Below are 57671 nucleotides of genomic sequence, written 5' to 3' on the forward strand. Positions count from 1 at the left end.
AATGCCTGTTGGCTAATGGCTCTTGCCTTGAAAAACTTAAGGTGATTATTGCGGCGGGGCTCACCTCTTCCCATCCCGAACAGAGAAGTTAAGCCCGCCTGCGCAGATGGTACTGCATCTTGTGGGAGAGTATGTCATCGCCTTTCTTTTGAAACCCTATCCAAAACGGATAGGGTTTTTTGTTTTTATACTGCTCGTATAGTTCACAATGTTGGGATCATCATACTCTTTTAAGTTATCCTTTTATTGTAGCTTTTATTCAATTTACATTATATCCTTTATTATTCTTCAGTAGTACAGATTGATTCTATTGCTTTAGTCGGTACTTACCTATCAATACTATTTTAAACATTTTCTTAACTCTTATTAACAAGATGTTTCCTAAGTTATGAACATTTTCAAGTTTTATATGTTTACAACATTATTATTATAGAGTGTTTTTTATTGATTTATATTTAAAAATTTTATTAAATTTAATAAAAAAGTTATTGATATCATAATTTTTATTACATATTATTAAATAAATATTTTTTGTAGTGATTTCTATAAAGCATTGATATTCAGCAATTTTTATTTTTTAGTCTTAGTTAAAAATTAAATTTTGCTATAATAATCGTTGAAATGCACTAGTTAAATAATTGTAAATCAATACTTTAACTTTGTTTTAACTTATATTTGTACTGTAAAAATTGAAAGTTTTATTAGTACAAAACAAAATAAAACGAATGTAAAAACCGGATGTATGAAATTAATTAGACTTTTACTTGGTTTATTATTGTGCAGCAGCATTGCAAATGCCCAGCTTGCCGATTTTAATCTGACTTTATCTAAGACAGATGAAATTTGTTTAAACAATGGTTCAATTACTTTTAATGTGAGTGGAACTACTCAAGGATCTACAATATTATATAAGGTATTTAAACTGCCAAACACAAGTTCTCCAGTTTCTATATTATCAGATAATTATCTGGGTGGTTTGTCGGCAGGAACTTACAAAGTGCTGGCACTTCAGGTGCTTGGTGACGACTCCAATAGTAAAGAGGCCCAAATTTCTATACAAAATCTTATACAGCCTTTTGCTATTTCGGTTTCTTCCAATAATTTAAACTGTGCAACAGGAGGTAATATTGTGGTAAATACCACGCAGGGCACAGCTGCTCAATATGAAATTATATCAGGCCCTGAAACAAGGCCGTTGCAGGCATCTAATGTTTTTACCGGGCTTCCTTCGGGCACCTATAATATCAGGGCTTTTAATAATTGTGGTGTAGGCAAGGTTAAAACGCATACTCTTACGGTTGTAAGCTCTCAACTTAGTATATCTGATCCTGTTTATACAGAAAGCGCTGCTGTATTTTGCGATTCTATTACTGTTACAAATGTTATAGCAGCAACATCAGGCTCTATAGCTTATCCGCTTACTGTGCAGCATAGGTTAAATGCTATGGAGATAGGTGGTGATGAAATCGTTATTGACCAGACTTTTACTAATGGTCCTGCTGACGCTTTAGAGGTATCTGCTGTACTGCCCAGATATAATGTTTCCTATTCCTATGATTTATCTGTTACGGATAACTGTAATACATTATATGAGAAAAGTGATAATATTGTTAGCCATGAGTTAGCATTATCTTTTCTTACAGCGAATGCCCCATGTGGTGAAGAATATCTTTTAGTAAATGTGGGAGGTTTTGTAAATTCATATACGGTTGAATTTTTAACAGCGCCTGACGGTTTTAATGCTTTGGATTATAACGATGCTGCTAATGGCAGTTTTATACAACCATCTATAGAGTTTGGAAATGCAGAAAACCCTGTACTTTTTGGTTATTATGTTCTGCAAGTTACAGATGAATGTGGAAGATCAGCTATTAAAACGCTTAATGTTGAAGTAAATATACCAACCCCTGTTGTAAATGGCCGCAACAACGGCTGCTTTTCAGAATTTGGCAGGATTAGGATAAGTGTTCCTAATTCAAATCTTGTATCGGCTACAATTGTTGCAACAGATTCGCCATATACAGGTTCGCTGCCGCAGAACGTAACTTCTAATATTAATAATGCGGGTACACTTGCATTAAATAATATGCCTGTAGGTTTCTATACCATAGCTTTCACTGACGATTGCGGTTTCAGTTATGAAGAAATTGTGGAAGTACCTCCTTTTGTAGAAAAACCTTTTACAGACGCAACGCTTGTTGCCTGCGAAGCAGGTTATGGCTCTGTGATGCTTAGAAGCGGTAACGGAGACCTGACAGAGGTTTTGGTTACTCTTGCTCCATCGGCATACGGCCAGATGTACCAGGCTAACGTTTCTTCAAACATTTTTAACGGAAGGTTCTACATGAGTAATCTTCCGGAAGGGAATTATGTATTTAACGCTACTGACGAATGCGGTATTGTTCATGATATGCAGGTTTATATAGAAGGCTATAACCCTCCTGCACAAGGCAGCTTTATCTTTACACCCAACTGCGGTTCATTCTCGGTTAAGGTAACAGACTCCAGCAACGGGCTTGAAGGCGCCACTTTTTGGCTGCAAAAGCTTAATACATCTACAGGCCAGTGGATGCACCCGCAAACCGGTGTGGTATATACAGAGGGTTCTTTGCCTGATTCTGATACCGGAATAAGGCTTAATAATAATACTGTGCGTAACAATCTAAATTACAGCGGAAAATTCAGGATACTGAAAAGGTTTGAAACCTATACAACTGCAAGTAATGAAAATACTATATGCATAAGCGAGTTAGGGCAGTTTGAATATTATGACGTGTTAACTATTAATAGCGCTTATACTATGGCTTGTGTTGGGGAGCCAAACGATGTTTATGTAGAAGTTACCGGATATCCTGTGTCTTATAAAATTACACAAAAAAATGGCGAGCCTATTATGATTGATAATGGTGCAGACAATATTTTTAGAGACCTTGAGCCGGCAGAATATGTTATTAGTGTAGAAGATGCCTGCGGTAATGTAGTAACACAATGGATAAATTTCCAGGAACTGCCATCTATAGCCGCAGCTAACCAGCCGGATGATATGGTAATATGTGCGGAAGCAGGCTCGGATGACACCGCTACATTTCATCTTACTGAACAGAATGCTGCAATTTTAGGTCCTCTGTTTGGTGCAATGTACACTATTACCTATCATGCTACACAGGCTGATGCTGATAACGGTATCAACCCGTTACCGGAGTACTACACGAGCACAGCAAACGGGCAGGTTATATATGTCAGGCTTAAGCATAACGAAATAGATATTTGCCACAGTACAACTTCTTTCAGGCTGTATGTGGGAGAGTATCAGGAACCGCATATAACCAGTAAAGGCACAGTTTGTGACGGTATTGCGCTTGAACTTACTGCCGAAGGCGGATATAGCAGCTACTTATGGAGTACCGGTGAAACTACACAAACAATTTATGTTACAGAACCGGGACTTTATACAGTAATTGTTGAAAAGAATTATGGTAACGGAAAATGTGACGGGTTTGCAGAAATGGAAATATTTGCTTCTGAACAGCCTGAAATCGTTGCCATAGATACAAGGGACTGGACAAGGGATGAAAACTCAATAACAGTTCATATTAAAGGAGAAGGGCGTTATGAGTATTCTTTAGATGGTTTTAACTATCAGGAAAGCAATGTGTTTGAAAACCTTGAAACAGGGGTTTATCAGGTTTATGTGAGAGACCTTAACGGATGTGGTATGGATATAGAAGAAGTGGTGTTGCTGCATTACCCTAATTACTTTACCCCTAACGGAGATGGAGTGCATGACAAATGGTATATTGAGTATGCTATAAAAGAACCAAACCTTAAGGTGCAGATTTATGACAGGTATGGTAAAATGATTACCGCTTTTGGCTCTACAAGCGATGGATGGGACGGAACCTTTAACGGGGCCAGCCTTCCATCAACAGATTACTGGTTTGTAGTTACACGCCAGGACGGCAGGGAGTATCGCGGACACTTTGCAATGGTTAGATAAATAAAATAAGCTCCCTGAAAGGGAGCTTATTGTTTATAAAAGGTATCACAGATTAAAACTTGTAACCAATACCTATCTGGAATACTGAGTTTTTAGCGTCAACATCCTCTATAATATCTGTTAAGCCCATATTGTACCTGCCTGTAGCAAAAAGCCCCATGCTTGTTTCAAATGTAAGGCCGGCAGCTACACCAAATTCAAAGGTTTCAGCTTCAGCGGGAGTACCCTCAAGGTCAATATCTCCGTCGTTAGAGTTAGGGTTAAAGTCAAACTCTTCATTAACAACAAAGCTGAATTGTGGTCCTACTTCAAGGCTTAGTCCGTCAAGTACATACACTTTTGCAAGTATCGGCACGTTGATGTAGTCAAGTTGGTATTCTGCTTTGTCACCGTCAGAACCTTCAAAGTCAGCATCAAATCCCTGGCCTGAGTATAAAACTTCTGCCTGGATAGAGAACATCTCGGTTAACGGCATTTCGCCAAGTACACCTACGTGAAAGCTTGTCCTTGAGTCGGGGCTGTCAAAGTCATCACCTGTAACAGTGGCAAAGTTAACACCACCCTTAACACCAAATCTTGGTGATAATGAGTTCATGTTGCTGGTTTGTGCATTTACTGCTGCAATACCTCCAAACATTACAGCACTTAGAAATAACATTTTAATTCGTTTCATCTTGATAAAGTTTTAGTTTTGTTGATTCAAAAGTATTGCAATAAAATTCCTGCTTTTGTCAAATAATTCTTAATTCACATAATTTTAACCGCTTGAAAAACTGGGATAAATACATAAACGACTATAAATCATACCTCAGGATAGAGCGTGGGCTCTCGGCAAATTCTGTAGCGAATTATCTTTTCGACATAAAAAGGCTGGTTCAGTATTTAACAGAATTTAATATAGAGGTTTCACCTTTACAGGTGTCGGAAGATGTTATACAGCAGTTTGTTTATCATATTGCCGCCGAACTTAATCCGCGCTCACGTGCACGTGTTATTTCAGGGTTAAAAAGTTTCTTTAATTACTTAGTTTTTGAAGACTACCGTAAAACATCACCAATGGAACTTATTGAAGTACCAAAAATTGGAAGGAAGTTACCCGATACTCTATCAACACAGGAAATAGATAATCTTATTGCTGCAATAGACCTTAGTACAAACGAAGGTGAACGCAACCGTGCCATGCTGGAACTTTTGTACAGTTGCGGCCTCAGGGTGTCTGAACTGGTTACGCTTAAACTATCTGACTTGTTTTTTGAAGAAGGTTTTATAAAAGTTACAGGCAAAGGCAGCAAGCAGCGCTTTGTGCCAATAGGTGCTTTTACACAGAAATATATAAACATTTACAAAGATGAAGTAAGGGTTTTTCAGCCGGTGCAAAAAGGCAGCGAAGATACTTTGTTCCTTAACAGGCGGGGCAGGGGGTTAACAAGAGCAATGGTATTCACTATTATTAAAGACCTGGCAAAAAAAATTAACCTTTCTAAAAATATAAGCCCGCACACTTTCAGGCATTCGTTTGCAACGCACCTGTTGGAGAACGGCGCAGATTTAAGATCCATCCAAATGATGCTCGGGCATGAATCTATAACCACGACCGAAATTTATATGCATCTGGACCGCAAGTTTTTAGATAATGTGCTTAACACCTACCACCCAAGGCGATAGTTTATTAATTATTTATAATATCATTATAAAATCTTAATTATATTTATATAGTTTTTTGCTCTAATTTCGTAACATGAAGTTTTTCGATTTACCGGATATCCATGATGGGGAAAGCCTTAATGCTTTTTATAAAAAGCTGCTGGACCAGGTGCCTGACCTTATTTTTAAAATGGTTTGGAAGGCAGATAACCTTTATTCGGTTGTATTTGCAAGCGAAAGCGTTAATGATATTTATGAGCTGAGTGTCGAAACATTTCTTTCAGATACGGATATTTTTTTCAGGGAGCGTATATATCCCGAAGATGCTGAAGGGTTTATAGCCGCTATGGAATATGCTAAAGATACCCTTTCACGCTGGAATCACGAATACCGTGTTCAGCTGCCTGTTAAAGGTTTACGCTGGATGCGTATTACAGCTAAACCGGAGCAGCAACGCGATGGTACTATATGCTTTTATGGCCGGGTAAGCGATGTTACCGAACAAAAAGACAGGGAGCGTGAGATAAAAATATCTGAAGAGCGTTACAAGTATGCATTACAGGCAGCCTCTGAAGGTATTTGGGACTGGGATATGAAATCCAATACGGTATATTTTTCTGCACAGTCTATGAAGATTATCGGTAAAGAAGAAAAAGAGGCTGTAGTGCCTTTATCTTTTTGGAGGGCACGCATGCACCCTGACGATATTAAAGGGCATGAGCAGGCCCGTAAAACCTATTTTAAGGGCGAAATACCTTCGTTTGAAAATATATACAGGGTTTTGAACGACAGCGGAAAATACCGTTGGGTATTAAGCCGGGGCAAGGCTGTAGGTTATGACGACACGGGGAATCCGGTAAGGGCCATTGGTACCCATAAGGATATAACTGATATGAAGGAGAAAGAGCTCCAGCTTGCCAACACTATAAATATTATTGGCAGCCAGAATAACAGGCTAAGCAACTTTGCGCACATAGTTTCGCATAACTTACGCTCGCATGCGGGTAATCTTAAAATGCTTATAGATATTTTTAAGGGTGCAAAAGAGGAGGAAAAGCAGGAAATGCTTAACCAGCTTGAGGCAATATCAGATGGGCTTTATGTTACCATAATACACCTTAAAGAGCTTGTTGATATACAGTTTGAGGTAAAGATCATGAAAGAAAAGCTCAACCTGAGGCATTATCTCAAAAATATTTTAAATATCTTGCATAATGAAATAACCAAGCATGGCGTTAATGTAGAGATTAACATACCTCTTGATGTAACCGTAAACTACAATCCGGCTTATCTTGAGAGTGTTTTGCTTAATTTTACAACAAATGCCATAAAATACTCAAGCCCCGAGAGAAAGCCAATGCTTTCTTTTGATTTTGAAGTAATAAAAGGGGTAAAGGTACTTTCGGTATCAGATAACGGGCTTGGGCTCGATTTAAAGAAACATAAAAACTCCCTGTTCGGGATGTATAAAACCTTTCATAAGAACCAAAACTCAAGGGGTATAGGTTTGTTCATCACCAAAAACCAGGTAGAGGCAATGGGAGGGAAGATAGAAGTTTACAGCGAAGTTAATAAAGGGACTACTTTTAAAATATTTTTTAATGAAGACGATTAAGAGCCTTTATATAGTAGATGACGATAAAATATATCACTTTCTGTTCAAAAACCTTTTAAAGCAGAATGATATTAATGTTGAAACGACATTTTTTTGTAACGGATATGATGCCATAGAGTTTATACGTAAAAACAAAGATGATGTTGAAATGCCCGACCTGATATTGCTCGACGTGAATATGCCAATAATGAACGGATGGCAGTTTTTAGAGGAATATGAGAAAATGGTAAAAGATTTTGATAAAAAGCCCATAATCTATATGATCAGTTCTTCTAACAGCGAAGTGGATATAAGTAAATCTAAAGATTTTGACGGGCTCGTAAAAGATTATTACCTGAAACCGATATGCAGGGAAGACCTTGAAAAGATGTTTGTTCTTGAAGAAGTTTAAAACATAAAAAAAGCTGACTTAATCAAGTCAGCTTTTTTTGTTTAGAATGTACTGTATTGCCGTTATTTAGCAATATTTACAGCTCTTGTTTCGCGGATAACAGTTATTTTAACCTGTCCCGGATAAGTCATTTCAGTCTGTATCTTGTGCGATATCTCAAATGAAAGGTTTGCAGCCATTTCGTCACTCACTTTTTCACTTTCCACAATCACACGAAGCTCACGGCCAGCCTGTATGGCATAAGCGCTCTTAACGCCTCCAAAGCCATAGGCAATGTCTTCAAGGTCTTTAAGCCTTTGTATATACGAATCCAGTACCTGCCTCCTTGCGCCCGGCCTTGCGCCCGATATGGCGTCGCAAACCTGTACAACAGGGGCAAGCATGGTTTTCATTTCAATTTCGTCGTGGTGGGCACCAATGGCGTTACAAACTTCTTCTTTTTCACCATATTTCTCTGCCCACTGCATACCCAGTAATGCGTGCGGAAGGTCGCTTTCTGTATCAGGCACTTTACCTATATCGTGCAGTAATCCGGCTCTTTTGGCAAGTTTTACGTTTAGTCCTAACTCGGCAGCCATTATACCGCAAAGTTTGGCAACTTCCCTTGAGTGCTGTAGCAGGTTCTGCCCGTAAGAAGAACGGTATTTCATCCTTCCCACTACTTTTATAAGTTCAGGGTGAAGTCCGTGTATGCCCAGGTCTATTACTGTACGCTTACCAACTTCTATAATTTCGTCTTCTATCTGCTTGGCTGTTTTGGCTACAACCTCTTCAATACGCGCCGGGTGAATCCTTCCGTCTGTAACAAGTTTGTGCAGGGCAAGGCGCGCTACTTCCCTCCTTACCGGGTCAAAGCACGAAAGTATAATAGCTTCCGGTGTATCATCTACAATTATCTCTACACCTGTAGCAGCTTCCAGCGCACGGATATTACGCCCTTCACGCCCGATGATACGGCCCTTCACGTCATCAGATTCGATGTTGAATACCGAAACGCAGTTTTCTACAGCCTCTTCGGTACCTACACGTTGTATCGTGTTTAATATAATTTTCTTAGCTTCCTGCTGTGCAGTTAGTTTAGCCTCTTCTATAGTGTCCTGAATATGTGCCATTGCACTGCTCTTGGCATCGGCTTTCAGGCTTTCTACAAGCTGGTTTTTGGCTTCTTCGGCGCTTAAGCCTGATATCACTTCAAGCTGCTCAACCTGGCTCTTATGCAGCCTGTCTATTTCCTGCTGTTTTTTGTCAAGATAGTCTATGCGGTTGTTATAGTCGGTAATTTTAGCCTCAACTTCTTCGTTCAGCTTCTTGCTCTTTGCAAGTTCGCTGGATACCTGAGATTCCTTATCACGAGTTCTTTTTTCCGCCTCGGCAATCTTTTTGTCTTTGCCCAGTATAACCTGCTCATGCTCTGCCTTAAGCTCAAGGAATTTTTCTTTTGCCTGCAGCAGTTTATCTTTTTTAATGGCCTCAGCCTCGTTAGTTGCGTCCTTAATTATAGAGGCAGCCTCTTTACGGGCGTTGCCCAAAATGCCTGTAGCGCTTTTCTTCTCCAGGAATTTTGCTATGCCAAAGCCTGCAGCAAGCCCTATAACGGCACCGATAATTAACATTAATGTTGCGTCCATAATTTGTTTTAGTGTTGATGTATGTGTATAAAAAAAGCCTACATTAGAAGATTGTATAAACTCGTAAAGACAAGTTTTGAGCTAACCCGCTGATCAAGGATCTGCTCTGTGGCAGCTTGCTTTAACAGCGATGATTCACCCATTTTAATGTATTGGTGTTGAGTTTATCAAATATGTACTAATGTAGGCAGTATCTTGACGTATGTAAAGAACGTATATTTATTATTCAGAGAGCATTTGTCCCAGTCTTTCATCCATTTCCTTCAGCTTATCGAAAGCCGTTTCCAGTTCTGCAGATGTGTTTATCTGCTTTTGTTCTGCCTGTGCGGCAAACTGTAGCGCACACATGGCTAAAACATCCTGCTTATCCCTTACTGCATAATTCTCTTCAAACTGCTTTATCATGCTGTCGATTTTTTTAGAAGCGCTTCTAAGCCCTTCTTCCTGTGCCGGATCTACCGTTAGCGGGTAAACCCTGTCGGCAATAGATATTTTAATCTTCAGCTTCTCATCCATCTCTTCCTTAATCAGAAAGTTGTGCTATGCAATAATCAATTTCGCGGATCAATGAATTTATCTTGAGTTTTGTCTCTCTCTTATTGTCGTCACTGCCCAGTAATGAATTAGCCATTTTAAGTGTTTCATTCTGCTTTTTCAGCATCATGATCTCTTCAAGCTGGCTGCCGTTAACCATAGCTGACTCAGAAAGTTTATTTTCCAGTTCCCTGTTCCTCTTTTCCAGCATCTCCATTTTACGGAGTAGCTGCTTAAGTTTATATTCCAGAGAATCAACTATTTCGGGTAATCCGTTCATGGCAACCGATATTCATTACAATATTTTACAAAGTTAATATTACTTTGTTTACAAACAACAATAATGTAAAATTTATTGTAAATTTTTGTAATATATCTGTAATAAATTGCTTTGTAATCAGTTATAAGTTTAAGTTTTTGCAGCCTTTTAATTATAAGGTTTTTCATATTTTAGCCGTATGAGTTTACGCTATATTTTATTACTGATTGCATCCGCTTCTTTTGCGCAGGATCCTTATCCGCAGGATTATTTCCGTTCACCTATGGATTTGCCCGTGCACCCCAGCGGCACCTTTGGCGAAATACGAACGAACCACTTTCATGCAGGTTTAGATTATCGCACTAAGCAAAGCATTGGCCACCCTGTTTATGCGGCTGCCGAAGGCTATGTTTCGCGTATAAAAGTTTCCCCTTATGGTTATGGCACAGCTTTATACATAGACCACCCTAATGGTTACACAACCGTTTACGGACACCTTTCGGCCTATGCTCCTAAAATAGATTCTGTAGTGCGTGCAAAGCAGTATGAAAAGCAGACATTTGATATAGAGTTGTTCTTTAAGCCGGGCGAAATTAAGGTTGCCCATGGCGAGCTTGTGGCACTTTCCGGTAACACGGGTGGCTCCGGGGGGCCGCACCTGCACTTCGAATATCGCGATACCAAAACAGAAGAAATAATAAACCCCCTGCACTTCGGGCTCAAAAAGCTTATGAAGGACACAAAGACTCCCTCTGTACATGGGCTTATGGTGTACCCGCTTAGCGAGGATGCGGTGGTTGATGGTGCCCGCAGGCCGTTTTTGATAAACCTCAAGCTGCAGAAAGACGGGACTTATATTGCCGATAAAATAATGGCTAAGGGCAATGTAGGTTTTGCCATAAGCACATCCGATAAATCTACAGGCAGTTATGGGCACAACGGTGTTTATAAAGTGGAAACCTTTTATAACGGCAGCCCCGGCTTTAGTTATACTTTCGACAGTTTTGCCTTTAATGAGTCGCGCTACGTGAATAATTTAATTGATTACGGACATTATTATAATACGGGCGAGAAGTACCAGAAACTATTTATAAAGACACCATACCCGTTGTCGTTAATAAAAAAGAACACTACAAATGGGCATCTTGCAATTGAGCCTGATAAGGTACAGAACTATCGCATTGAGGTTTCCGATTTTCACGGAAACAAAGCCGTTATAAATGGCAGCATTGCCTATTCGCCCGAACCTGCACGTGTAATGGAGCCAAAGCACATCACTCCATACTTTGTAAAGGCGGCAAATGATAACATTTATACCAAAAACGGCGTTTCGGTATTTATACCTGCCCATGCTTTTTATGAAGATTTTTATATGGATTTTGATGTAAGGGATACTGTTTTGTACCTGCACGACCCAAAAGTGCCGGTGCATGATTACCTTACGGTTTCGTTTGATGTGAGCCATATACCGGTTGAAGAACTGCAAAAAACGTTTATATCAGGCACAACCGGAAAAAGGCGTAATTATCATTCCAGCTATATGGAAGAAGGCAGGCTTACAGCAAAAGTGCGTGCCCTTGGTACCTTTGAGCTTGATAAAGACATAACCCCGCCAAAAATATACAGCCCAAGCTTTACCGAAGGCAAGTGGCTGAGTAAAGAAAACAGCTTCAGCTTAAAAATAAGCGATGACCTTTCGGGCATTGCAACCTATGATGCCTGGATTAACGGGAAGTGGATATTGATGCACTATGATTACAAAACCCGTATGATAGTACATAATTTTAGTGATGGCCTTGCAGATGAAGGCCGCAACGATTTAAAAGTTGTTGTTACAGATAATGTTGCGAATTCTACTACCTTTGAAACGCATTTTTTCAGAACACAAAATACAGCCTCTGTTGAAAACAATTAAAAAGTTCCTTTCGCTGGCCCTGTTCCTGGTCAGCAGTGTGGTTTTAGCTCAGAATGCCCCTTTTATGCATGGTGTAATGCTCGATGAGCATAACCTGCCTATAGAAGGCGTAAATATATATTATGACGGGCCTGACGGTCGCGTTTCTGTTAATACTGACCAAAGCGGTTATTACAAAATAGTCCTCCCTGCAAATGTTCCTGTAGATGTGCATTTCGCCCATGTCAGTTTTGCCAATTCAGTTTATGAGGGTGTAGAGTTGCCTCCGGGTAGCATTTATGAATTTAACTCAATACTTTTAACAGGACTCACCACACTTAAAACAGTTGAGATAGATTCGCCGACAGGGCGTAAAAAGCTTCAGGGTGCTATTGATATACCGCCTGCATTATTGCGAAAAATACCAAGTGCAAACGGCGGGGTAGAGGCTATAGTAAAACTTTTGGGAGGTAATAGTAATAATGAGCTTAGTACGCAATATTCCGTACGTGGTGGTAACTATGATGAGAACCTTGTGTATGTAGAAGATATAGAAATATACAGGCCGTTGCTTATACGATCCGGGCAGCAGGAAGGGTTGAGCTTTACCAACTCTGCTATGGCAGAAGATGTTCAGTTTTACTCAGGTGGTTTTCAGTCGCGCTATGGCGATAAGCTTTCTTCTGTATTGGATATTACCTACCGAAGGCCGGTTGATTACGGAGCTGAACTAGAAGCAAGCTTCCTCGGCGGGAGCCTGACGCTTGAAGGTATTTCTAAGGATAAAAAGTGGAGTGCTATTACCGGCGCACGTTACCGCAACAACAGCCTTTTGGTAAACAGCCAGCAAACCGAAACCAATTTTAACCCTGTTTTCGCCGATGTGCAGACAATGGTAAACTTCATGCCTTCGGATAAATGGGAGATTAACTTTTTGGGCAACATATCGCAGAATAAGTATAATTATGAACCGCTGACACGCCAAACCAATTTTGGTACTATAGATGAGCCTATAGCATTGCAGATATTTTATGAAGGGCAGGAACAGGATGAATACCTTACTTATTTTGGTGCATTAAAATCTACATATAAAGTTTCCGACTATTTTACCTTAAAGGTTATCGGCTCTGTTTACCACACGCAGGAACAGGAGCATTTTGATATACTGGCGCAGTATGTACTGGGCGATGTAGATACCTCTATAGGAAGTGAAAATTTCGGGCAGATACAAAACCCAAGGGGAGTAGGCTCTCAGCTTAACCACGGCCGTAACGACCTTGATGCCCTTATTGCCAATGCAGAGGTTAAGGGTGTACATGATTTTAAAACGAGCCTTGTAGAGTGGGGCGTAAAATATACCCGCGAAGATTTTCGAGACAGGCTGGTAGAGTGGGAGGTAATAGACTCTGCAGGGTTTTCTTTGCCCTCACCTGTAATAGACAGGCAGGTAAACGACCAGCCTTATAACCCTTACTATGGCCCGCTGACGCCTTACCAAAATGTAAGGGCTACTAATTTTGTAGTTATAAACCGCATGCAGGGCTATGCACAATGGAGCCGCAGGGCAAAGCTTGGCAATAGCGAAGCCTATATGAACCTGGGGGTAAGGGCGCACCAATGGCAGGTTGACAGCGACATAAGCGGTAAAGGCAAAAGCCAGGTAGTGGTTAGCCCGCGTGCGCAGTTTAGCCTGAAGCCAAACTGGGAAAAAGATATGCTTTTCCGACTGGCGGGAGGTTTGTATTACCAGCCGCCTTTTTACAGGGAGCTGCGCGATTCTTTAGGTGTTGTTAATCCTGATGTAAAGGCACAGCGTTCTATACATGTGGTGCTTGGTAACGACTATAGTTTTAAAATGTGGGGTGGCAGGCCATTTAAGCTGGTTACTGAGGCTTATTATAAAGATATGGATGATGTAAACACTTACACGCTGGAAAACGTACGTATCCGTTACCGTGCCAATAATGATGCGGTTGCCTATGCCTATGGTTTGGATATGCGCCTTAACGGAGAGTTTGTTCCCGGCACGCAGTCATGGTTTACTTTCGGCTATATGAAGACTGAGGAGAACTACAGGGACAGGGGCTATATTGCCCGCCCAACCGACCAGAGGCTTAAATTCGGTTTGCTTTTCCAGGATTATGTGCCCAATATACCAAGCCTGAGAATGTATCTTAACCTGGTTTATAATACCGGACTTCCGGGTGGTTCGCCATCGTATGCCGACCCTTATGTGTACCAGTCGAGGTTAAGAGATTACCGCCGTGCCGATGCCGGCTTTGCCTATGTGTTTACCGATGACAGCAAAAAGCCTGATGCTGACAGCTGGCTTGCTGCTTTTGATGAGCTTTCGCTGGGGCTTGAGATATTTAACCTGTTTGATAACCAGAATGCCATAACCAATACCTGGGTGCGCGATGTTTATACCAAAACCCAGTATGGCATACCTAATTATTTAACCAGCCGTGTTTTCAGCCTTAAGCTTACGGCACGTATCTGATTATTGAAACATTTTCCTTATTTTTGGGTTATATCCTTATCAAAAATGAAAAAGAGCACACTACTGGTTTTATGTTTTGCAGCACTTGCAGCAATCAGCTGCCGTAAAGAGGAAAAGCCAAAGCCAAAGGTTATATATGAGAACAAAGCAGATGAACAAAAGGATGTTAAGCCTGATTCTGCGCAAATAAAGGTAGCCGACCTTCCGGTGCACATGGAAGGCACAAAGTACCTGATACATCCCATTGGCGATATACGTGTGTATGATGACAAAGCCAGGAGTTATGGCAGCAGCCGAACCAATAACGTAAGCTATGCTATATCTAACTATAACCGTTATGAGCTTACGGGTTATTTTGAAAACCTTAAATTTCAGCATATAGACAGTACCGCGCTATATCCGCTTACAGATAAGCATGTACAGATACAAACAGTAACCTACCTTAATACTATCAGCAAAAGGCAGGTGCTTGTATATTCTATGGTGGATTCTGATACCAATAAAGACAAGAAGATAGACCTGAACGATATAAAATCGTTATATATTAGTGATGTAAGTGGCAGGAACTTCCATAAGCTTTCGCTTGATATGCAGGAACTTTTAGACTGGAATATTGTTGAGGCACAAAACAGGCTTTACTTCCGTACAATTGAGGATATAAACCAAAACGGTGCGTTTGATGAAAAAGACAAAGTACACTACCACTTTGTCGATTTGCTTTCTGCCGATTGGGCTACTACTGATTATGAGCCGGTACAGTAAGTATTAAATCAATATTTCACTTTCAAGGTCAGATTTTTCTATTGTAAAATTAAAGCCTAACTGCTCCATTAGCTGTATTACCAGGTTTTTATACCAGTTCTCCGACTTTGGGTGGATGTATATCTTTTCAATCAGTTTATTAATATCGACATCTATCTTTAAACCATCATTAATGTTTTGATTGTACTTGGTAATATCCGATATTATTCGCACTTCTCCTTCATACTGAAAGCTCTTACGTTTAAACAGAAACGGAAAGAAGGTATCATCAAACGGGATAAACTCCTTCTTATAGTCGATGTAATTAACAGCGCCAATATGCTGCTCATATCTTCTTTCAGGTTCAAGCGCCTGTTGCAGCCTGCCTATGGTGCTTTGTATGGCAAGTCCTTCGTTGTTTTGCGTAAAAATCTGCCACATGGCATACGATTCATATTCGTTAATGTGCCAGCTACTGATAACTACCTTTTCCCTGTGGGTTTTGTAATGGTCTAAAAACCGTGGATTGTTTTCGGCGATTTTTTTTATTTCACCAAAGGTAGGCTCGCTGAAAGTTCCCTCATACTGGTCTTCAAACTTATCCGAACGTGCCATAAAGAGCTTTCTGCACAGCAGCAAGTCCAGGAACTTAGATAAGTCCAGATACTTCCAAACCACTGTTTCGGGTTCGGGAACGGTTATGTTAGTGTGGGGTACATACATATACCAGTTTTTTTAATCTGTAAATTTAGCAATGTTATCTTCACGCAGCGGTTAAAATACTGTTATCTGTTACCGGCTTTTTGCCATATTGCTTTAAGGTCTTTAAAATGGTCAATCCGGTAATCGGCTTCTTCAGCCTGATGTATCCCACTCTTATCATAAAGCACCGTAGCTATACCTAAAGCTTTTGCCGCCGCAATTTCCGATTCAGGATCATCGCCTACTACCAACACTTCTTCAGGAGAATAGTTGTACCTTTTAAGTATATCAGCAAACACTTCTTTCTTGCTTGTTTTGGTAGGGTCAACCACATGCAGTTCCTTAAAGTCAGACTCAATGCCCATTTGCTTTATCTTGCTCATCTGCATTTTACGGAAGCCGGTTGTAACTAAAAAGCGTTCTGCGGGGATATTTTTTATTTCGGGATAATCTTCAAAAGTCTCTATTGCATCTTCATATTCCAGTTCTGCCTGTAGCGCAATTCCTTTTTGGGTAAGTTCAGGGCTAAATTTATGCCTTTGTGCCACAATCCTGAACGGTGTCCGCATAATGGCAAATTTTATGGCATCAAAATCTTTGGTGTGCTGCCCGCTCTCCTGTATCAGTTCAAACAGCGGCCCGAACAGCTTTTCTCCAATGGCGCTAACAGGGTAAACAGTATTGTCGAGATCGTAGATGATGGCTTTTATCGGCATATATAATTTAGTGTTTAAACGTAAAAATACATCTAAAATGAAACAGCCGCAAAGACTGCGGCTGTTTTAAAATTTATTTAGCTATTCAAAGCTTTGCATGGTAACGAGTTTTTTATAAGTCCCGTCGAGTGCTATCAGTTCATCGTGCGTGCCCTGTTCAACAATGCGGCCTTTTTGCATTACCACAATTTTATCCGCTTTTTGGATGGTGCTCAGCCTGTGTGCAATTACTACTGATGTGCGGTTTTGCATCATGTTTTCCAGCGCTTCCTGTACCAGCCTTTCACTTTCGGTATCCAGTGCAGAGGTAGCTTCATCCAGTATCATTATCGGCGGGTTTTTAAGTACTGCCCTTGCAATACTAAGTCGTTGCTTTTGGCCCCCGCTCAATTTATTACCGCTGTCCCCAATATTGGTATGTATGCCTTCCGGAAGGGCTTCAACAAATTCGTGGGCATTGGCTACTTTAAGCGCAGCAATTATCTCTTCATCGGTTGCGTTTTCCTTGCCCAGTGCCACATTATTACGAACAGTATCATTAAACAATATGCTATCCTGCGTTACAAGCCCCATCATGCCGCGAAGCGTTTTTAGCTTATAATCCCTTATATCGGTACCGCTTACTTTTATACTGCCTTGCTGCACATCATAAAAACGGGTAAGCAGGTTTGCAATGGTACTCTTGCCACTGCCTGACTGCCCCACCAAAGCAACAGTTTGGCCTTTTGGCACGGTAAGCGAAAAATTTGTGAGTACATTTTCTTCACCATAGCGGAAGGTAATATTTTCTATACTGATACCACTTTCGTATGCGGTTGTTTCTATAGCATCAGGCTTATCCGCAATATTAATATCTGTTTCCAGTAATTCCGTTATCCTCTCCGCAGAAGCATTACCGCGCTTAAGGCTGTAGCTTGCTTTAGATATATCTTTTGCAGGAGTTAAAATATTATAGGCAAGTGTTATATAACCAAGAAAGAATCCGGCCTCCATTGTTTCATCTTCAAAAACAAGATATCCACCATAGCAAAGCAGTACGCCTATTACCACAATACCAAGCAGTTCACTTAAAGGCGAAGCAAGGTTTTGCCTGTTGGCTACCGAGTTTGAAGAACGAAAAAGCGCCTGGTTTATATTGGTAAATTTAGTGCTGAATATACCTTCGGCAGTAAATGATTTTATGACCTTTAGCCCGCCAACGGTTTCTTCGAGGATAGAGAGTACCCTGCCCTGCTGCTGCTGCACACGCATAGAACGCTTTTTAAGCGACTTACCTACTTTTGATATGATAAAGCCTGCTATGGGTATAAACACCAGTACAAAAATGGTAAGCTTGGTGCTTAGGATAAACATAGATACCAGTGTAAACAAAATTGTAAGCGGTTGCTTTACTATCATTTCAAGATAGTTCATGAAAGAGTTACTTATCTCGTTTACATCTGTAGTAAGGCGCGCTATAACATCGCCCTTTGTTGTACCTGAATAGTATGAAAAAGGCAGCTTTACTACCTTTTTATACAAATCTGTGCGCAGGTCTTTTATAACGCCATTCCTCAGGTGGGTTACAAAGTACATAGCCAGGTAGTTGGTGAAGTTTTTAAGCAGGAAAATAAATATAATGATACCGATGATAAACATCAGGACATTAAACACTCCATGTTCTCCAATTTCTTTTGTTAGTATGTAGTTGAGGTAATTTTCTATGAAAGGTTTAAGTTCGCTGAGCCCCTGATAAACAGGCTTTACAAATATTGGCTCTGTGTCGTTAAAAATTACTTTTAGAACAGGTATTAACGCAACCAGTGAAAGCGTACTGAACAACGCATACAGCACATTAAAGAAAATGTTGAGGTACATTTCCTTTCGGTAAGGTTTTGCGAACCTGAAGAATTTTTTATAGCTACTCATTAAATTAGTTTAAGTTCATACCTTTTATAATGTTTTCAATCCTGTCAGCCAGCATGGCGTCAACTTTCTTGAAATCATTTATATCGTCAAGCGTATCATTTACGCTGAAATAAAATTTTATTTTAGGTTCAGTACCGCTTGGGCGGGCGCATATCTTGCTGCCGTCTTCCAGATAGTAAATGAGTACGTCTGATTTTGGAAGCAGTAACTCTTCCTCTTCATTGGTTAGCAGGTTGCGGGCTACAGATGTTTTATAGTCTTCAACCATAACCACGCGCTGCCCGTTAATTTCTTCTACAGGATTATTACGCAGGTTGTTCATCATCTGCTTTATTTCTTCCGCACCTTCTATACCTTTTTTGGTAAGCGATATAAGCGATTCCTTATAATACCCGAATTCGGCATAAAGCTTGAGCAGTTCCATATAAAGCGAGCTTGCCTTTGCTTTTGCCTGTGCTGCCATTTCGCATATCAGCAGGGTAGAAGTTACCGCATCTTTATCGCGAACGGCATCGCCAACCATGTAACCAAAACTTTCTTCACCACCGCCTATAAATTCCTGCTCAGGGAAATCCTTAATCATTTTGGCAATCCACTTAAAGCCTGTAAGCCCTACTTTGCAGTCTATATTATAAGCTGTGGCCAGTTCCATCATCATTGGGGTAGAAACTATGGTAGAACCTATAAACTGGTTGCCGTTAATCCTGCCCTGCTTTTTCCACTGCTCCAGTAAAAAGTGTGTCATCAGCACCATTGTCTGGTTACCGTTAAGTAACGTCATAATGCCGTTGCCGTTGCGTACAGCTACACCAAGCCTGTCACTGTCAGGGTCGGTGCCTATAACAATATCAGCATCCATCTGGTCGGCAAGGTCAATTGCCATTTGCAGTGCTTCCGGCTCTTCCGGGTTTGGCGATTTTACCGTTGGGAAATTTCCGTTAGGGACTGATTGTTCCGCTACCAGAAACACATTGTTGTAACCCGCATCTTCAAGTAAATCGGGCACCAGTTTTACTGATGTACCGTGAAGTGGTGTAAATACTATTTTAAGCTGGTCTTTGGCTTCCTGGCTGGTATTAAAAGTGGCATTTTGTATAGAGGTCTGTATAAAAGCCCTGTCAAGGTCATTACCGATATATTCTATCAGGTTGTCATTAGCTTGAAAGTTAATCTGGCTATATTCAAGTGAATCAATAACATCTATAATTTCTTTATCCTGAGGCGGTACAAGCTGGCCGCCATCCTGCCAGTACACTTTATATCCGTTATATTCGGGTGGGTTGTGAGATGCAGTTAGTACTACGCCTGCATGGCATTTTAAATGCTTAACCGCAAAAGAAAGTTCAGGTGTGGGGCGAAGTTCCTCAAACAGGTACACTTTTATGCCGTTAGCCGAAAATACATTGGCAACTGTTTTGGCAAGCGTGTCGCTATTGTTACGGCAATCATAGGCAATGGCTACTTTTACCTGCTCGCCGGGAAAAGATTTTTTAAGGTATTCTGATAGTCCCTGAGTTGCTTTACCCAGTGTATATTTATTGATGCGGTTGGTACCGGGGCCCATAATGCCACGCATACCGCCGGTGCCAAACTCAAGGTTTTTGTAAAAGCTTTCCTCCAGTTCTTTAGGAGATGAGGTCATCATCTCTTTTATGGCGTTTTGGGTATCCGCATCAAAATCCGGGGTTAGCCATATATTTACTTTATCTAATATTGATTGTGAAATTTCCATGAGGATTGGTTTAATTATAGTTTTGTAAGTAGGTTTTTTACCGGATGAAGTTACAAATATTTTATTATAAGGTTTCGCTAATCTTGTAGCGCTCTTCGTTATTTTTTGTACGCAGTATTATCTCTCCTAAAAAGCCTGCAAGAAACAATTGTGTACCAATAATCATAGTTGTAAGGGCAATATAAAACCACGGATTATCTGTTACCAGTATGGCAGGCTCGTGGTTGTACAATTTAATAAGCTTAGTAAAACCTATATAAATTGCCGAAAGTAAGCCTATGATAAACATAAGAACACCAAGCGCCCCGAAAAGGTGCATGGGTCTTTTGCCGAATTTACTGATGAACCATATTGTGATAAGGTCTAAAAAGCCGTTTATAAAACGCTCCATGCCAAATTTGGTGTTGCCATACTTACGTGCCTGGTGCTTAACCACCTTTTCTCCAATTTTTGGAAAGCCTGCATTTTTTGCAAGCACAGGTATATAACGGTGCATTTCGCCCGAAACCTCTATGTTTTTTACTACATCAAGCCTGTAGGCCTTAAGCCCGCAGTTAAAGTCGTTAAGTTTTACCCCGGATGTTTTTCTTGCAGCCCAGTTAAATAGCTTGGAAGGCATATTTTTAGACAGTACTGAATCATACCTTTTTTTCTTCCAGCCGGAAACAAGGTCATACCCCTGTTGGGTAATCATTTCAAACAGCCCAGGTATTTCTTCGGGATTGTCCTGCAGGTCGGCATCCATGGTTATCACCACATCGCCCTGCGCACGTGCAAAGCCTGCATGCAGCGCCTGCGATTTACCATAGTTACGCAAAAAGCGGATACCTTTTACATTAGGATCCGCTGCTGAGAGAGATTGTATTTTTTTCCACGAGCCGTCGGTACTGCCATCATCAATAAATAGTATTTCGTAGCTGTAATTGTTGGCTGCCATAACGCCCGCTATCCAGCGGTGCAGTTCGGCAAGAGATTCCTCTTCGTTTAAAAGGGGTATTACTATAGATAGGTTCATGTATGGTATTAAAATGCGCCCGGGTTGTCTTTTTTAACTACAGCACCTACTATCAGAGATACTACAAGTCCGTCAAGAGCATATACAATTATAATGAAAGGTGCAGATACAAAGGGGTTCATGAACATTTTCGTCCATTCAAGAGCCATCTTTAACTGCTCCGATGTCATTTGAGGGTTTTGCTTCGCTGTTATCTCTGCCATCTGTGCATACATCTCGTCTGCAAACTCAGGCACTATATAATTAAATATGATGTTAAACACGGCGAATAAAAAAGCTGCAAACACGTTTACTGTAACACCTGCCTTAAGGCATTGCCCAAAAGTGGCATAACCACCGTTTATGTTTTTAAAGCTTTTGCAGGCAAGGGTAATGAATATAGCAGGTAAAACAATATAATTCAGTAAGTTAATTACTATTCCTACCGTTGGGTCTGTCTGAGCATTTAATTTTAATGTATAACCTAAAACAAGTTCTACAATCATTATTATGCCAAACACAGTTCCGTAAGGTAAGGCTGCTTTTGCTGGTGAGGTAGTTTTGCTCATAATTGTTGGTTTTTTAAGTTTACAAATATACTAATTACTGTACAATCAGTCGCCATAAAACATGCTATGTTACAGCGAAAAAAATATTTACAGCTATTTGATATTAAAAAAATAATTGTACTTTTGCACTCTGAAATTAAAATGTTTAAAAACAAAAAGTTGTAAAAACGTTTATACCTTTCTGTAAACAGGAAGCCGCAAAACGGGGTTGCAGCCATAACAAAATAACAATTTACAAAAATGAAAAAAGGTATTCACCCGGAAAATTACAGATTAGTAGCATTCAAAGACATGTCTAACGATGATGTGTTCCTTACTAAATCTACAGCAGATACAAAAGAAACAATTGAAGTGGACGGAGTTGAGTATCCGGTGGTAAAAATGGAAATTTCCAGGACATCACACCCTTTCTATACAGGTAAATCTAAACTTATCGATACCGCTGGACGTATCGACAAGTTCAAAAATAAATATGCAAAATTCAAAAAGTAATTTTTGCTTTTGCAACAATACTAAGCCTTCCGGTACCGGAAGGCTTTTTTTATGCCCTATTGCAAAGCATAACAAATAAACAATATACCGGCTATTGCCGTGTTACAACATATTTAACTATTTTTGGGGCTAAAACTAAGCAACACCATGAACTACATACTTTTTGACGGCCCCGTGCGCAACGCCCTGCTGCCGTTTACTTTTACAAGGCCCGTAGCCGATATTCGCATAGGCATACTTACCATACGCGAAAAATGGGAAAAGCATCTGGGTTATACCACAACAACCCTTACCGAAGAGTACCTGATGGAAAAATATCCGATGGTAGAAATGGAAGAGAACATTATGATAAATGCCTCTTTCCTGCCAACGGAAGATATGGCCGAAATGGTGCAGTCTTTAGAAGAAAACCAGGCTTTGTTTTATGGTGAAGATGTTATTGCTTTTTTTACTAAAGACACGCAGGAAGAAGTTGATTTTGACACTTATGATATTATAGAGTACAGTGGCGATTGCCTAAGGGTAGAAAACCCGTGGGATATTTTTGCAAAGAATGATGCCGCCATACGTGAAGATTTTGAACTGCTTACCGAAGGCCGTGTATCGCAGCCTATACCTGCCAGCGTAAACACAATAGCACCACATAACATTTTTATAGAAGAAGGCGCAAAGCTTGAGTTTGTTACCCTTAATGCCTCCACTGGGCCAATATATATTGGCAGGGATACCGAAATTATGGAAAACTCTGTAATACGCGGGCCGTTTGCACTTTGCGAAGGTGCCCAGGTAAAACTGGCAACAAAAGTATATGGCGCTACCACCGTAGGGCCGCACTCGCGCATTGGCGGAGAGGTAAGTAACTCGGTGCTGTTTGGCTATTCCAATAAAGGGCACGACGGATTTTTAGGGAACTCGGTGTTAGGCGAATGGTGTAACCTTGGTGCGGATACGAACAACAGTAACCTTAAAAACAACTATGAAGAGGTAAAACTGTGGAGCTATGAAAAAGGCATTTTCGCCAAAACAGGGCTTCAGTTTTGCGGGCTTATGATGGGCGACCACAGCAAATGCGGTATCAACACCATGTTTAATACCGGTACAGTTGTAGGCGTTAGTGCCAATATTTTCGGGGCAGGCTTTCCGCGCAATTTTGTACCGAGCTTTTCATGGGGAGGGGCTTCCGGCTTTACAACCTACATCACCAAAAAAGCATTCGAAACCGCTAAAATTGTAATGTCGCGCCGTAATGTAGATTTTACAGAGCAGGATGCAGCCATACTGGAACACGTTTTTGAAGAAACCAAACAATGGCGTAAAGACGGTTAGTTGCTATGGCAAGACGAAAAACAAAAAAGAAATACAGTATAGGAAGCCTGCTCATTGTGCTGGCTTTCGCTGTTTTAGCACTATACCGTAATTACCAGAAACAGGAACCATCGCACGATGGCTTTCAGCCTGAAAAGCGTACTGAGCGTCCACAGCCACGTGATAAGAAAGAGGTGCGAGCCCTTAAAACCTTTACAGGTAAAGTAGTGGGTATTAAAGACGGCGATACTTTTGAAGTGTTATACGATGGGCAAACAGAGCGCGTTCGGCTGGCAGAAATTGACTGCCCCGAAAGTGCACAGCCGTTTGGCAAGGCAGCTAAGAAGTTTGCATCTGACCTTTGCTTTGGCAAAACGGTTACTGTTGAGGCAGGCGGCAAACGCGACCGATACGGCAGGGTAGTAGGCACTGTTTTTACAGATGATGGCATAAATGTTAACCAGGAACTTGTAAAGGCCGGACTTGCATGGCATTACAAAGATTATTCTGATAGTGATGAACTGGCAGCTATTGAAGAACAGGCACGTGCGGAGAATGTTGGCCTTTGGGCAGATAATAACCCTGTAGCGCCGTGGGACTGGCGCAAAAACAAACGCAAACGCCGCTAACCGTTTTTCTTTTTAACCTGTTTAAGCACCAAAAGGTTAAGCGGGTTTATACCCAAACCTGAAACATTTTTTCGGGTAAAGCGTGCTGCCTTGTCATAAAACAGGGGTACAACAGGTGCTTCTTCCATTACAATACTATCCATTTTTCGGTATAATGCAAATCGTTCTTTATCATTTATAACAGTAAAGGCTTTTTCGTACAACCTGTCGAATTCGGCGTTTTTAAAGTGAGTATAATTAGGCCCGCCAGGCGAAAAGTTCTTACTGTAAAATAGAGACAGGTAGTTTTCGGCATCAGGGTAATCGGCTATCCAGCTTGCCTTAAAGAATGATACCTTACCATTGCTTATAGCCTGTGTAAGCGTAGAAGGCGGGTTAACATCTACCTCAACTTTAAGCCCCAGCTTTTGCCATTCGCGTTGCAGGTACTCGGCAATATCAAGATAGGATGCACTGGTACTCATCCTTACCACAGGTTGTTTGTTGCCGTTATCCTTCTTATAATCAGCTATAAGCTCTCTTGCCTTTGCAGGGTTGTAATTATAGCCTTTAGTGCCATATCCACCAAGTCCTGTCGGTATCATGCCATGAGTGGCAGGTGTACCCATACCGTTCCGCAGGTACATTATCATTTTAGCACGGTCAAATCCGTAATTCATAGCCTGGCGAATACGTTTGTCCTTAACTGCTTCGTCTGCGCCATCCAGCCTGAAGCCCATATATTCGGTGTTGAGGTAAGGGCCTGTTATCATATCTACCGTTGTAGTATATTCGGGCTGTAGACCACCCTTTGGGGTCAGTATTTCGTCTTTGTAAGACGGGTCCAGCCCCGACACGAAATCCTGCCTGCCCTGAACAAATTGCAAAAAGCCGCTTTGCTTGTCAGGTAAAAAGGTTATGGCTACGGCCTCAAGATAAGGCAGGCGGTTGCCTGCTTTGTCTTTTTCGTAGTAAAGATGGTTTTTCCGTAATACCAGCTTTATGTTCTCTTCCCATATTTTGAAACGGAAAGGCCCTGTGCCCACCGGGTTAGAACGGAAATCATATCCGGATTTTTCAAAAGCCTCATGCGGCACCACCGATGCATATTTCATGGTAAGCAATCCTAAAAACGCAGGGAATGTTTTGTTCAGTTTTATCTCAAAAATACTGTCATTAACTGCCTTAAAAGTTTCCACATTCTGTAATATCCACCTGCCCGGGGCAGCAACGTTTTCATCCAGCAGGCGGCTAAAGCTGTACTCAAAATCGGCGGCAGTAACGGCTCGGGTACTGTCGGCGCCAAACACCCCGCTTTTATGGAAGTAAACATCATTACGCAGTACAAATGTATAGGTTTTGCCATCTTCGGCTATCTGCCATCTTTTTGCAATATCGGGCTGCACATTAAGGCTGTCATCAAGCTGTACCAGCCCGTTAAACAACTGGTTGCAGACCCATATAGATGGCCTTGTTCTCGAAAAAGCAGGGTCAAGCGAGTTAACGGCGGCATTTTCGTTATAGCGGAAAACAAGATGATCGCGGTTTAGTTTTTGTGAATCAGAGCAGGATGCAAATAAAAGCGTTAAGCAACAAATTGATATATAGTATCTTAATGATTTCATCAAATAGAATTTTGTGTGTAAATTTGCAACCTCTTTTTATAAAGGGTAAATATAAATAAAACTTACTGCTTTGCAGCAGGCGGAGAGAATGGAAAACAGGAAGAAAGTCGCTTTTTATACACTCGGATGCAAACTGAATTTTTCAGAGACATCTACCATTGCGCGCAGTTTTCAGGATGAAGGTTTTGACCGTGTTGATTTTGAAGATGCAGCTGATATATATGTTATAAACACGTGTTCGGTTACCGAAAATGCCGATAAACAGTTTAAGCAGATAGTAAAAAAAGCACTTAAAAAGAATGATAAAGCCTTTGTTGCCGCAGTAGGCTGCTATGCACAGCTAAAGCCTGAGGAACTTGCCGCAGTAGATGGGGTTGACCTTGTTTTGGGGGCTACCGAAAAGTTTAAGATTACCGATTATATAAACGACCTTTCTAAAAACGATATGGGAGAGGTGCACAGTTGCGAAATAGCCGAAGCCGATTTTTATGTGGGCAGCTATTCTATCGGCGACCGCACGCGCGCTTTCCTTAAAGTGCAGGATGGCTGCGATTATAAATGTACCTATTGTACCATACCATTGGCAAGGGGTATTTCGCGTAGCGACACGTTAGAGAATGTACTTAAAAATGCTGCGGAGATTTCTGCGCAGAATATTAAGGAAATTGTACTTACAGGTGTAAATATTGGCGATTACGGTAAAGGGGAGTTCGGCAATAAAAAGCATGAGCATACTTTTTATGAGCTGGTGCAGGAACTTGACAGGGTAGAAGGGATAGAGCGCCTGCGTATTTCTTCTATTGAGCCTAACCTGCTTAAAAATGAAACAATAGATTTTGTAGCACAAAGCCGGACATTTGTACCGCATTTCCATATACCGCTGCAATCCGGCAGTAATGACATACTAAAGCTGATGCGCCGCCGCTACATGCGCGAGGTATATACCGAACGTGTGGAGCGCATCCGCAAGGTGATGCCGCACGCCTGTATTGGTGTAGATGTTATTGTAGGTTTTCCGGGTGAAACTGATGAACATTTCCTTGAAACCTATAACTACCTTAACAGCCTTAATATATCCTATCTGCACGTGTTTACCTATAGTGAGCGTGACAACACCCCAGCCGCCGGAATGGATGGCGTAGTGCCTTTAAATGTGCGCAGCAAGCGCAGTAAAATGCTAAGGGGCTTATCAGTAAAAAAGCGCAGGGCTTTTTATGAAAGCCAGTTGGGCAATACCCTTACCGTGCTTTTTGAGGGAGAAAACAAAGAAGGCTATATACACGGATTTACTGAAAATTATGTAAAGGTAAAAGCACCGTGGAACCCGGAGCTGGTAAACACATTGCACGAAGTTACACTTACCAAGATTGATGATGACGGGCTGGTAAGGTTCAGTTTTGTGGAAGAGCCTGTATTTGCAGGCTAACTATAAACTCAGTACTACAAGCCGCTTTTCAATATATAAATCTTTATAGTCAAAGGTATCTTTTATCCATTCGAATGCATTTTTGTGATAAAAGAAAACGTGTGTAGGGTCGTTTTTATAATACCATGAGCCAAAGTCTTTTTCGGCATCAAAAAACTCGGTCATTATATATAGTTTTCCTTCCGGGCGGAGTAGTTTGCGCAGTAATTCAAATTCCTTGTAAGGATTTTTAAAATGCTCGGCAACCTCGGTACAGGTTATATAATTATACTTCTGCTCCAATACGGTTGTATCGACGTGAAAAAAAGGATCATATTGCTTAATGCAATAGTGATTGTCCTCAAGCACTCTTACAACAGCTGAGCCTGTACCCGAACCAAAGTCGAGCCCTACATCTTCCCTTTTAAAATCTTGTAATATGCGTTTCGTTACAGGGCTGATAAACTTTTGGTAGTTAGTATCAGATGCATTATTGTTGTGTTGGCGGTAGTGTACCGCTTCGTCTTCCGCACTTAGGTAAAATTGCGGATGCAGCATTACAGAGCAGCAGTTGCTGCACTGCATGAAAACATGTTCCTTTTGTTTGTGGTATAAAATAGTGTTTGCCCTGCACAGCGGGCAGGGCGGTGTTTCCATTATATGCGTATTCCCGGAGGGAGCATTTCTTTATACTGTGGATTTTTCCTGAAAAAAGCGGCGGCCTTCGGGTGAACGGGCACAACACGTAGTCGCTTATCTTCAGCAATAGCAAGTATCTCCTTAATAAAGTCGGCTACTGCTGTTTCATCTTCAAAATTTTCAGGAGTATTTATCCTTGTAAGAAACAGTTTCCTTTCCTGTATGGAATATTCTACCGACAGTTGCTGCCCGTTTACAGCAGTTTCAAACTGCCTCTGAAATTCGTTGTCTTTTACTTCCATAGTTCTAATTGTGCTTCATTGGGACTTCGATAATCAATATTTTAGATGGTTGCTTTACTTCCGCATCAAAGCCTTCAAGCTCTATTGCGCCAAAAGCATCACGTTCCATAACCATTTGCCCGCCAATTTCCAGCTCACCTTCAATAAGGAAAAGGTAAATGCCGTTGCCGGGTATTTTTACATCATAATGTGCTACCTGACCTGCATCAAACACCCCCAGGTGAAAGTACGCCTGCTGGTAAATCCATAATGCTTCACCCTCAGGCTTATTATGAGGGCAAACTACCTGAACAAAACTGTTTCGCTTATTTTGCAGGTCAAAACCCTTTTGGTCATACCGTGGGGTAACATTTTCCATTTCAGGAAAGAGCCATATCTGTAGTGTTTTGGCCCTCTCGGTCTGGCTGGCATTCATTTCGCTGTGCTGTATGCCTTTCCCGGCGCTCATAACCTGTACCTCGCCAAACCTCACCGTTGCCTGGTTGCCCATGCTGTCGCGGTGGGTTAGCCCGCCTTCCAGCGGTATGGTAACAATTTCCATGTTATCATGCGGGTGTGTGCCAAAGCCCATGCCGCTGGCTATGGTATCGTCATTCAGTACACGCAGCATCCCGAACTGAACCATTTCGGGGTTATAGTAATTACCAAAAGAAAACGAAAAATTGGCCTGTAGCCATCCGTAATCTGCCGTACCCCTTTCGCTTTTCGGAAACAATCGTGACTTCATAACTTATTGATAAATTAAATTTGCAATACCGCCAAAAGCGGATAAATATTTTAATTTTATACAAATTTCGTAATAATTTTCGATAAATGAAGCCGCTTAAGCGTTAAAACCTAAGCCCTGATGGAAAAAACACCTGTTTACTTTATGCCCGGGCTTGCTGCCAGCCCGGTAATCTTTGAAAATATAAAACTGCCCCCTGATAAATATGAAATGTACTTTTTAGAATGGCTGCTGCCCGAGGATAATGAGCTGCTTGCCAGTTATGCTAAAAGGATTGCAGAGAACATGAAGCATGAAAACCCGGTGCTTGTGGGCGTATCTTTTGGTGGTGTGCTGGTGCAGGAAATAGCTGATATTATTGCAGTAAAAAAAGTAATTATCATATCGAGTGTTAAGTGCAACCTTGAGTTTCCGCGGCGCATGCGTTTTGCAAAGCTTGTGCAGGCTTACAGGGTTTTCCCTACTGCGCTTATGGAACGTGTGCACTGGCTGGCACGTTTTGCGAGGGGCAACAGCTTTATTGCCAAAAGGCTGCGCCTGTATGAAAAATATCTTTCGGTAAGGGATAAGAAATACCTCGACTGGGCGTTTAAAACCGTAATAACATGGGGCAGGGCAGAACCTAACCCTAAGATAGTGCACATACATGGTACTGCCGACGGCGTTTTTCCTTGTAAGTACCTTAAAGATTACATTCCAGTTAAGGGCGGTACACATATTATGATAATAAACAAGGCAAAATGGATGAATGAAAACCTGCCGGGCATTATAGAAAAATAGCAGTAGTTTGGCTTCAATTTTGTAAGTTTACATTTGGCAGCAGTAGCTGTAACCTCATATATTTAAAATAACATAAAATTCACTTGACTATGGAATGGGTAAAGAAAACAGGTATTATAGCCTCTGTGGTATTGATGAGCGGGATGCTGATACACGCTGTTTCTGATGATGTAAGTAAAGAAAAAGAGCAACAGTCAACCGAGGGGAATTATTATTTTCCTGAAAAGATAGACTTTGCAGGCGAACCCGCACCGCTTAAGGTAGCTGATGTGCGTGAACGGCTGGACAGGGAACTGCTGGTTAATGCCAACCTGCATGCTACTACGCAGATTATTATAAAAAGGGCTAACCGCGCCTTTACCGTTATAGAACCAATACTTAAAAAGAACGGTGTTCCTGACGATTTTAAATACCTTGCCGTGATAGAAAGCGGGCTTGTAAATGCCGTGTCGCCGGCAGGTGCGCGCGGGGTGTGGCAGTTTATGCCCGAAACAGGCAAAGAGTATGGCATGGAAATTAACGATGAGGTGGATGAGCGTTATAACCTTGAAAAATCTACCGAGGCTGCATGCCGATACCTTAAAAATGCAAAAGAAAAATTCGGATCATGGACACTGGCAGCCGCTTCTTATAATGGGGGCGTAGCAGGCGTAAACAGGCAGATATCGTTTCAGGGAGTAGATAATTATTATGACCTGCTGCTGACAGAAGAAACATCGCGTTACGTGTTCCGTATCCTAGCACTGAAGCAGATAATGGAAAACCCGCTTAAGTATGGTTTTAACCTGTTGCCTGCCGATTCTTACCCGGTGCTTCCTGCTAAAAAAGTGGTAACCAATACATCAGTGCCCGACCTTGCCGTGTTTGCCAAAGAACAGGGCATTAACTACAAAATTTTAAAGATACACAACCCGTGGCTGCGCGACAGGAAACTCACTAACAGCACAGGAAAAGAGTACGTTATAGAAATACCGCTTTCGGGTTACTAAGCTAAAACCGGTTTACGGATGAAAAAATACACAACAGCTATACTGCTATGCCTATTGCCGTTGCTTGCCATAGCGCAGCAGGAGTTTTCGGTTTACTTTGACAGTAACAAGCACGAACTGGATAAAGCACAAACGCAAAGGCTGGCAGACTGGATGGTTGCCAATAAAAAATCGAAAGTGCTTGCCATAAACGGCTATACCGATGAAGATGGTACATCTGCACACAACGACACACTGGCACAGCGCAGGGTAATGTATGTATATAATGCCATAAAAAATTTTGTTGCTACCCGCGACGATTTTAAAACCCGCAGTTTTGGCGAGCAGCACAAAATGAGCGGCAACAAAGCCGAAAACCGTAGGGTAACTTTATACTTTTTGCCGGAGCAGGAACTGCACCGCGAAAATGAAATTTTAGGCATAAAAGCAACCCCAAAGAAAAAAGCCCCTGTTAACTATCCGGATAAGGTTGTAGTTACTGACCCACGCCGCGGCAGGCAGGTTATTCCGCTTGACGTGGAATTTATGAAGCGGGTAGGCGAGGCAAAGGCAGGGGAGAAGCTGCAGATTAAAAACATGAATTTCCACCTTAACACCTTTGCCATTGTAGAGGAGTCGCGCCCAAGGCTGTATGAGCTGCTGGAGATAATGCGCAGCAACCCGGGGCTTAAAATAAAGCTGCTGGGACACATTTGCTGTATAGAGGGCGACCCTCGCAAGCTGTCTTATGACCGCGCCAAGGCGGTGGCCATGTTTTTAAGGCAAAACGGTATAGAGCGCGAACGTGTTACTTTTGATGGCTTAGGTACCACAGAACCACTTTACCCGTTACCCGAAAAAACCGAAGAGGAGCGTGCTGCCAACCGCAGGGTTGAGGTGCTGGTTTTGGAGAATCCTTAATTTGATTTGAAGATTTCCCAATTTGAAAACTTGAAGATGACTTAATATTGCTTAAGTGGTACTACGTTATCTGTGAGTAATTTTCAAATTTCCAAATCATCGCATTTTCAAATTGACTCATTAACTGTATCTTTGTGCCACAACACAAACTACACTACATGAGTTCTGATACCAGCAAACGCTACAGCCAAAGGGGAGTTTCTGCCTCTAAAGAGGATGTACACAATGCCATTAAAAATATAGATAAAGGGCTGTTCCCTAAAGCTTTCTGTAAAATAGTGCCTGATTACCTTACAGGTGATGAGGACTACTGTCTTATTATGCATGCCGATGGCGCGGGTACTAAGTCGAGTCTGGCTTATATGTATTGGAAGGAAACAGGCGATATATCAGTATGGAAAGGCATAGCACAGGATGCCCTTATCATGAACATAGACGATTTACTGTGCGTTGGCGCTGTTGATAATATTATGCTTTCTTCAACTATAGGGCGTAACAAAAACCTGGTACCGGGCGAAGTTATCTCTGCCATAATAAATGGTACCGAAGAACTGATAGAAGAACTTAAAAATTTCGGTGTAACCATACACTCAACCGGTGGCGAAACGGCCGATGTAGGCGACCTTGTGCGCACCATAATTGTAGACTCTACCGTTACCGCACGCATAAAGCGCAGCAATGTAATTGATAATGCCAATATTCAGGCAGGCGATGTAATTGTAGGTTTGGCCTCTTTCGGAAAGGCTGCCTACGAAAAAGAATATAACGGCGGCATGGGCAGCAATGGCCTTACCAGCGCCCGCCATGACGTGTTTAGTAAATACCTTGCAGAAAAATATCCTGAAAGCTTTGATGCTGCCGTACCGCAGGAACTGGTGTACAGCGGCGGCGTAAAACTTACCGATGCTGTAGAGGGCGCACCGCTTGATGCCGGTAAATTGGTGCTTTCGCCAACGCGCACGTATGCGCCTGTTATAAAAAAGATACTTGAAAAATATACTCCAAAGGATATACACGGCATGGTACATTGCAGCGGAGGTGCACAAACCAAAGTGCTGCACTTTGTAGATAATATACACGTAATAAAAGATAACCTGTTCCCTGTACCGCCATTGTTCAAACTAATACAGGAGCAAAGCGGTACCGATTGGAAAGAAATGTACCAAGTATTTAACTGCGGTCACAGAATGGAACTGTATGTGCCTGAAAATATAGCGCAGGATATTATTGCTATATCCAAATCATTTGGTATTGATGCGCAGATTGTGGGCAGGGTAAGCCCTATAACCCCTCAAGAGGGAATATCAAAAAAGCTTACCATAAAAAGCGAATATGGCACTTTTGAGTATTAAAAAAAGGCTTCCGGTATCGGAAGCCTCGACTTAAAATAAATACACACAAAAACAAAAATTACTATTTTGCGATTACAACCTTATGTGTTTCAGTAGCCTTATCAGATACAATCTGAACAATGTAGGTGCCTGAAGCATAACCATTCATCGTGATCTCCATATTCATGTTTTCGGCTTTTAGCTGTTTTACCAGTTTGCCTGTACCAATTTCATAAATCATAATATCAGCACCTGTGTTGTGGTTGGGAGCAAGGTTAAGCGTAAATATCCCGTTAACCGACGGGTTAGGATAAATAACGCTTACCGCAGCATTAGCAGTAAAGCCTTCGTTACTAAGTACACAAACTTCCTGTGCTTCATAAGCTCCTATATCGCGCCTGCCGTTAAATACGGCTGCTCCAGTCTGGTCATTAAAATCGTCAGCCGGGTCACCCATATCAGCAGCTATATTAGGGCAGTTAAGCATATGTGTAAATGTTGCCCCGCCATTATCTGCCAAAGGCATAAGCCCGGCATCAACAGGGTTTTCTAAAGTACCCACTATGTCATTTTCGTTGGCATCAAAAGCGTTTGAACCATCTATACCTATCAAGTTATAGCCGTTTGAAGAAATCATGCCTTCATCACTAAACACATCAGCACCTGATACTACGGCAAGGTTACCTGCTATAATAGTGTTCTTAACCATTGGTGACATTTCAGAGCTGTTTGATATACCGCCCCCGCTTATAGTAGCACTGTTAAGCGTAATTGTATTGGCGTTTAAAGTAAGCTCTGCATTATTAAATATACCACCGCCATTGGTTAATGCGGTATTGCCTGAAATTGTAGTAAGCATCACATTAGCTGTACCCATGTGAACGTGGATACCACCACCTCTGCCCAGTAATCCTGTAGCAGCGTTGTTAGACAGGGTAGAACCGTTTACATTTAATGTTCCTCCGTTGTTAAATATAGCCCCGCCGCCATCATCTGTAGCCCCGCCTGCTGCGGTATTACCATCAAGCGTAACATTGTTTACCGTCATAATACTACCTGTCTGGTTCCACAAGCCACCGCCTTCGCGTGCTGCCATATTGTTGTTTACCATACCGCCGTTAAATACTATTGTTGCAGCGCCACTAACGTGTAATGCACCACCGTTACCGGGGTTTGGCATACCTGCACCTCCGTTAACATCGTTACCTGAAAGTTCAGAATCATTAACTGTAAGCGTACCTGCTATAATTTCTATAGCCCCGCCTGCACGGTTGGCACTGTTTGTCATAATATCGGTATCTGAAATAGTTACATCGCCTGCCGCGCTGAATATACCGCCACCGTTGCCCGATGTGCCGTTTGCAATATTATTGGTAATAGTACTGTTCTCTACAATCAAAGTACCGTTTGTATTGAATATACCGCCGCCGCCATCTGCTGCCGATGCACCCGACGCTATATTGCCATCTATCATTACATTGCTTACCGTCATTGTGCCTGTACCGTTCCACAGTCCACCGCCCTGCAATGCTGCTGTATTATTAGTTACGCTACCGCCGCTAATCATGGCGCTGCCGCCACCTGTTATATGTAGCCCGCCACCATTACCGGGAGCTGCTGCGGTAGTGTTTTCATTAAGTATTACATTGGTAAGCATTATAGTGCTTGTGCCTGAATTATCTTCTATACCGCCACCGGCTCTCATTGCTGTATTACCTGATATTTCCGTATCGGTAATGGTAAGCATAGAGCCTACATCATTTAATATTCCTCCTCCGCTTCCCGCAGCGCCGTCCGCTACGTTATCGCTAATTGTTGCATTCATTATGGTCAGAGTGCCTCCGTTAAGGTTATATATACCTCCGCCACCTTGGTCTGCACCGTCGCCGCTTGCTGTGTTGCCTGATATTACAGTACCATCAATAGTCATGGTGCCTGTACCGTTCCAAAGTCCCCCGCCTTCAGCTCCGGCAGTGTTACCGTTTACCATACCACCGGTTATGGTAATATTGCCCATTCCGGTAATGTGCACACCACCTCCGTTACCCGGAGCATTGTTAGTTACGTTATCGTATATAATTACATTAGTCAGCGTAACGCTTCCCATCATTCCTGAATTATCCTCGATACCACCACCGGCACGGTTAGATGTGTTTTCTGTAATCTCTGCTCCTGTTATGGTAAGTATTCCACCAACATCATTAAGGATACCACCGCCACTGCCCGATGTACCATTGGCGACATTATTCATTATCATAGTTTCGGCATTTATTTGTAGTGTACCGCTAAGGTTATAAATACCGCCACCACCTTGGTCTGCAGCGTTACCGCTCGCTGTGTTCATGCTTATAACAGTTCCGGTTACAGTCATAGTTCCCGAGCCATTCCATAATCCGCCACCTTCGGCAGCAGCCATATTATTATTTACCGTACCGCCGCTTATTACTGCATTACCGGCACCTGTTATGTGCAATCCGCCACCATTGCCCGGGTTAGGTCCTGTTTCATTTGCATCAAGGTTTACGTTAGTTAAGGTTACAGTGCCCATAGCTCCGGAGTTACTCTCTATACCGCCACCTGCACGATTTGCCATATTATCTGAAATAGTACCACCTGAAACTGAAAGATTACTGCCCATGCTGGTAAAGATAGCGCCACCGCTACCCGATGTGCCCGATGCCATATTATTGGTAAAGGTGCAGTTATTAGCCGTTACTGAGCCCCCTGAACTGAATATCGCTCCACCACCTTCACCAACGTTGTTCCCTGCGGCTTCGCTTGCGTTTATGGTTACATCATTTAGGGTTACCATACTGTTGGTACATAAAACAGCCCCGCCATTATCGGCAGCATAGCCATTGGTAAGGGTTAGGTTATTTATCGTAAGATTATCAGTATCGGTAACAGATAATATCCTTGTTGCATCGTCACCGCTTATCATGGTCTGGCCTTCCCCGTTTCCGCTTATGGTCAGGTTCTTGTTTATCATAACCTGAGAAGTAAGTACTATAGCATTGCCATTGGTAGCGGCATCAAAAACAATTGTGCCTCCTGCAACTGCATCCAATACAGCCTGCCTGAACGAACCGGCCCCGCTGTCGTTACTGTTTGTTACGGTTATTGTTTGTGCGCTTGTCATGGATACAAATCCTGACAAAAACAACAGAACCATAATTTTGTTTAGAAAAGTAAATTTTTGATTCATAAGATAATAATTTTGATTGTTTATTATTGTTACGCACTTTTCTGTAGTGTGGTTTTGTGTTGAGGTGTTAAATAATTCATAAACAAACCTGTGTGTCCATATGGCGTTGCTGCCAAATGTTTCTGAAAAGATGTATTTTTGCCATAAACCAAAAAACGGATATGGAAATAAAGCTTAAAGAAGGAATTGGTGAACTGAAGTTCGGGATGAAACAGAAGGATGTTGAGGCTGTTTTAGGCGCTCCCGACAGGCAGTATAAAGATGATGACAAGAACATCATTTACCTCTACAATTCAGCTAAGCTGAGAATAACATTTTATGCTGATGAGGATTTCAGGTTTGGCTACCTGATTGTATCGCATACTGATACCGAATTATTTTCACGAAAGATAATAGGAGCAGAGTGGGAGGAAACTGAGAAGGCTCTGAAAGAGAAAGGTATTAAAGAGTTTGAAAAAGAAACCTTTGACTCTCTCGAGAATTATTTTAATGAAGCCAACTGGATTATTATCCAGACGGAGTTTGACGAAGTAATTCGTGTAGAACTTGGCGCTATTATAAATGCCAAAGATGAATTTGACTGGAAGTTTAAAGCATAGTTATAAAACACAAAAGCGGGCATTTGCCCGCTTTTGTGTTTTTAGCTCCACCCGTTATTAATTAAGTGCAGGTGCGGCAGGAAAATCTACCGGAAGCTTTGTAGCGCCATGTATAAAGTTGCTTATCATTTTATCTCCTATAAGTATGATAATGTCTATAAGCCCTGCTTCGGTGTAACCGGCATCAAATAAAGCTGTAAGTGCATCTGCTGAAGGCGTACCCCTGTTAATAGTAATATCTTTTGTAAATTTGGCAAGCGCATCAAGTTTGCTGTCAAATCCGGCTTTGCCAGAACGTATTTCTAAGATCTGCTCATCAGTAAAACCGTTCATTTTGCCAATTGCGGTATGTGCTGCAAGGCAGTACTCACAATTATTTACCTGGCTTACTACAAGGTTTACCACTTCTTTTTCTTTTGGCCTTAAAGATGTTTTCCTGTTTTGCAGGGTAAGGTAATCACCTAATGCAGTTTCACTTTTACTGAAATAAGCGTAAAGATTAGGTACCATGCCAAGGCCTTTGTTCAGTTTATCAAAAATAGCCTGGTTGTTTTCAGAAACTTCTTCTTTTGTCGGAATTGCGAAATTTTTCATATTGCTTGTTTAATTTGTTGTATGTCATTATTGACAGTACAAAGTTGCGGCTAAAAGCAATGCTGAAAAATGGAGGTACTTCCCGACGTGCAGTCAATTTTTCCTTAAGCTGTATTTTTGAGTATGTTTTTAAACTCGGTTGCGGTGTATGAGGTTTGCTTTTTAAAGAACCTGCTAAAGTGTGAGGTGTCTTCAAAACCTATTTCGGCGGCAATCTCTTTAACCGATTTATCTGTATAGTACATTAAGCGTTTTGCTTCGGTAACAAGGCGTTCCTGTATTATCTGCAAAGGAGTTTTTTTACCGTAAAGGGCAAAAACATTTGATAATGTCTTAGGCGATTTATTTAATGCCGAAGCATAGAATTGTACTTCGTGCTGTGTTTTATAATGGTTCTCTACCATAATGTTATAGCGGCGGTATAAGTCGAACCGTGTGTCATCATCAGCACCGCTGGGTACATACTGCTGCTTACCCATGCGGGTAATATTAATGATAAGCCTTACCAAAAGCAGCCGCAGCATCTCGCCCTGAATACTGTCAGGGTTCTTAAATTCATCTGTAAAAGTTTCGAGTAACCGGGTTATGGTTGCTTTTTCTTCTTCATTAAGTAAAACAAACATAACCTGAGACGAACCATAGAACAGAAAGCCCACGCAGCTCACCTCTTCATCATGATCTACAATACAGTAAAAATCACGGTTAAACTGCCATGCGGTAATATCTTCAGGATTTTCAAACCTGAAGCTCTGGTTTACCACAAGCGGTAAAATTGCATCTTCAGGAAACTCATATTCCACCTCGTCAATTACAGCTTTCTGGCTTTTGCCCCTGTTCCAGGCAATTGTTAGAAGCTTATCGGCACGGTCACGCACAAAAAATAAACGGTCAAACCCGCTGTTGCCGGAAGTAAGGCGCAGTTCGCCACCAGATTTTTTATCTTTATAAGTATAGTTCATAAAATGCATAAATAAAAAACGCCCTGCATTGCAGGGCGCTTAAATTTATTCTGTAGGCATACTGCCCATCATTTCAATTTCGAAAATTAGGTTAGCATTGGCAGGTATGCCGGCGCGGGCAACGCCCCTTTCGCCATAGCCTAAGTGTGCAGGGATAAATATTATAATCTTATCGCCCACATTCATTTGCTCTATACCCTCTATAAAGCCCGGTATCATGCCTGATTTTGTTCCGGCCCTGAAAGGTATCGGCTTGTAAGCGCCTGCTGCATCCTTTTGCGGAATATAGTTGCCGAATGCTTTTGCAATTTCAGGTTCGCTCGAGTCGAATAATGTGCCATTTTCAAGATAGCCCGAATATTCAAGATAAACGGTAGCACCGTCAATTGGCTTCTGTCCGCCGCCTTTTTGTATAATGTTATAGGTAAGCCCTGAGGTTGTGGTTTTACCGGCAGCTTTCATCTGTGCAAAATAAGCAACTTTATCAGTCTTGGTTTTGGCAAGCTGCTCTTCTTTTTTCTTCTGCTCTTCAAGCGCTTTTTCAAAAGACTGTTTAAATACCTTTTCAGCATTAAACTTCTTTGCATCACGCCCAACGCGAATTATCTTAACCGATTTCATCTCATCGCCCTGCTCAATCTGATTTACTACATCCATACCGTTGCCCATTACATGGCCAAAAACAGTATGCAGCCCGTTAAGGTGCGGTGTAGCTTTGTGGGTAATAAAAAACTGGCTCCCGTTAGTACCCGGGCCTGCATTTGCCATGCTTAGAACACCTGGGCCGTCATGCTTCATGTCGGTAATTTCGTCGGCGAATTTATAACCCGGCCCTCCTGAGCCATCTCCGTTAGGGTCGCCCGTTTGTATCATGAAATCTTTTATAACCCTGTGGAACTTCAGGCCGTTATAGTAAGGCTTACCTTTACGGTCGTTAGTTACCATATCATTTGTGCCTTCGGCAAGGCTGACAAAGTTGGCAACCGTCATAGGGGTTTTCTGGTATTCAAGCTGAAGCAGTATAGTACCTTTATTTGTTTCTATCTCTGCATAAAGGCCATCGCCAAGCTTAGTATCAGGTGGTGGTGTGTTTGTGTTTTTGCAAGAAAATAAAACTGCAACTAAACTTAAAAACAAACTTGTCATTGGTTTCATTAATATTAAATTATTATCTGTCTTCTACTTCGGTTTCGTGTTTAATATCGTTAAGGGTAACGGTGCATATCAGGGGCTCGTTTGTACCTATCTTGTTGTTGTCGCCATGATAGCCGTAGCCCATATTACTTGGGAAAAGAAAAGTAACTTTTTCGCCTTCGTTCATCAGCTTTATACCGCTGCGCAGCCCCATCATGATATTTTGCTTATCTACATAATATACCTGCGGGCGAAGCTCTACCTCGCTATAAATAACATTCCCTTTAAGGTCTTTCACTTCATAGTTAAAAAAGGCAACATCACCACGTTTAGGGGTAATGGTGTCCTGCTTGTTTTCTATTTCGTAGTGGTACCAGTAGCCTTTATCAGAAGCTATATATTTTATGGCAGGGTTACTTTTTATTATAGAGTCTATCTGTGCCTCTTCATAAGCTATCAGCTTCCGGTTGCGCTCTACAGACTCATTTATAAATGCCGAGCCCGAAGTACGCGATACGGGTTTGCGTGCCTGCTGTTGCGAGCAGCCTGTAAGTACAGCCCCTGCAGCCAGGGCAATAGTTAATAACATCTTCTTCATTATCAGTCAATTTTAGTGTGCGCTAATGTAGCAATAAATTTTTTTATCGTAGCCTCCAGCGTATCGGTAGATTTTCCGCCGGCAGCATTTTTATGCCCCCCGCCGTTAAAATGTTCCCTCGCATATTGGTTTACATCAAAATCACCTTTAGAACGGAAAGATATCTTTATTATTCCCTCATCCTTATTTTCGGTAAAAAATGCTGTAAATACAATATCTTTCATGCTAAGCCCATAGTTAACAATACCCTCTGTATCACCTTTGCTGTTACCAAAGCCCGTAAGCTCTTCATGGCTCATATAGGTATAAGAGGTTTTGTTAGCGGGTATTACCTGCATGTTCTGCAAAGCCCTTGCCAAAATTTGAATGCGGTTGTGGCTGTGGTTATCATAAAGCAGGCTGTGTATTGCGCTGTTATCTATGCCCAGGTCTATAAATTCGGCTGCAATGCGGTGTGTAGTGCCTGTGGTTGAAGGATAACGGAATGAACCAGAATCGGTAACGATGCCTGTATATAAGCAGGTAGCCATTGTTGTATCAATCAGGTTTTTCTCGGACATACTGTCTATAAAATGGTATATCATTTCGCAGGTAGAGCCGTATGCCGTATCAGAAAACATATATTGTGCATAATTATCTGGTGCCTGGTGGTGGTCTATCATTATAAATGTTTTACCATCCTGCTGCTGTAATGCCTGCTGCATTTTATCTCCTGTACGGCTAAGCGCGTTATAATCGAGTGTAAATATAATATCGGCATCCTCAAGTACTTTTGTGGCGGGACCGGTTTCATTTTCAAAAACCATAACTTTTTCTGTGGCAGGCAGCCACGCCAGGAAATCAGGGGAATCATTCGGAACAATAACCGTAGGGTAGTGCCCTTTTTTTATAAGGTAGTGGTAAAGCCCTAATGAAGAGCCCATAGCATCACCATCGGGGTTTCGGTGTGTTGTAATTGCAATTTTCTTAGGAGAAGCCAGCAACTCTTTAACGGCTTCTGTATCTCGGGTTGTCATCATGTTGCGAATTTACAGCTTTTTCCGTTATCAGGTACAGGCCGTAAAAAGACAAAAATGTAACGAATGAATATCAGAATTTCATGGAATCAAGGCAGCGGGAAACATCAAAGTAAAATCCTTTAATTTGGTAAGGATTATCGGCAAGGGCAAGGTAATCGTAGCGGCCATCTATTAACGACTGGCTTCCGCCAAACTCAAACCCCAGCAGGCTAAGCACTTCATATTCGTTTGAAGTATTTATTACGTAAAAACAGGTTTCTTTATCAGTGCCGTTGCCGGTGCTCAGTATCGCATCTATTATAATCTCTCCCTGCACGCTTTCCTTTTCCGCTTCGGCAATCATGCCTAACTCCCTGAAAGAATAAATGCGGTATTCTTTTATCCTTATGCTGAAAGGATAAGTCTTTAGGATTTCATCAGTATATTCAATAATCTTTTTAAGGTCGTCTTTAGTTCCGTCATCTTTTTGCAGGAGCTCCCGCAGCTTTTTTTCGGCTTCAGAACGTGAGTAAGGAGAATATTCATCCTGAAAAGAATAACCATAGTACAAATGCCGCTTTTCTTCTAGCGTCATCGTAGTGTCAGATTTTGCGTAACGGTCAAAAAGCTTATCAAAAAAAAGTACGGAATTTTTATCAGCTACATTCTTTTCTATTGTTTTATAATCAGGTGCAGTAAACTCTTCCGTCTGGGCATTTATATTGATGAGAGCAAAAAACAGTACTGTAAATAAAATCATTTTTCTCATATGTGTTCCTAGCTTATACTGTTGATAATAAAGGTAATGATTTGTTAGTATATCTAACTAATGTTACTGCAATTTTATTTTTTCTTACACTGTAAAAATTTTGGCACATCAATTGTAATCCTGTTTTAAAATATTGTTAAATTTGAACAAAAACTTAGAGTATTATGAAAAAAACTACATTTATTTTGCTGACTGTCCTGATGATGAGCAGTTTTGCAGCCTTTGCACAGTTTCAGCCTGTAGGGCATCTTACTATTTTTTCTGACGATGGTGCCAAGTTTTTCCTTGTTCTCAACGGTGAGAGATACAATGATGTAGCCGAAACAAACCTGAGAATAGAAGACCTTCCTAACCCGTACTACGACTGTAAGATTATATTTGAAGATAAAAGCATACCTGTAATATCTAAAAATGCACTTATGCTTGCCGATGTTGATGATATTATGCAGGATGTAACTTACCGTATTAAGAGAGATAAAAAAGGGCGTTACAACCTGAAGTTTTATTCATCTGTACCGGCACAGCAAAATGTAATACGCCCTACTAACTGCGCTGTTTACCAGTATGGCCACCCAAGAGAGGTTTTTATAGACCGCAACGGACACCAGATGCAGCAAACAGTAGTGGTTCAGGAAACTGCAGTTGGTGATAGCTTTGGTATGAACGTAAATATGGGAGGCATAGGTATGAGTGTAAATATGCCTGCTACAGGTACAGTAACCACCACCACTACAACTACTACCACTACAACCGGCGGTGGCTACGGTTATACCGAGTACAGGGAACGTGATCGTGACAGGGACGATAACAGGGGGTGCAGGAGGCCTATGCCGGCAGCAGATTTTGAGCAGGCAAGAAAAGCAATAGCCGATACAAGTTTTGATGATACCAAACTTTCTACAGCCAAGCAGATAGTTTCTTCAAACTGTATGGATGCCAACCAGATAAGTATTATAGCCAAGCTGTTTAGTTTTGAAGATTCTAAACTTGACTTTGCAAAGCATGCCTATGATTTTTGTACCGATAAAAACAATTACTATAAGGTAGTAAGCGTTTTTACATACTCTGACAGTAAAGAAGAACTGAACCAATATATAGGGCAGAGGAGATAAACCAGTTTTAATATAATTAGTGTTATAATAAATAAAGCCGCCTGATAAAGGTGGCTTTTACTTTTTATTTGCATTTAAAGCGTTATTTCTTAAACCCCGGTTAATTAGCAAAGCCTTAATAAATAGGTGTTTAAATGAAGGCTAACTTTGTGGTACTAACGTTTAAAAAGAGATACCATGAAAAAGATTGTACTATCGCTGTCAGCGCTTTTTGCAGTAAGCATAGCCGCAGCACAAAGCTACCCAAAGCAACCCGACCCAAAAGTATATAACGTAGTAAAGCAGGTGCCGGCTACAAAGGCTGCCGAGACAGATGAAACTGCCGACCGGCAGGAAGTGAATACCGAAGCACGCAGCAAAGATGAAACTATTGCCACAGAAGGGCAACCGGCAAAAAAACCTGAAAAAGTAGAAACTTCTCCTGCAACGGCGGTAGCAGAGAACGAAGCACAATAAAACAAGCCACCCGTTTGGGTGGTTTTTTTATTAAAATAAGTTCCCCTATTGAGGAGTATTATTGCTTTTTTAGTAGGTTTGCGGTTATGGAAACCAACAAAAGTTACGGAGACAAGGGGATTAAGGCTGTAGGCTTGATAAGTCTGTTTTGCATACCTTTTATGAATTTTGGAGAAAAAATGCTGATACACTACTTACTTATAGTAATAGGGGCAGCATATTGTTATTTTGCTTACCACAAATTTAATACTGACAGGAAAAGGGGTAAAGGCACCGACCGTGCATTGGGTTTTATTATTATGGGCTCGTTTATTTTTATATGCGGTGTTATAATGTTTGTATTACAATACATGTGTAAAGATGTGTTTGTCTAATCATAGTCATCTGTCCTCACTATGACTGCAACTAAATAAAAATCCTTACTTTTAAGGCTCAAAATTTAGGCATGGAACAACCAATAATCAATATAAAAGGAATTACAAGAGATTTTCCGCTGGACAGCGAGATAGTAAAAGTGCTTAAAGGCATAGACCTTACCATAAATAAAGGTGAATATGTAGCCCTGATGGGGCCTTCCGGTTCCGGTAAAAGTACGCTGATGAATATCTTAGGCTGCCTTGATACCCCTACCGGGGGCAGTTATGTACTTAACGGCAAGGATGTAAGCCAGATGAGCGATGATGAGCTCGCTGGAATTCGTAATAAAGAGATTGGTTTTGTTTTCCAGACGTTTAACCTGTTGCCGCGCACAACAGCGCTTGATAATGTTGCCTTGCCCATGGTATATGCAGGCTATAAAAAGCCCGAGCGCAACGAACGCGCCACAGAAGTACTTACACAGGTTGGCCTTGCCGACAGAATGGACCACAAGCCCAACCAGCTTTCAGGAGGGCAGCGCCAAAGGGTAGCTGTTGCAAGGGCATTGGTAAATCATCCCTCTATTATACTAGCCGATGAGCCTACCGGTAACCTTGACAGTAAAACATCTGTTGAGATTATGAACCTTTTCGACCAGATACACGCCAACGGCAACACCGTAATACTTGTAACCCATGAAGAGGATATTGCCGAGCATGCGCACCGCATTATAAGGCTTCGTGACGGTATTATAGAAAGTGATAACCCTAACAGGAGATAGCTTAATACTGCTGCTTGTTATCTTAAATTTAAAAATCTTCAATCTTAAATATAGTGAAAGTATATACCAAAACAGGAGATAAAGGTACTACAGCCTTATTTGGCGGTACAAGGGTGCCCAAACACCACATCCGTATAGAAAGCTACGGCACGGTAGATGAACTTAATTCACATATAGGGCTTATACGCGACCAGGAAATTAACCCTCATTACAAGCAAATACTGCAGCGCATACAGGACAAACTGTTTACTGTTGGTGCCATTTTGGCAACAGATCCCGAAAAATCAGTATTAAAAAATGGAAAGGAACGCCTTAACATTCCTAAAATTTCTGAATCAGATATTGAAATGCTTGAAAATGAGATTGACGCTATGGATGCAGCCCTGCCGCCTATGACGCATTTTGTATTGCCGGGCGGGCATACTACGGTGTCATATTGTCATATAGCCCGTTGTGTTTGCCGCCGTGCAGAGCGCCTTTCGGTACATTTGCATGAACTTGAACCTACTGATGAGATGGTTTTAAGCTACCTGAACCGACTTTCTGACTACTTATTTGTGCTGGCACGGAAGTTGTCGTACGACCTGAAGGCTGACGAGGTAAAATGGATACCCGAAAAGCTGTAGCAGGCAGGCAGTTTTAGCCCCTAACCACAAGGTTTGCGGGGCATTTTTTTGAAACTGTTTTGCTGTTGCAAAACGTTCTTAATTTTTTTTAGAAAATAAACAAATTTTTACTTGACTATTTCAGTAGAAAATTTATTTTTGCATAAACTTAAATCGTTTATAAAATGTATTGGACATTAGAACTGGCGTCCTATTTAAGTGATGCCCCTTGGCCGGCTACAAAAGATGAGCTTATTGATTATGCCATCAGGACAGGAGCACCGCTTGAGGTGGTGGAAAACCTTCAGTCGATAGAAGATGAAGGCGAGATATATGAATCGATGGAAGAAATATGGCCGGATTATCCTACCGACGAAGATTACCTTTGGAACGAGGATGAATACTAGCAGAAAATAAACAATCAATTGAAAAGTCTCTTTCAGGAGGCTTTTTTTTTGGTTAAATTTGTACCCATTCGCAAAACACAGTAATTATATAATAATGAGTTTAATAAATAGCATTCTTAAAGCTTTTGTTGGCGATAAGTCTGAAAAAGATATCAAGGGCATACAGCCCCTTATCAAGAAGATTCATTCGTTTGAACAAGCTTTAGCGGGCCTTTCGCATGATGAGCTAAGGGCTAAGACAATTACCTTTAAAGAAAAAATTAAAGAAGCAAGGGCAGAAAAAGACGCCAAAATAGCGTCTTACCTTGAAGAAATAGAAAAAACCGAAGACATTGACAGGAGGGAAGATATCTATGCTTCTATCGATGCGCTTGAAAAAGAGGCTTATGATATTTCTGAAAAGGTGCTTATGGATATTTTACCCGAAGCTTTTGCAGTGGTTAAGGAAACCGCCCGCCGCTTTAAGGAAAATACTACCATTACTGTAACCGCTACTCCTTATGACAGGGAACTTTCAGCTACAAAATCATACGTAACGCTTGAGGATGATAAAGCCGTTTGGGCTAACTCATGGAATGCCGCAGGTAAAGAAATTACCTGGGACATGATACACTATGATGTGCAGCTAATAGGAGGGGTTGTACTGCACCAGGGTAAAATTGCCGAGATGCAGACGGGTGAAGGTAAAACGCTTGTAGCTACGCTGCCGCTTTATCTTAATGCACTTACCGGTAACGGTGTACACCTTGTAACGGTGAACGACTATCTTGCGAAAAGGGACAGCACTTGGAAAGCCCCATTGTTCGAGTTCCACGGTATGTCGGTAGATTGTATAGATAACCATCAGCCCAACTCACCCGGCAGGAGAAAAGCCTATGCTGCTGATATTACGTATGGTACCAATAACGAATTCGGTTTTGACTACCTGAGGGATAACATGGCACACTCACCGGGCGACCTTGTACAGCGTAAGCATAATTTCGCTATTGTAGATGAGGTTGACTCAGTATTGATTGACGATGCGCGTACACCGCTTATTATATCAGGCCCTGTGCCGCAGGGCGACCGCCACGAGTTTAATGAGCTAAAACCAAAAGTAGAAAATTTATATACCCTGCAACGCACCCTTATAAATGGTGTACTTGCAGAGGCTAAAAAACTGATAAAAGAAGGCAATACCAAAGATGGTGGTTTTATGTTGTTAAGGGCGCACAGGGGATTACCTAAAAACAAGGCGCTCATCAAGTTTTTAAGTGAGGAAGGCGTTAAGCAGATACTCCAGAAAACAGAGAACCAATATATGCAGGACAACAACCGTGACATGCATAAAATTGATGAGGCGCTGTATTTTGTAATAGAAGAAAAAAACAATCAGGTAGAGCTTACCGATAACGGAATAAAATTCCTTTCTCAGGATACTGATAATGACTTTTTCGTATTACCGGATATTGGTACCGAAATAGCCAGTATTGAAAAGCAGAACCTTGATAAAGAACAGGAAGCAGAACGCAAAGAAGAGCTTTTCAGGGATTTTTCTGTAAAGAGCGAGCGTATCCATACCCTTACACAATTGCTTAAGGCATATACATTATTCGAAAAGGATGTAGAATATGTTATCATGGATAATAAGATCATGATAGTAGACGAGCAGACAGGACGTATAATGGAAGGCCGCCGTTATTCTGACGGTTTGCACCAGGCAATAGAGGCTAAGGAAAATGTAAAGATTGAAGCTGCTACACAAACTTTTGCAACTATTACGCTGCAAAACTACTTCAGGATGTATAACAAGCTGGGCGGTATGACCGGTACGGCTGTAACTGAAGCAGGTGAGTTTTGGGAAATATATAAGCTTGATGTAGTAGAAATTCCTACCAACAGGCCAATAGCGCGTAAGGATGAGCATGACCTTATCTATAAAACCATGCGCGAAAAATTTAATGCGGTAATAGAGGATGTTTCTAAACTGTCTGCTGCCGGAAGGCCGGTACTTATCGGTACCACATCGGTAGAGATATCAGAGCTTTTAAGCCGTATGCTTAAAATGAGGAATGTGCCACACAATGTGCTTAACGCTAAACTCCATAAAAAAGAAGCCGATATTGTTGCCGAAGCCGGTAAGCCGGGCGTTGTAACAATTGCCACCAACATGGCGGGCCGTGGTACCGACATTAAGCTTACACCGGAAGTTAAGGCAAAAGGCGGGCTTGCCATTATAGGTACAGAACGCCACGATTCTCGTAGGGTTGACAGGCAGCTGCGAGGCCGTGCAGGCCGTCAGGGCGACCCGGGAAGCTCACAGTTCTATGTGTCACTTGAGGATAACCTGATGCGTTTATTCGGTTCTGAAAGGGTAGCTAAGGTTATGGACCGTATGGGCCTTAAAGAGGGAGAGGTTATTCAGCACAGCATGATGACAAAATCTATAGAGCGTGCACAGAAAAAAGTTGAAGAAAACAACTTTGGTGTGCGTAAAAGGCTTTTGGAGTATGATGATGTAATGAACGCGCAGCGTGAGGTAATATACAAGCGCAGGAAACACGCATTGCATGGTGACCGCCTGAAGGTGGATATTGCCAACATGATGTATGATACTGTAGAGCTTATTACCGAAACTAACAAGGCAACTTCTGATTATAAGAATTTTGAGTTTGAACTGATACGTTATTTCTCTATAAGCGCCCCTGTTACCGATGCTGAATTCGGCAGGATGTCTGACAGGGAGATAACCTCTAAAGTGTATAAGCAGGTAATGGAGGCATACCATGAAAAGAACCTTCGTGATGCCTCGGAAGCTTTCCCGGTTATCAAAAATGTGTATGAGAACAATACAGGGCAGTATGAGCGTATAGTAGTTCCGTTTACCGATGGCATAAAAACGCTTAACGTGGTTACCAACCTTGAAAAAGCTTACCAGACCGAAGGTAAATCGTTGGTTGATGATTTCGAGAAAAATATAACGCTTGCCATTATAGATGAAGCCTGGAAAAAACACCTTCGTAAAATGGACGAACTGAAGCAATCGGTTCAGCTTGCCGTTCACGAGCAGAAAGATCCGCTGCTAATCTATAAGTTTGAAGCTTTTAACCTGTTCAAGAAAACGGTTGACAACATTAATAAGGAAGTAATATCATTCCTGTTTAAAGGAGATTTGCCAACCCACAACCCTAACAACATCCAGGAAGCAAGGCAGCCGGCCCAGCAGAAGGAAGAATACAGGGAAAGTAAGGAAGAGGTTTTAAACACCGATGAAATGGCTGCACAGGCACGCCAGGCAGGGCAAACACAAAGCCGACCACAGGTAACTGAAACAGTGGTAAGGGATGCCCCGAAAATTAACCGTAACGATACTGTTACCGTTAAGCATGTTATGAGCGGAAAAACTGAAACCATGAAGTTTAAAAAGGCGGAGGGGCTTTTAGCTTCAGGGGAGTGGATCATAAGCCAGGAATAAACGTATAGTGCTGACTTAAACAATAATCCCCCGTACCTTAACCGTATGGGGGATTTTTTTATTAGATTCGCATACAAGCCAATACCGGAAATTACATGAAAAAACTTTTCTTTACCGCCATTGCTATATTGTTCTCGTTGGGTGTTACTGCCCAGAGCAGGGAATCGCTGGAGCCAAAGGTAGCGGCGTTCCACTCCTATCTTGTGAACAAAGACATTGATAAATTTCTGGACAACTCCTATCCAAAAACATACCTTGTAGTACCGCGGGCTACCCTTAAGGAGGCACTGGTCAGCGCTTATAACTCGCCCGAAATAAAAATTATATTTCTAAAAATAGATCCCGAGTTCTCCTATGGTGAAATTAAAAAGGTGGGGACCGGGCATTATTGCCTTATAAATTATAAACAGCGAATTAAAATGGTTCTCAGCGACCCGGTTAAAGACATAGAAGGCTTTAAAGCGGCGATGATGCAGGGCATGGGTGCCGAAAAGGCAACGTTTTATGAAGAAGAAAATGCACTGGTTTTAGATATCAATGCCCGGATGATTGCTGCGGCTGGCAGCTATTCAAACAATGAATGGACATTTATGCTTAACGATAAGGTGCGTAATGACCTTATGAATGCAGTATTAGACAACGACGTTAAAAAAGCCCTCGGCCTGTAGCCGGTAATACAAACAATAAAAAATACATGGAATTATATTACTCATTATCCGTATTTATTGTTATCGCTTCTTTTTTCGCCTATTTTAATGTAAGGTTTTTAAAACTGCCTTCTACTATCGGCATAATGGTAATAGCAATGGTAGCTTCTATTGTACTGGTAGTGTTTGGTAATGCAATACCTACGGTGAATGAGCGTATATCTTCACTACTTGAAAGGTTTGATTTTACAGAAGTGCTTATGGGTGCCATGCTTAACTTTATGTTATTTGCAGGGGCTATACATGTAAGCCTTCGTGATTTACGGGAGCAGAGCAGGCCGATACTTACTTTTTCAACTATTACGGTGGTTATCTCTACGCTTGCTGTAGGCATGCTGGTGTACTTTATTCCCATTGATGGACTTGAGATACCTTTTTTATACTGCCTGCTGTTTGGTGCGCTTATATCGCCTACAGACCCTGTTGCGGTACTGAGTATATTAAAGGAAGCCAAAGTGCGTAAATCTTTGGAAACAAAAATTGCAGGAGAATCTTTGTTTAACGATGGTATGGCGGTAGTGCTTTTTGCGGTACTCCTGCAACTGGCGCAGGGCAGAACGGAAGAATTTACCGTGCTTAATGTTTTATGGCTATTGATAAGGGAAGCCGGAGGCGGTTTGCTGTTAGGAGTTGCACTTGGTGTTGGTGCATCTAAAGCAATACGTAAAATAGATGATTATAAAGTTACCATACTCATTACACTTTCGGTGGTTATGGGTGGCTACCTCATTGCCCGTGCATTACACGTTTCTGGCCCGCTTACAATGGTTTTTGCCGGACTCATTATTGGTAACTTCAGGAAACGCTGGGCTATGTCGGCCACCACAAAAGATTACCTTGATAAATTCTGGGAACTTAATGATGAAATACTTAATGCCATATTGTTCTTATTTATAGGCTTTAACCTTTTGCTGATACCCGATCTTACACAATACTGGCTTCCGGGGCTTGCATGCGTAATAATTGTTTTGCTTTCGAGGCTTATATCAATATGGCTACCCACAAGGGTTATCACATTTAAAGAGAAGATAACCCGCGGCACTATTAATGTATTGGTTTGGGGCGGGCTGAGGGGCGGTGTCTCCATAGCGCTTGCACTTTCGATAGATGACAACCCCTATAAAAAGACCATAATTGCCATTACTTATTTTGTAGTGGTCTTCTCTATAATTGTGCAGGGACTTACCATTGGCAAAGTAGCCAACCGCGTGCTGGCAAAATCTTAAAGGTTGTCAGGAAATATCTTTCCGGGATTTAATATGTTATTTGGGTCAAACAAATGCTTTATATTTTTCATGAGCTGTAAATGCTGATTGGAAAATGCGATATCCATAAAGTTCTTTTGCACAAAGCCGATACCGTGCTCACCCGAAAGGGTACCTTTTAAAGAAACGGTAAGCTCAAATATTTCGCGTATGCCTTTAGGGACTTCGGTTTGCCATTGCTCATCCGTCATATTGCCTTTCACAATGTTTACATGCAGGTTGCCGTCTCCGGCATGCCCGTAACAAACAGAACTGAAACCATATTTATTTCCTATCTCTTTAATGCCTTTTAAAAGTGCAGGTAACTCATAGCGGGGTACAACAGTATCCTCTTCTTTATAAACAGAATTTGATTTTACTGCTTCGCCAACCGCGCGGCGCATTTTCCATAATGCATTTTTCTGGTCTTCAGTATCGGCAAAAAGTATCTCATCAATATCAAAACTTTCAAGTACTTCGGTAATTTTTTCCGCTTCACTAAACAGCACATCCAGATAATTACCATCAACCTCAATAAGCAGGTGTGCCTGTACAGCATCGCCTATAGGCATGCTTACACCATCGATATATCTCAATGTCCAGTCAATAGCATCACGTTCCATAAACTCCAGTGCACTTGGTACAATGCCTGCACGAAAAATAGCAGCTACGGCTTCGCAGGCCTGCTCTGCCTTAAAAAAAGGTACAAGCATTAGCACATTATGATTGTTTTTGGGTAACAGCTTCATTACAATTTTGGTAATTATACCCAGTGTGCCCTCACTACCCACCATAAGCTGGGTAAGGTTATAGCCTGTAGCATTTTTTAGGGTATTGGCACCTGCCCAGATAACTTCACCTGTGGGCAAAACGACTTCAAGGTTAAGCACATAGTCTTTGGTAACACCATATTTTACGGCTCTTGCGCCACCTGCATTTTCGGCAACGTTACCACCTATAGTGCAACTGCCGCGGCTGCTTGGATCGGGCGGATAAAATAACCCTTTTTCAAGTACAACTTCCTGAAATACCTGCGTTACCACAGCAGGTTCTACAATAGCCTGCAGGTTGCGCTCGTCGATCTCTATTTTAGTGAAACGCTCCATAGAAAGACCTATACCACCATGAATGCTTAAAGCGCCACCGCTAAGCCCGGTGCGGCCACCTATAGGCACAACAGGAATATTATATTGGTTCGCAAGTTTCATAATTGCGGAGACTTCTTCGGTAGTGCCAGGTTTTACTACTACGGTAGGCGGAAAATTATAGTCTTCGGTTTCATCGTGCCCGTATTGGCGGCGGGTTTCCTCGTCGGTAAACACAAAGTTTTTTCCCGTGATCGCTTCTATATGCTTGAGTATAATATTCATATTGCTATAAAACATCAAAATTAAAAAAATACTGGCAACAGGTACTCTTAAAGTTTTTAATTATCTTGGCAGTCCAAACCACTAATTATGAAAAACATTTATTCTCTTATCAGTATTTTATGCATCAGCCCTTTATGTGCACAAATTATAGATATTCCTGATGCTGCATTTAAATCAAAACTTTTAAGCGGTACCCGCGTATCTGTAAGTACTGCCGGAAATACTTTCAACACAAATGCAGATACAAATGATGACGGAGAAATTGATGTAAATGAAGCATTACTGGTTACCGGCCTAAACCTTTCTACAACACCTGCAAATACAAACGGAGACGTTACATCATTAGAGGGAATACAATATTTTACAAATTTAAAATACCTGAATTTTACTGGCAACCAGGTTAGTGGCACTTTTGATGCTACAATATTTCCTAATCTTATTGATTTATATTGTAATGCTAACAACCTTACAGTCTTGAATGTGTCGGGGCTTGGGCAACTTATCTCATTACGATTTCATGATAATAATGTCGCCGTATTAGATACAGAAGGACTAACCAATCTCGAAACGCTTTTTTTCAGGGGTAATGATATTACAAACATCGATTTAAACAATACTCCTAATCTGAAGAATTTATATATCTCAGGTAATAACATTAATTCTCTAAATGTTTCAATGTTACAGGCACTCGAAGTGCTAATATGTGAAAACAGTAATGTGAGTGAACTTATTCTGGGTGCTAACCCCTCATTAATAGAAATTGTAATGCCTGCAAATAATCTTTCCTCAGTTGATTTAACAGGCTTGCAGAGCCTTAACTGGCTTAATGTTGCTGCTAATTCTATAAGCGATATCGATATAAGCGTAGTGCCCCAAATGCGTCAGTTGGAAATAAGCGGCAACCCTATAGAGGAAATTGATTTGAGCAACAGTTTATCTTTAGAATATCTTTTCATAAATAATACTCTTGTTAGCACAATAGATTGCAGCGCAACAAATATAATGGGTTTACATGCGTCTGATAATCCGAATCTTGTTAGTATAAACGTAAAGAATGATGTTACTTCATTCAGCGATCCTGATATGTTATTTTTTGCTTTCATGCTTGAAAACTTACCATCACTTACAAGTATATGTATAGACAATGGAGAACAAAACAATCTAATACATACAAATTATAATTCAAGTGGCAACGTTATAGTTTATACGGGAGAAAATTGTGAAGAAATCGCTGCACCGGCATCAAGGAAAGAATTTGAATTAAACCTGATTAAATTATATCCTAATCCTGTTAATAATTATTTGAATATTAATGCTGATAGTGATGTCGATTCTGTAAATATTTATACAACAGAAGGTAAAATGATTAAAAGCCTGCAAGGTGAAAGCAGTATTAATCAAATAGACGTATCTGATTTAGCATCTGGCTTTTACATAATAAATGTAACAATCCAAAACAAAGTATATACTGGTAAAATACTTAAAAACTAAGTGTTATATTTTAAATGCAACTATCGGTAATCATCCTTAATTATAACGTACGCTATTTTTTACAGCTATGCCTGCAGAGTGTGCAAAAAGCACTTGAAGGTATAGAAAGTGAAATTATAGTTGTGGACAATAACTCGCCTGATGACAGCTGTAAGATGGTTGCTGAGTTGTTTCCGCAGGTAAAATTAATTGCTTTGCAGGAAAATTTTGGTTTTCCTAAAGGTAATAACATAGGAGTGCAACAGGCTCAAGGTAAATATATATGCATACTTAACCCTGATACCGTAGTAGCCGAGGACACTTTTACCAAAATCCTCACTTTTGCAGAAGGCAAGGACAACTTTGGCATTGCCGGGGCTAAAATGATTGATGGTACTGGGCGGTTTCTATCCGAAAGTAAAAGGGGGATACCTACCCCGTGGGTAGCTGTTACAAAAATTGCGGGCTTATATAAGCTGTTTCCTAAAACCAGGCTTTTTAACCAATATTATGCCATGCACCTTGGTAAAGATGAGGTTGGTGAAACCGAGATATTAACGGGGGCATTTATGTTCATGCACCGCGAAACCTACTTAAATGCAGGTGGGTTTGACGAAAGCTATTTTATGTATAGCGAAGACATGGATTTATCATATACCATCGTTAAAGCAGGGAAAAAGAACTGGTATTATCCGGGTACTGCCATAATTCATTATAAAGGGGAGAGCACAGTGCGCGATGCGGCCTATATGAAACGCTTTAATGATGCTACCAAGGCATTTTACAGGAAACATTTTAACGGCTCATTATTCTTTGATCTTTTTATGCGTGCCGGAACGCTGTTTTTTGTGTTTAGTAAAAAGAATAAAAAAGTAGCACGTCACCAACCTGAAGAATATTATTTATTTTCTAAGAATGAAGAGTTAAAGCTGGCGCTTGAAGAGCAACTTACCGCAAAAGTGATAAGAATAGGGGAATATAAAGAGAACATGCTTTATCCCGCTACAGGTATCAACCCGAAACAGACGGAAATTATTTTTGATAACGACCTGCTTACTTATGGCGATATGATAGCAATCATGCAACGCCACTGCACAGGTTGTTACACCTTTAAGATAAAGCCACAGCACTATAATTTTATTATTGGCAGCAATAGTAGTAATGATAGGGGAGCTGTAATACACCTTTAAAAAAACGTTGTAGTTTACTTAATAATTATTGACAGAAAAGTATTAAGTCAAAATTTTTATTAATTTCGCAAGCATAAACATTAAATCTACCATTAGGTTAACGATATGGCAAAGTTTGAACTTAAATTACCCAAAATGGGTGAGAGTGTTGCAGAAGCAACCATTACAAACTGGTTAAAAAATGTGGGCGACCATATTGATGCAGATGAGGCAGTACTGGAAATAGCCACAGATAAAGTTGATTCTGAAGTGCCTTCTGAAGTATCGGGAGTACTGTCTGAAATACTTTTCCAGGTTAATGATGTAGTTCAGGTAGGCCAGACAATTGCCTATATAGAAACCGAAGGTGGTGTAAGTGTTGATGCGCCTTCAGAAAAAACTACAGTTGCAAATGTAGAGGCAGTTGCAAAAACAATAGAAACCGCAAAAGAAACAGTAGCCGCTTCGCTTGATTTTGCTGATTCTGATAAGTTTTTCTCTCCTTTGGTTAAAAACATAGCCAAAGAAGAAGGTATAAGCCTTCAGGAGCTTGATGCTATTAAAGGAACCGGCAAAGACGGCAGGGTTACCAAAAGCGATATATTAGCTTATATCAAAGACAGGCAGTCTCAGCCTGCACCGGCACAGCAACCTGCTAAGCCTGAATCTCCTGTACAGTCTGTTCAGCAACAGCCTGCTGCAAAAGCGGCCCCAGTATCTGTTAACGGACAGGATGAAATTATAGAGATGGACCGTATGCGTAAAATGATATCGCACCATATGGTACAGTCGGTTCAGACATCTGCACACGTACAATCGTTCATAGAAGTAGATGTGACGAATATTGTTAAATGGAGAGATAAGTTTAAAGGAACTTTCGAAAAAAGGGAAGGCGAAAAACTTACTTTTACTCCTATCTTTATGGAAGCTGTTGCCCGTGCACTGAAAGATTTCCCTATGATGAATATATCTGTAGATGGAGAGTATATCATCAAAAAGAAAAATATAAATCTGGGTATGGCAGCCGCATTACCAAATGGTAACCTTATTGTACCGGTTATAAAAAATGCAGACCAGCTTAACCTTGTGGGTATGGCTAAAGCGGTAAATGATCTTGCAAATCGTGCAAAGGCAGGAAAACTAAAACCGGATGACACACAGGGCGGAACTTATACAGTAACAAACGTTGGTACTTTTGGCAGTGTGTTTGGTACTCCTATAATCAATCAACCTCAAGTAGGTATCCTTGCGTTGGGCGCAATAAGAAAAGTACCTGCTGTAATTGAAACACCTGAAGGAGATTTTATAGGAATTCGTCAAAAAATGTTCCTGTCACACAGTTATGACCACCGTGTAGTGGATGGTGCCCTTGGAGGCTCATTTGTTAAACGTGTCGCTGAGTATCTTGAAGCATGGAACATAAATCGAGATGTATAGAAGCAAGTATAAAAAAAGGGAGATATTTATATCTCCCTTTTTTTATTAAATTAATATGAAAATATTATTTTGATAGTTCTTTGTTTTGACTCAGTTTCTTATAGTAATGAAAAGCAAAGGCAACAGCTGTTATTGCAAGAATGATAAGTTTACCATTTACAGGGACATCATCACCTTCGTTATTTCCGGAACCGTCATCAGATCCAGTACCATCACCAGTTCCTCCACTACCTATCTGTGCAAACATTATAAAGTCACCTGCTAATAGAAAAACAATAACGTAAATCTTAAGAAATAATTTTTTCATTTTACTAGGGGGTTTAAATCTTTGCCAAAAATATAATATTTTTTTTAATTTTAAAAACTATGATGTTACGTTTTTAACTGATTATCAATTTGTAATAATTATTTATCTTTAACTTTATAATTATTTAATTTGATGTTATTGCATTTTCATTGTTTGGTGAATTACTGAACGCTGAAGCCAAATAATTCTCTAAGCAATACATATCGGGATTATATTTCTCACTATTTTTGATGGCACTTCCTTCTACAAAATATTTTTCGCAGGGATTTGCAATAGTACGTGCCTGCATAGGGCCATATTTTTCGAGGATTTTGATGTTTTTTACTTTTACGGTGTAGCCATCCGGATTAACAATGATAAGAAAATCAAATTTGCAGTCATTTTTCATTAATCCTGAGCCACCATCACAATCACTTTTTAAATCACTACAGCTTCCTTTATAAACATTGTCCATAAAAGATGACACTTTTAATTTAGGCTCTTTCTCTAACACAGCTACTACGTCAGGATTAACTGCAGAAAAAGTTTTTTCCCAAACTAATATTCCGTTTTCAACTTTAAAGTTGCTTTGTGCAATTCCTTTAAATCCGATTAACAATAAGAGTATAAATATCTTTTTCATGTCTTTTTTGGTATTAGGGTTATCATTTCATTTACTATACATCATAAAATTACGTATTCAAAAAGACATTCGTTTTCCTGTGAATCTACTTTAAATTATATTTAGCATTCATTCTTAATGCTTAGTTAAGAATGGAGTTTCTGTATTTTATAATCTCATTAAGAATACTTTATAAGATTGTTGACGCTGCACATTGGCTATGTTAGGTACTTTTATAGTATTCTAACCCATAATAAAATTAAATATGGAAGCTAAAGCCACACTAACAGACAAAAAGAACTTTTCGAAGTATGATCCATCGGGAACCGACCCTAACAGGTATGCATCTGTATCTAATAAAACAGAGGCTGATAACTACCTGCATAATAATAAAAAAAGCATTATACCCGG

General features: G+C 41.0%; 52 protein-coding genes, 1 rRNA gene and 1 other RNA gene (1 of these 54 running past the window's edge). 29 read left to right on the top strand and 25 right to left on the bottom strand.

Annotated elements, in window-relative coordinates:
- The first annotated feature begins 37 nt into the window (after positions 1-37).
- Both rrf and KJK34_RS00010 read left to right on the top strand, forming a co-directional pair.
- A 5S ribosomal RNA gene (rrf, locus tag KJK34_RS00005) occupies positions 38-146 on the top strand.
- A 596-nt stretch (positions 147-742) separates the two neighbouring features.
- A complete protein-coding gene (locus tag KJK34_RS00010) occupies positions 743-3997 on the top strand; it encodes a T9SS type B sorting domain-containing protein (RefSeq protein WP_223051793.1) in 3255 nt (1084 codons plus the stop codon).
- Between the two features lie 52 nt (positions 3998-4049).
- Here KJK34_RS00010 and KJK34_RS00015 read toward each other — a convergent pair whose 3' ends face one another.
- Positions 4050-4670, bottom strand: coding sequence for a porin family protein (locus KJK34_RS00015; RefSeq protein ID WP_223051794.1), 621 nt, complete (start codon positions 4668-4670; stop codon positions 4050-4052).
- A gap of 92 nt (positions 4671-4762) precedes the next feature.
- Between KJK34_RS00015 and xerD the strand changes: the two genes are divergently transcribed.
- The 3 genes from xerD to KJK34_RS00030 all read left to right on the top strand — a co-directional run bounded on the left by xerD (position 4763) and on the right by KJK34_RS00030 (position 7647).
- The gene (gene xerD / locus KJK34_RS00020) at positions 4763-5662 is read left to right on the top strand and encodes a site-specific tyrosine recombinase XerD (protein WP_223051795.1); all 900 of its coding nucleotides are present in this window, start codon (positions 4763-4765) and stop codon (positions 5660-5662) included.
- A gap of 73 nt (positions 5663-5735) precedes the next feature.
- The gene (locus KJK34_RS00025) at positions 5736-7256 is read left to right on the top strand and encodes a sensor histidine kinase (protein WP_223051796.1); all 1521 of its coding nucleotides are present in this window, start codon (positions 5736-5738) and stop codon (positions 7254-7256) included.
- Positions 7243-7647, top strand: coding sequence for a response regulator (locus KJK34_RS00030; protein ID WP_223051797.1), 405 nt, complete (start codon positions 7243-7245; stop codon positions 7645-7647). The genes KJK34_RS00025 and KJK34_RS00030 overlap by 14 nt, the downstream gene beginning before the upstream one ends.
- A 62-nt stretch (positions 7648-7709) precedes the next feature.
- On the opposite strand, the gene rny is transcribed toward KJK34_RS00030, so the two are convergent.
- From rny to KJK34_RS00050, 4 genes are all read right to left on the bottom strand, one after another.
- On the bottom strand, positions 7710-9275 hold the full coding sequence (rny, locus tag KJK34_RS00035; RefSeq protein ID WP_223051798.1) for a ribonuclease Y: 1566 nt from the start codon (positions 9273-9275) through the stop codon (positions 7710-7712).
- A 57-nt stretch (positions 9276-9332) separates the two neighbouring features.
- Positions 9333-9439, bottom strand: a non-coding RNA gene (gene ssrS / locus KJK34_RS00040) — 6S RNA.
- Positions 9440-9497: 58 nt separating this feature from the next.
- Positions 9498-9791 (bottom strand): cell division protein ZapA, encoded by a 294-nt coding sequence (locus tag KJK34_RS00045; protein WP_223051799.1) that lies wholly within the window; start codon positions 9789-9791, stop codon positions 9498-9500.
- A gap of 7 nt (positions 9792-9798) precedes the next feature.
- Positions 9799-10089 carry a hypothetical protein gene (locus tag KJK34_RS00050; RefSeq protein ID WP_223051800.1) on the bottom strand — a complete coding sequence of 97 codons (291 nt, stop codon included), beginning with the start codon at positions 10087-10089 and terminating at the stop codon, positions 9799-9801.
- A 178-nt stretch (positions 10090-10267) separates the two neighbouring features.
- Here KJK34_RS00050 and KJK34_RS00055 point away from each other — a divergent pair, with 178 nt between their 5' ends.
- The 3 genes from KJK34_RS00055 to KJK34_RS00065 are packed head-to-tail and all read left to right on the top strand — an operon-like array spanning position 10268 to position 15224.
- Entirely contained in the window at positions 10268-11983 is a 1716-nt protein-coding gene (locus KJK34_RS00055; RefSeq protein ID WP_223051801.1) for a M23 family metallopeptidase, read from the top strand.
- Positions 11970-14462: a TonB-dependent receptor gene (locus KJK34_RS00060; RefSeq protein ID WP_438839196.1), complete on the top strand. Its 2493-nt coding sequence runs from the start codon at positions 11970-11972 to the stop codon at positions 14460-14462. Before KJK34_RS00055 ends, KJK34_RS00060 begins: the two co-directional genes overlap by 14 nt.
- 45 nt (positions 14463-14507) lie before the next feature.
- Entirely contained in the window at positions 14508-15224 is a 717-nt protein-coding gene (locus tag KJK34_RS00065) for a hypothetical protein (RefSeq protein ID WP_223051803.1), read from the top strand.
- Between the two features lie 3 nt (positions 15225-15227).
- Here KJK34_RS00065 and KJK34_RS00070 read toward each other — a convergent pair whose 3' ends face one another.
- From KJK34_RS00070 to KJK34_RS00095, 6 genes are all read right to left on the bottom strand, one after another.
- On the bottom strand, positions 15228-15926 hold the full coding sequence (locus KJK34_RS00070) for a hypothetical protein (protein ID WP_223051804.1): 699 nt from the start codon (positions 15924-15926) through the stop codon (positions 15228-15230).
- Between the two features lie 62 nt (positions 15927-15988).
- A complete protein-coding gene (locus KJK34_RS00075) occupies positions 15989-16621 on the bottom strand; it encodes an HAD family hydrolase (RefSeq protein ID WP_223051805.1) in 633 nt (210 codons plus the stop codon).
- An 81-nt stretch (positions 16622-16702) separates the two neighbouring features.
- Complete coding sequence (locus tag KJK34_RS00080; RefSeq protein WP_223051806.1) at positions 16703-18529, bottom strand: ABC transporter ATP-binding protein; 1827 nt, start codon at positions 18527-18529, stop codon at positions 16703-16705.
- Between the two features lie 4 nt (positions 18530-18533).
- Positions 18534-20261 carry a phospho-sugar mutase gene (locus KJK34_RS00085; RefSeq protein ID WP_223051807.1) on the bottom strand — a complete coding sequence of 576 codons (1728 nt, stop codon included), beginning with the start codon at positions 20259-20261 and terminating at the stop codon, positions 18534-18536.
- A gap of 64 nt (positions 20262-20325) precedes the next feature.
- Positions 20326-21276, bottom strand: a complete 951-nt coding sequence (locus KJK34_RS00090; protein ID WP_223051808.1) for a glycosyltransferase family 2 protein — start codon at positions 21274-21276, stop codon at positions 20326-20328.
- An 8-nt stretch (positions 21277-21284) separates the two neighbouring features.
- Positions 21285-21824, bottom strand: coding sequence for a DUF4199 domain-containing protein (locus KJK34_RS00095; protein ID WP_223051809.1), 540 nt, complete (start codon positions 21822-21824; stop codon positions 21285-21287).
- Between the two features lie 240 nt (positions 21825-22064).
- Here KJK34_RS00095 and KJK34_RS00100 point away from each other — a divergent pair, with 240 nt between their 5' ends.
- The 3 genes from KJK34_RS00100 to KJK34_RS00110 all read left to right on the top strand — a co-directional run bounded on the left by KJK34_RS00100 (position 22065) and on the right by KJK34_RS00110 (position 24250).
- A complete protein-coding gene (locus tag KJK34_RS00100; RefSeq protein WP_223051810.1) occupies positions 22065-22316 on the top strand; it encodes a type B 50S ribosomal protein L31 in 252 nt (83 codons plus the stop codon).
- A gap of 147 nt (positions 22317-22463) precedes the next feature.
- A complete protein-coding gene (locus KJK34_RS00105) occupies positions 22464-23642 on the top strand; it encodes a GlmU family protein (RefSeq protein ID WP_223051811.1) in 1179 nt (392 codons plus the stop codon).
- A gap of 5 nt (positions 23643-23647) precedes the next feature.
- Entirely contained in the window at positions 23648-24250 is a 603-nt protein-coding gene (locus KJK34_RS00110) for a thermonuclease family protein (RefSeq protein ID WP_223051812.1), read from the top strand.
- Here the strand turns inward: KJK34_RS00110 and KJK34_RS00115 are convergent.
- On the bottom strand, positions 24247-25854 hold the full coding sequence (locus KJK34_RS00115; RefSeq protein WP_223051813.1) for an ABC transporter substrate-binding protein: 1608 nt from the start codon (positions 25852-25854) through the stop codon (positions 24247-24249). The two genes, KJK34_RS00110 and KJK34_RS00115, sit on opposite strands and share 4 nt — an antisense overlap.
- Before the next feature lie 88 nt (positions 25855-25942).
- On the opposite strand from KJK34_RS00115, the gene mtaB reads away from it, so the two are divergent.
- A complete protein-coding gene (mtaB, locus tag KJK34_RS00120) occupies positions 25943-27280 on the top strand; it encodes a tRNA (N(6)-L-threonylcarbamoyladenosine(37)-C(2))-methylthiotransferase MtaB (RefSeq protein WP_223051814.1) in 1338 nt (445 codons plus the stop codon).
- On the opposite strand, the gene KJK34_RS00125 is transcribed toward mtaB, so the two are convergent.
- From KJK34_RS00125 to KJK34_RS00135, 3 genes are read right to left on the bottom strand one after another with little or no spacing between them, the layout of a single operon-like run.
- Entirely contained in the window at positions 27281-27916 is a 636-nt protein-coding gene (locus tag KJK34_RS00125) for a class I SAM-dependent methyltransferase (RefSeq protein WP_223051815.1), read from the bottom strand.
- The gene (locus KJK34_RS00130) at positions 27916-28200 is read right to left on the bottom strand and encodes a GNAT family N-acetyltransferase (RefSeq protein WP_223051816.1); all 285 of its coding nucleotides are present in this window, start codon (positions 28198-28200) and stop codon (positions 27916-27918) included. Before KJK34_RS00130 ends, KJK34_RS00125 begins: the two co-directional genes overlap by 1 nt.
- Before the next feature lie 4 nt (positions 28201-28204).
- Positions 28205-28927 carry a pirin family protein gene (locus tag KJK34_RS00135; protein ID WP_223051817.1) on the bottom strand — a complete coding sequence of 241 codons (723 nt, stop codon included), beginning with the start codon at positions 28925-28927 and terminating at the stop codon, positions 28205-28207.
- A gap of 120 nt (positions 28928-29047) precedes the next feature.
- On the opposite strand from KJK34_RS00135, the gene KJK34_RS00140 reads away from it, so the two are divergent.
- The 4 genes from KJK34_RS00140 to KJK34_RS00155 all read left to right on the top strand — a co-directional run bounded on the left by KJK34_RS00140 (position 29048) and on the right by KJK34_RS00155 (position 32948).
- Entirely contained in the window at positions 29048-29707 is a 660-nt protein-coding gene (locus tag KJK34_RS00140) for an alpha/beta hydrolase (protein WP_223051818.1), read from the top strand.
- An 89-nt stretch (positions 29708-29796) separates the two neighbouring features.
- On the top strand, positions 29797-30696 hold the full coding sequence (locus tag KJK34_RS00145) for a lytic transglycosylase domain-containing protein (protein WP_223051819.1): 900 nt from the start codon (positions 29797-29799) through the stop codon (positions 30694-30696).
- An 18-nt stretch (positions 30697-30714) separates the two neighbouring features.
- Complete coding sequence (locus KJK34_RS00150; RefSeq protein WP_223051820.1) at positions 30715-31596, top strand: OmpA family protein; 882 nt, start codon at positions 30715-30717, stop codon at positions 31594-31596.
- A 158-nt stretch (positions 31597-31754) separates the two neighbouring features.
- On the top strand, positions 31755-32948 hold the full coding sequence (locus tag KJK34_RS00155) for an AIR synthase related protein (protein WP_223051821.1): 1194 nt from the start codon (positions 31755-31757) through the stop codon (positions 32946-32948).
- A gap of 61 nt (positions 32949-33009) precedes the next feature.
- Here KJK34_RS00155 and KJK34_RS00160 read toward each other — a convergent pair whose 3' ends face one another.
- On the bottom strand, positions 33010-36132 hold the full coding sequence (locus KJK34_RS00160) for a T9SS type A sorting domain-containing protein (RefSeq protein WP_223051822.1): 3123 nt from the start codon (positions 36130-36132) through the stop codon (positions 33010-33012).
- Positions 36133-36293: 161 nt separating this feature from the next.
- Between KJK34_RS00160 and KJK34_RS00165 the strand changes: the two genes are divergently transcribed.
- The gene (locus tag KJK34_RS00165; protein ID WP_223051823.1) at positions 36294-36731 is read left to right on the top strand and encodes a hypothetical protein; all 438 of its coding nucleotides are present in this window, start codon (positions 36294-36296) and stop codon (positions 36729-36731) included.
- 57 nt (positions 36732-36788) lie between these two features.
- Here the strand turns inward: KJK34_RS00165 and KJK34_RS00170 are convergent, their stop codons facing one another.
- From KJK34_RS00170 to KJK34_RS00195, 6 genes are all read right to left on the bottom strand, one after another.
- Entirely contained in the window at positions 36789-37325 is a 537-nt protein-coding gene (locus tag KJK34_RS00170) for a carboxymuconolactone decarboxylase family protein (RefSeq protein ID WP_223051824.1), read from the bottom strand.
- A 104-nt stretch (positions 37326-37429) separates the two neighbouring features.
- Positions 37430-38284: a helix-turn-helix domain-containing protein gene (locus KJK34_RS00175; RefSeq protein ID WP_223051825.1), complete on the bottom strand. Its 855-nt coding sequence runs from the start codon at positions 38282-38284 to the stop codon at positions 37430-37432.
- Positions 38285-38329: 45 nt separating this feature from the next.
- The gene (locus KJK34_RS00180) at positions 38330-39439 is read right to left on the bottom strand and encodes a peptidylprolyl isomerase (protein WP_223051826.1); all 1110 of its coding nucleotides are present in this window, start codon (positions 39437-39439) and stop codon (positions 38330-38332) included.
- Between the two features lie 13 nt (positions 39440-39452).
- Positions 39453-40016, bottom strand: coding sequence for a gliding motility-associated peptidyl-prolyl isomerase GldI (gene gldI, locus KJK34_RS00185; protein WP_223051827.1), 564 nt, complete (start codon positions 40014-40016; stop codon positions 39453-39455).
- Positions 40017-40018: 2 nt separating this feature from the next.
- Positions 40019-41032, bottom strand: coding sequence for a DHH family phosphoesterase (locus tag KJK34_RS00190; RefSeq protein ID WP_223052302.1), 1014 nt, complete (start codon positions 41030-41032; stop codon positions 40019-40021).
- A 73-nt stretch (positions 41033-41105) separates the two neighbouring features.
- Positions 41106-41774: a DUF4919 domain-containing protein gene (locus KJK34_RS00195; RefSeq protein ID WP_223051828.1), complete on the bottom strand. Its 669-nt coding sequence runs from the start codon at positions 41772-41774 to the stop codon at positions 41106-41108.
- Between the two features lie 173 nt (positions 41775-41947).
- Here KJK34_RS00195 and KJK34_RS00200 point away from each other — a divergent pair, with 173 nt between their 5' ends.
- The 8 genes from KJK34_RS00200 to KJK34_RS00235 all read left to right on the top strand — a co-directional run bounded on the left by KJK34_RS00200 (position 41948) and on the right by KJK34_RS00235 (position 50888).
- Positions 41948-42895: a proline and serine-rich protein 1 family protein gene (locus KJK34_RS00200; RefSeq protein ID WP_223051829.1), complete on the top strand. Its 948-nt coding sequence runs from the start codon at positions 41948-41950 to the stop codon at positions 42893-42895.
- 177 nt (positions 42896-43072) lie between these two features.
- Positions 43073-43351 carry a hypothetical protein gene (locus KJK34_RS00205; protein ID WP_223051830.1) on the top strand — a complete coding sequence of 93 codons (279 nt, stop codon included), beginning with the start codon at positions 43073-43075 and terminating at the stop codon, positions 43349-43351.
- A 445-nt stretch (positions 43352-43796) separates the two neighbouring features.
- Positions 43797-44489: an ABC transporter ATP-binding protein gene (locus KJK34_RS00210; RefSeq protein ID WP_223051831.1), complete on the top strand. Its 693-nt coding sequence runs from the start codon at positions 43797-43799 to the stop codon at positions 44487-44489.
- 53 nt (positions 44490-44542) lie between these two features.
- A complete protein-coding gene (locus tag KJK34_RS00215) occupies positions 44543-45115 on the top strand; it encodes a cob(I)yrinic acid a,c-diamide adenosyltransferase (protein ID WP_223051832.1) in 573 nt (190 codons plus the stop codon).
- 164 nt (positions 45116-45279) lie between these two features.
- Positions 45280-45501 carry a DUF2795 domain-containing protein gene (locus KJK34_RS00220; RefSeq protein WP_002986941.1) on the top strand — a complete coding sequence of 74 codons (222 nt, stop codon included), beginning with the start codon at positions 45280-45282 and terminating at the stop codon, positions 45499-45501.
- A 94-nt stretch (positions 45502-45595) separates the two neighbouring features.
- The gene (gene secA, locus KJK34_RS00225) at positions 45596-48955 is read left to right on the top strand and encodes a preprotein translocase subunit SecA (protein WP_223051833.1); all 3360 of its coding nucleotides are present in this window, start codon (positions 45596-45598) and stop codon (positions 48953-48955) included.
- A 95-nt stretch (positions 48956-49050) separates the two neighbouring features.
- Entirely contained in the window at positions 49051-49623 is a 573-nt protein-coding gene (locus KJK34_RS00230) for a hypothetical protein (RefSeq protein WP_223051834.1), read from the top strand.
- A 26-nt stretch (positions 49624-49649) separates the two neighbouring features.
- Positions 49650-50888 (top strand): cation:proton antiporter, encoded by a 1239-nt coding sequence (locus tag KJK34_RS00235; RefSeq protein WP_223051835.1) that lies wholly within the window; start codon positions 49650-49652, stop codon positions 50886-50888.
- On the opposite strand, the gene KJK34_RS00240 is transcribed toward KJK34_RS00235, so the two are convergent.
- A complete protein-coding gene (locus tag KJK34_RS00240) occupies positions 50885-52276 on the bottom strand; it encodes an FAD-binding oxidoreductase (protein WP_223051836.1) in 1392 nt (463 codons plus the stop codon). The genes KJK34_RS00235 and KJK34_RS00240 overlap by 4 nt on opposite strands.
- An 87-nt stretch (positions 52277-52363) precedes the next feature.
- Between KJK34_RS00240 and KJK34_RS00245 the strand changes: the two genes are divergently transcribed.
- The 3 genes from KJK34_RS00245 (at position 52364) to KJK34_RS00255 (ending at position 56352) form a co-directional block, all read left to right on the top strand.
- Positions 52364-53767, top strand: a complete 1404-nt coding sequence (locus tag KJK34_RS00245; protein ID WP_223051837.1) for a T9SS type A sorting domain-containing protein — start codon at positions 52364-52366, stop codon at positions 53765-53767.
- Between the two features lie 14 nt (positions 53768-53781).
- Entirely contained in the window at positions 53782-54936 is a 1155-nt protein-coding gene (locus tag KJK34_RS00250; protein WP_223051838.1) for a glycosyltransferase family 2 protein, read from the top strand.
- A gap of 105 nt (positions 54937-55041) precedes the next feature.
- Positions 55042-56352, top strand: a complete 1311-nt coding sequence (locus KJK34_RS00255; protein ID WP_223051839.1) for a dihydrolipoamide acetyltransferase family protein — start codon at positions 55042-55044, stop codon at positions 56350-56352.
- A 64-nt stretch (positions 56353-56416) separates the two neighbouring features.
- Here the strand turns inward: KJK34_RS00255 and KJK34_RS00260 are convergent, their stop codons facing one another.
- Positions 56417-56659, bottom strand: a complete 243-nt coding sequence (locus KJK34_RS00260) for a hypothetical protein (RefSeq protein ID WP_223051840.1) — start codon at positions 56657-56659, stop codon at positions 56417-56419.
- Between the two features lie 124 nt (positions 56660-56783).
- Entirely contained in the window at positions 56784-57281 is a 498-nt protein-coding gene (locus KJK34_RS00265; RefSeq protein ID WP_223051841.1) for a hypothetical protein, read from the bottom strand.
- Between the two features lie 244 nt (positions 57282-57525).
- Between KJK34_RS00265 and KJK34_RS00270 the strand changes: the two genes are divergently transcribed.
- Positions 57526-57671, top strand: the 5' portion of a protein-coding gene (locus KJK34_RS00270; protein ID WP_223051842.1) for an SRPBCC family protein. Its footprint extends 646 nt past the window's final position; 146 of the gene's 792 nt are visible here — the first part of the coding sequence; its start codon is at positions 57526-57528; its stop codon lies off the right edge, out of view.

The sequence above is a fragment of the Flavobacterium coralii genome, from assembly GCF_019891545.1.
GTDB classification, from domain to species: domain Bacteria; phylum Bacteroidota; class Bacteroidia; order Flavobacteriales; family Flavobacteriaceae; genus Flavobacterium; species Flavobacterium coralii.

Excerpts from the sequence above, each read along its gene's own strand:
- KJK34_RS00050 (WP_223051800.1), bottom strand. The coding sequence starts at position 10,089 with ATGAACGGATTACCCGAAATAGTTGATTCTCTGGAATATAAACTTAAG.
- KJK34_RS00235 (WP_223051835.1), top strand. The coding sequence starts at position 49,650 with ATGGAATTATATTACTCATTATCCGTATTTATTGTTATCGCTTCTTTT.
- KJK34_RS00230 (WP_223051834.1), top strand. The coding sequence starts at position 49,051 with ATGAAAAAACTTTTCTTTACCGCCATTGCTATATTGTTCTCGTTGGGT.
- KJK34_RS00065 (WP_223051803.1), top strand. The coding sequence starts at position 14,508 with ATGAAAAAGAGCACACTACTGGTTTTATGTTTTGCAGCACTTGCAGCA.
- KJK34_RS00115 (WP_223051813.1), bottom strand. The coding sequence starts at position 25,854 with ATGAAATCATTAAGATACTATATATCAATTTGTTGCTTAACGCTTTTA.
- KJK34_RS00210 (WP_223051831.1), top strand. The coding sequence starts at position 43,797 with ATGGAACAACCAATAATCAATATAAAAGGAATTACAAGAGATTTTCCG.
- KJK34_RS00030 (WP_223051797.1), top strand. The coding sequence starts at position 7,243 with ATGAAGACGATTAAGAGCCTTTATATAGTAGATGACGATAAAATATAT.
- KJK34_RS00250 (WP_223051838.1), top strand. The coding sequence starts at position 53,782 with ATGCAACTATCGGTAATCATCCTTAATTATAACGTACGCTATTTTTTA.
- KJK34_RS00145 (WP_223051819.1), top strand. The coding sequence starts at position 29,797 with ATGGAATGGGTAAAGAAAACAGGTATTATAGCCTCTGTGGTATTGATG.
- KJK34_RS00135 (WP_223051817.1), bottom strand. The coding sequence starts at position 28,927 with ATGAAGTCACGATTGTTTCCGAAAAGCGAAAGGGGTACGGCAGATTAC.
- KJK34_RS00165 (WP_223051823.1), top strand. The coding sequence starts at position 36,294 with ATGGAAATAAAGCTTAAAGAAGGAATTGGTGAACTGAAGTTCGGGATG.
- KJK34_RS00045 (WP_223051799.1), bottom strand. The coding sequence starts at position 9,791 with ATGGATGAGAAGCTGAAGATTAAAATATCTATTGCCGACAGGGTTTAC.
- KJK34_RS00130 (WP_223051816.1), bottom strand. The coding sequence starts at position 28,200 with ATGGAAGTAAAAGACAACGAATTTCAGAGGCAGTTTGAAACTGCTGTA.
- secA (WP_223051833.1), top strand. The coding sequence starts at position 45,596 with ATGAGTTTAATAAATAGCATTCTTAAAGCTTTTGTTGGCGATAAGTCT.
- KJK34_RS00205 (WP_223051830.1), top strand. The coding sequence starts at position 43,073 with ATGAAAAAGATTGTACTATCGCTGTCAGCGCTTTTTGCAGTAAGCATA.
- KJK34_RS00125 (WP_223051815.1), bottom strand. The coding sequence starts at position 27,916 with ATGGAAACACCGCCCTGCCCGCTGTGCAGGGCAAACACTATTTTATAC.
- KJK34_RS00265 (WP_223051841.1), bottom strand. The coding sequence starts at position 57,281 with ATGAAAAAGATATTTATACTCTTATTGTTAATCGGATTTAAAGGAATT.
- KJK34_RS00180 (WP_223051826.1), bottom strand. The coding sequence starts at position 39,439 with ATGAAACCAATGACAAGTTTGTTTTTAAGTTTAGTTGCAGTTTTATTT.
- KJK34_RS00025 (WP_223051796.1), top strand. The coding sequence starts at position 5,736 with ATGAAGTTTTTCGATTTACCGGATATCCATGATGGGGAAAGCCTTAAT.
- KJK34_RS00100 (WP_223051810.1), top strand. The coding sequence starts at position 22,065 with ATGAAAAAAGGTATTCACCCGGAAAATTACAGATTAGTAGCATTCAAA.
- KJK34_RS00015 (WP_223051794.1), bottom strand. The coding sequence starts at position 4,670 with ATGAAACGAATTAAAATGTTATTTCTAAGTGCTGTAATGTTTGGAGGT.
- KJK34_RS00155 (WP_223051821.1), top strand. The coding sequence starts at position 31,755 with ATGAGTTCTGATACCAGCAAACGCTACAGCCAAAGGGGAGTTTCTGCC.
- KJK34_RS00195 (WP_223051828.1), bottom strand. The coding sequence starts at position 41,774 with ATGATTTTATTTACAGTACTGTTTTTTGCTCTCATCAATATAAATGCC.
- KJK34_RS00070 (WP_223051804.1), bottom strand. The coding sequence starts at position 15,926 with ATGTATGTACCCCACACTAACATAACCGTTCCCGAACCCGAAACAGTG.
- KJK34_RS00095 (WP_223051809.1), bottom strand. The coding sequence starts at position 21,824 with ATGAGCAAAACTACCTCACCAGCAAAAGCAGCCTTACCTTACGGAACT.
- KJK34_RS00170 (WP_223051824.1), bottom strand. The coding sequence starts at position 37,325 with ATGAAAAATTTCGCAATTCCGACAAAAGAAGAAGTTTCTGAAAACAAC.
- gldI (WP_223051827.1), bottom strand. The coding sequence starts at position 40,016 with ATGAAGAAGATGTTATTAACTATTGCCCTGGCTGCAGGGGCTGTACTT.
- KJK34_RS00220 (WP_002986941.1), top strand. The coding sequence starts at position 45,280 with ATGTATTGGACATTAGAACTGGCGTCCTATTTAAGTGATGCCCCTTGG.
- KJK34_RS00010 (WP_223051793.1), top strand. The coding sequence starts at position 743 with ATGAAATTAATTAGACTTTTACTTGGTTTATTATTGTGCAGCAGCATT.
- KJK34_RS00140 (WP_223051818.1), top strand. The coding sequence starts at position 29,048 with ATGGAAAAAACACCTGTTTACTTTATGCCCGGGCTTGCTGCCAGCCCG.
- KJK34_RS00260 (WP_223051840.1), bottom strand. The coding sequence starts at position 56,659 with ATGAAAAAATTATTTCTTAAGATTTACGTTATTGTTTTTCTATTAGCA.
- KJK34_RS00200 (WP_223051829.1), top strand. The coding sequence starts at position 41,948 with ATGAAAAAAACTACATTTATTTTGCTGACTGTCCTGATGATGAGCAGT.
- KJK34_RS00240 (WP_223051836.1), bottom strand. The coding sequence starts at position 52,276 with ATGAATATTATACTCAAGCATATAGAAGCGATCACGGGAAAAAACTTT.
- KJK34_RS00055 (WP_223051801.1), top strand. The coding sequence starts at position 10,268 with ATGAGTTTACGCTATATTTTATTACTGATTGCATCCGCTTCTTTTGCG.
- KJK34_RS00190 (WP_223052302.1), bottom strand. The coding sequence starts at position 41,032 with ATGACAACCCGAGATACAGAAGCCGTTAAAGAGTTGCTGGCTTCTCCT.
- KJK34_RS00105 (WP_223051811.1), top strand. The coding sequence starts at position 22,464 with ATGAACTACATACTTTTTGACGGCCCCGTGCGCAACGCCCTGCTGCCG.
- rny (WP_223051798.1), bottom strand. The coding sequence starts at position 9,275 with ATGGACGCAACATTAATGTTAATTATCGGTGCCGTTATAGGGCTTGCT.
- KJK34_RS00150 (WP_223051820.1), top strand. The coding sequence starts at position 30,715 with ATGAAAAAATACACAACAGCTATACTGCTATGCCTATTGCCGTTGCTT.
- KJK34_RS00175 (WP_223051825.1), bottom strand. The coding sequence starts at position 38,284 with ATGAACTATACTTATAAAGATAAAAAATCTGGTGGCGAACTGCGCCTT.
- KJK34_RS00090 (WP_223051808.1), bottom strand. The coding sequence starts at position 21,276 with ATGAACCTATCTATAGTAATACCCCTTTTAAACGAAGAGGAATCTCTT.
- mtaB (WP_223051814.1), top strand. The coding sequence starts at position 25,943 with ATGGAAAACAGGAAGAAAGTCGCTTTTTATACACTCGGATGCAAACTG.
- KJK34_RS00080 (WP_223051806.1), bottom strand. The coding sequence starts at position 18,529 with ATGAGTAGCTATAAAAAATTCTTCAGGTTCGCAAAACCTTACCGAAAG.
- KJK34_RS00110 (WP_223051812.1), top strand. The coding sequence starts at position 23,648 with ATGGCAAGACGAAAAACAAAAAAGAAATACAGTATAGGAAGCCTGCTC.
- KJK34_RS00245 (WP_223051837.1), top strand. The coding sequence starts at position 52,364 with ATGAAAAACATTTATTCTCTTATCAGTATTTTATGCATCAGCCCTTTA.
- KJK34_RS00255 (WP_223051839.1), top strand. The coding sequence starts at position 55,042 with ATGGCAAAGTTTGAACTTAAATTACCCAAAATGGGTGAGAGTGTTGCA.
- KJK34_RS00160 (WP_223051822.1), bottom strand. The coding sequence starts at position 36,132 with ATGAATCAAAAATTTACTTTTCTAAACAAAATTATGGTTCTGTTGTTT.
- KJK34_RS00085 (WP_223051807.1), bottom strand. The coding sequence starts at position 20,261 with ATGGAAATTTCACAATCAATATTAGATAAAGTAAATATATGGCTAACC.
- KJK34_RS00075 (WP_223051805.1), bottom strand. The coding sequence starts at position 16,621 with ATGCCGATAAAAGCCATCATCTACGATCTCGACAATACTGTTTACCCT.